The following is a 57671-nucleotide window of genomic DNA, read 5'->3' as shown; positions in this document are numbered from 1 at the left end:
TTGTGTAGGGGGATAGTTATGGCAAATTGGCTAGTAACCGTGAATTATGCTGAGTTTGATTTAGAAGCAGCTTATGATGCTTTGCCGCAGATTTATTGGAAGAATTCAGCCACTAGTGAAGGTAGAGGGTTACAAATCAATGATATTGTTCATGTATATGTGACCCAACCCATCTCAAAGGTGATGTATCAATTCAAAGTTCTGGGGCATGCGGAAAACTCAGAATACCCAGCAGCACAGAAAGTATTTTGGTCGGATAAAAAGAAAATTGAAAGTTATCTAGGTGGATACTCTATTTTTGAAAAGTTAAACAAAGTGGATAAATCCACTTTGTCTTTTGAATATTTCAGACAGGAAAACTTAATTCCTGATGCTCCTATTCAAGGCCGTCGCACAGATCGAGATAAAGCTTCAAATGATCCAATCCGCATTTTTTTAACTCACATTTTTAATGAGTTTAAAACTGATAGTGTGAATACCGACTATCCCGATGAAGCAGGTTTAGAAAATGAAACCTTTCCTGAAGGAGCTAAGCAAACGGTTTTAGTGAATAAATATGAGCGTAACCCTGAAGCAAGGGCTAAATGTATAGAAATTTATGGAACACGTTGTTGCGTTTGTGGCTTAAGCTTTGAACATATGTATGGCTCATTTGCTAAAGATTTCATCCACATACATCATCTTAAGCCTTTGCATACGATTGGCGAAGAGTATGAAGTAGATCCTAAAGAGGATCTTCGACCTGTATGCCCGAACTGTCATGCCATGCTCCATAAAACCGAAAATGGTATTCCAATGACAATTAAGAGATTAAAACTCTTATATAGCGTTTCTTTGAGTAATCCGCTTAGACAAACATTTGAAGAATAAATAATTCGAGATTTTTAATGCAGCTTTATCAAACCCAAGCACAGTCATTAGTAGAACTTACAGAAGATCCTTTTCGTTTGGAAAGAGAAATTCAAAGCCTGTTTGAAAGCAATCTTTACAGTTTTACAGGTCTGGAATTCATCAAGTCTGAATTCACCATTAAAAATAACCGTATTGATACACTGGCTTTCGATCCCGAAAGTCAGGCGTTTGTAATTATCGAATACAAGCGTGAACGCAATTATAGCGTGATTGACCAAGGCGTTTCTTATCTGAATCTGATGCTCGACTACAAGGCAGATTTCATCGTTGAGTACAACGAGAACCAGAGTAAACAGCTTAAACGTCAGGATGTCGACTGGTCACAAAGTCGAATCATCTTTGTTTCACCGAGCTTTACCGACTTTCAAAAGCAGTCTACTAATTTTAAAGATTTGGGCATTGAGCTGTGGGAAATCAAACGCTATCAAGGTGGAATTGTTTCAGTCAATCCATTGCAGAAAGCCAAATCAGCCCCTTCAATTAAGCAAGTGCAAAAGGTTGACTCTGAAGATATTCAAAAAATTGCTAAAGAAATCCAGCAATATGATGAAGCCTATCACTTGGCGGATAAGTCCGATGACATCAAAGAGCTATATGAGCAATTCAGGGACTCAATTCTGGGCTTAACCACCGATTTAGAGGTTCATCCCAAGAAAATGTACATCGCCTTCCGTAAGGGTAAGCGTAACTATGTCTATATGAGTATTGGGACAAAGCAAATTCGTATATGGCTGAATATGCCTTTTAATCAACTGGATGACCCGAAACAGCTCGCGAAAGATGTGACCAATATTGGGCATTGGGGAAATGGTGATTGTGAGGTGATCGTGTCAGATACAGAAAATTTAGAATATATCTTGAGTTTAATTAAACAAACATTGAAGTGAATAATTTAAGATTTTAGAGGGAAAGGAAATGACAGTACAAAGCGAATATCAACTTGAAAATGAACTGATCGGCCAACTGCAACAATTAGGTTATTCATCAGTGACGCTCAAGGACGAAAGCCATCTACTGTCTAACCTGAAAACCCAGATTGAACGTGCGAATGGACTAGCGCCCCTGTCAGAAACGGAATGGAAACAGGTCATCAGTTTTTTAAACACGGGCACAGTGTTTGAGCGCGCCAAAAATCTGCGTGATCTGTTCCCAGTCAAATTTGACGATGGAACCAGCAAGCACATCTTTTTTCTGTCAGATGATCCAAGCAAGAACATCTATCAGGTCACCAACCAGATCACCATTGACCACCGTGATTATAATGGCCGCACCAGCCGTTTTGATGTAACCCTATTAGTCAATGGCCTGCCTTTGGTACAGATCGAGCTGAAAAAACGCGGCATGGAAATTGCCGAAGCCTTTAACCAAACCCAACGTTATATCCGTGAAGCGTATTGGGCTGGACAAGGTCTATTTGGTTTTATTCAGCTCTTTGTCATTAGTAATGGTGCCAATACCCGTTATTATTCTAACGGCACCACAGGCATCGAGTTTGCCTTTCCATGGGCGGATGTCAATAACAAACACATCAATGAAATTGTCGACTTTGCCGAAGCTTTTCTCAATCAGCAGCATCTGACCCAAATGCTGACCCAATACATGGTGCTGCTAGAAACCACGAAAAGCCTGATGGTGCTGCGTCCCTATCAGATTTATGCAGTACAGAAAATTGTGGAGCATGTGCAAAACTCCAATCAGAACGGCTATATCTGGCATACTACAGGTTCAGGCAAAACCTTGACTTCATTTAAAGCCAGTCAGATCATCATGCAAATGCCCGATGTAGAAAAGGTCTTGTTTGTGGTGGATCGTAACGACCTCGACACACAAACCTCACGTGAGTTTAATGCTTTTAAAGCCGACAGCGTGGACAGCACCGATAACACATCGACCTTGGTGAAACAGCTCGATCAACGTCATGACAAACTGATTGTGACCACCATTCAAAAACTCAATCGGGCCATCAGCACCGACCGTTATTTAGAATCGATTGATTATCTTAAAAATAAAAAAGTGGTGTTTATTTTTGATGAATGTCATCGCAGTCAATTTGGCGAGACCCATCAGAACATCAAAAAATTCTTCAGCAATGCACAAATGTTTGGTTTTACCGGTACGCCTATTTTTGAAAAGAACAGCCAAAGCAAAGCAGGTTTAAAACTCACCACAGACTACCTGTTTAATGAGTGTTTGCATAAATACGTGATTGTCGATGCCATCCGTGACCGTAACGTCTTGCAGTTCCAGATTGATTATCGTGGCAAATACACCGCCAAAGGCATGGCGACGAATGAAAGTTATGAGGAAGATGTAGAAGGCATCGATACCAAAGAACTGTATGACAACCCGCAACGCCTAGAAATGATTGCCCGCTACATTGTCAATATCCACGATACCAAAACTCGTAATCGAGAATTTACCGCAATGTTCTGTGTCAGTTCGGTCGAAACATTGACCCAATATTACGACCTTTTTGAAAAGGTGCAGGCTGAAAAGCAAATTGAAGATGAAGCACAAGGTCGGATATTTAAACCGTTGACCATTGCCACCATCTTTTCTTATGCGGCAAATGAGGCTGTACCGACTGATGACTTAAATGGCTTAATTCATGAAGAAGCCGCAGATATTCCAAGTCAGGTCAATTCATCCAGTCGGGATAAGCTAGATCGCTACATAGCGAATTACAATCGACAGTTTAAAACCAACTACAATTCTGGTGATCAATTTTATGCGTACTACCGCGACATTGCACAGCGCGTAAAAAACAGACAGATTGATATTCTAATCGTGGTCAATATGTTCCTCACGGGCTTTGACTCTAAGCCGTTAAATACCTTGTATGTCGATAAAAAACTAAAATATCATGGCTTGATTCAAGCATTCTCACGCACCAACCGTGTCTATAACGATAAAAAACCATTTGGCAATATCATCTGTTTCCGCAACCTAAAACGTGCAACAGATGAAGCACTGGCACTATTTTCCAATAAAGAAACGACCAAGATTGTACTTGTTCCCAGCTATGCGGAAATCGAACAGGATTACCAAGCAGCGGTGAGCAAATTGTTTGCCTTAACGCCCAATTACCAATCAGTCGATGATCTTGTCACTGAAGAACAGCAACTCGAATTTATTAAAGCTTTCCGTGAAGTGATGCGCTATAACGCGCAATTACAAACTTTTATTGAATACGATCAAGACCAAACACAACTTGATAAGCAGCACTTTGCAAACTTCGCCTCTAAGTATGCTGACCTATGCCGTGCCGTTAGAAAGACCACCAAGAGAGACAAAGTATCGGTACTGGATGATGTCGATTTTCAACTGGATTTACTGCATAGTGATCGCATTAATGTTGGTTATATCATCAACCTGCTACAGCTTGTTGTTGATACAGACTCAGAGGACAAGCGTAAGAAGTACCAGGCGCAAATTTACGATTTAATTAGTAGCGATATTAGCTTGCACGATAAGCAAGACCTCATTCAAAAATTCATTGAAGAAAACATGCCGAAGATGATCAACGGCCAAAGCGTCCAAACAGCTTTTTCTGAATTCTGGGATGCTGAAAAAGAACAGGCCTATCAGCATCTTTGTAAAGAAGAAAACCTGAAACCAGAAGCCATGAAGCAGGTTCTGGAGCATTATGAGTTCACCAAACGCCTACCACGTAAAGAAGAGTTGAAGGACTTACCAAACTATAAGGTTAAGCTGTTTGAGCGGGAGAATGTCTTCACTCACTTGATGGTCAAGACACGCCAGTTGATTGAGAAGTTTTATGTAGGGTTTTAAATTACTAAAGAAGTAAAGCACTTGGTGGTGCTTTATATCCTTGGGTGTGCATTTATTTTAACCTTTCTAAGACGGTAGTAGAGAACTGTTGCCAATAGTTCCATGAACGATATTGTTGATCAAAATGGCCACCACCTTCATTCCACCATTGCTGTAGCATCGCAATGATTTAGGGGTTAGAAAGACAATTCACGGATATCTCTTTGATCATTTGAAACTTAAAATGGAACAAATGAAATAGATCAACAAGGGGTAAATAAGGGTAATCACTTCATTAAATTTATAAAAAATTTTAATGGGTTAAGTTCTGAATTATGCTGCCACCATCTCAGTAAAATAGCTGTACAAGAATGAATTCATCAATTGAGCTTATATATACCTAGAAAATATACCTTTAAGAGGGTAACAAAGATAAAATTTATGTTTTTTAAACAATTTGTAAAAATTTATTACGTGAAGGATTCAATAAGAATATTCTGAGTAACCAACCTAAACTAACCAGCAGTAAAAATTGCTAAAATTCTTGGTATTGAAAAAAAGAAGTGAATGCTTTCTCATATAAAAATCAAGATATTTTTTCAAAAGATGAAGCCTATCGTTGGTCTTTGGCTATAATACCGTTAGATAAAAATTCAGAAAGACCGATGATGAACTGTGAACTTGAATTAAACAACATTGCTAAAAATAAACTGATTCAATTGTTGGATTATGTATCTCATCAAGCTGAGGATACTCAAAAAATTCAATATGAAATGAGTGGTAATAGATTTTATTCTCATGATCTAGAAAAACTTCGTGGCTTAAAAATTCTGAATGATGACGATTGGTGGTTTCAAATTGAACGATTACAGCTTCAATCGATGCCGAAACCATCTGAAATACTCTCTTCCTACATTCATGTAGATGCCGAAAAAGAACCCACTGTTAATTTTTCAAGTTTAAATAAGATTGTATTTTTTAAAAAAGCTCATCAATTCCGCTTGCCCTACAGTAGCGTGGCATGTGATTTGATTACTAAAATTGACATACTTCAGGAGTTGTTCAAAGAATTCGAAAGCTATCAAAATATTTGGGAAGATTGGAAACAAAATAACGATCAGATTAAAAAATCTATTGTTGTTTACGATAAGTTATTCTCATGGAATACAGCGATTAATTTAGGTGGAACAGGTGATGGTGAAGAAATTGTTGCAGGCTTTGGCTTAGTTGACTGGGTACTTCCAACGACTCAAAAATCTTACTCATATCCTCTTATTACTATCCCGTTAGAAATGGAGATAGAAAAAAATGGATTAATACGTGTAGGTGCCAAAGATACACGTGCCAATATAGAAATGGATGCCATCTTATTAGAGGATGATCTGCCTACTTCAGGACAAGTAAAAGTAACCTTAAAAGAAAACTTAAATAATGGTCGCTCATTACGCCTATTTGAAGGGGAAACTTACTCTGATCTAGTTAATGCCTTCGTCGCGAATATTTTTTCAAAAGGAGCAATTGTTGAGGCTGAAAATAGGGCTATACCATCTAAAAATCTAGCGGTGACATTAACATCAGTATTGTTTAGTCGTCCTAAAAGAAATTCTATTTTAAGCGATGACATTGAGTTATTAAAAACTAAACTTAATGACCCTTCAGTGGCTATACCTGAACAACCTTTATCATTAGTGACAGAATTAAAAAGCGATATTAATCAAAAAGAGACTTATAGTTTTAGAGGGCGTTCTGGTACTGAGGGATTCGGATCAAAAGTTGAAGAGCTTTATTTCCCGCTGCCTTATAACAAAGAACAAATTACTATTGTTCAGAATCTGCTAACCAGCAGTGGTGTAGTGGTGCAAGGTCCACCAGGTACAGGCAAAACACATAGTATTGCAAATATTATCTGTCACTATTTGGCGAATGGTAAAAAAGTACTGGTAACTGCACAGCAGTCACATGTCCTTAAAACAGTACATGAAAAGATTCCTGATGAATTAAAGCCTTTGGTAGTCAGTCGCATTGGTTCAAGCAAAGAAAGTAAAAATCAGCTTGAATCTTCAATCGATTTGATTGTGCAAAAAATTACCCAAATGAATGTTGCAGAAGTTCGAAAAACGATTGAAGTTCTAAAACATCAAATAGATCATAACCATCATGAAATGGCTTTGATTGATCGAGAAATATATAACTTTGCAGAAAAGCATTATCAGAATATTGAGGTAGAAGGTAATAAAAAATTACCTATGGATATCGTGAATACGGTATTAGAAAGTAGGGTATCTTACGAATGGTTTACCGACCAATTAACTTTGGAGGAAAAAGACCAGTTTCCTTTTTCCCAGATTGAGTTGATTCAATTGAGAGACTCAAGAAAGAAAATCGGTACAGATTTACCATACATAAATTATGGTCCTCTGCCAGCTCCTGAAAAGTTGTTAGATTCGGCAAGTCTGAAGAAATTAAGTGAGTTTTTAAAAGAAAAAGATGAGATTGAGGAATTCTTAAAGCAAAATGACCTACATAATTTCAAGGAAACTATTTCTGAATCAGAAATTAATGAGCTAAAAGATTGGTTAAAGATTTATCTAGAAGATCTAAACTTTGTTCTTGATCATGCAGAACCATGGTTATTGAGCTATTTCAAGAAGATAAATGCAGAAGATAAGGCTATGGAACTTGATATCTATAGTAACCTTATTCAAGAAGTTCAGCCTTTATTGGAATACAGGAAAACGCTACTAATTGATCCCATAGAGCTGAATTTTGAGATACAACCAAACTCAAAAGAATATCAAGCTGTTCAACGTGCTGTTGATACAGGTAAGCCATTTAATTGGTATCATTTTGGTACTGCTGAATTACAAGACCTTTTTAAGTCGATCAAAGTTTCTGGAAAATATCCTGATACATCAGATGAATGGAAAAGAGTTAAAGAATATATTGATAGAAGACAGACTCTTAATGTTTTTATGAGTAAATGGAATAGTATTGCAGCACAATTAGATATTCCTTTAATTGAGTTAAATAATCGCGGTATCGATGAAATATTAAAAGAGTTCACGCAGCTCATCATTAGAACTCAAAAATGCCTAGATTTGAAAAATAAGTATTTGGATGTATTTAGTGCCAATTATCTAAAAGTTTTTAGTAGAGCTAAATCTTTTGATTTCTACGGATTACCTAAAAATATTGATGACTTGATTCAATTGTTAGAGCAGAAGTTAAAAATATTTAATTTAGAAGTCTATCAACACCAGCTGGCTGATCAAATACTTTATTTATCAGAGTTTGATAATAAAATATCAAATCAGTTGAAAAAAATTGTGTCTCAGGTTGATTCAGATTCGCTATATGCAAATGAATTTATAGAATATGCTGATCTATTAAAGCAATTGGCACATTTGAAAGATTTAACTGAAGATTTTGAAAGAGTTAAATCAGCCAGTATTAAATTGAGCCAAACAAATGCTTTAATTCTTAGTAAAGATATTCTTGAGATTCCGTACGCCCAAGAAATTGAGGATCCTATATTACGTAATACATTGCTCGAGGCTTGGGAATGGAAACGTCTTGAGACTTTTGTAATGACCATTAGTAATACAAGTCGAATTGAAAATTTGTATGAGCGTCGTCGTATTCATGAGAAGAATCTGTCTCAAAATTATGCTCAACTGGCAGCAAACAAGACGTGGTTGGCATTAAAGGAAAATGCCTCAGATAAAATTTTAGTTGCATTACAGCGTTATAAAATTGCTGTACAACACTATGGAAAAGGAACAGGCAAGAACGCTCCACGTTATAGAAAAGATGCTCAAGTAGCCCTTAAAGAGGCAACAGCAGCTATTCCTTGCTGGGTCATGTCACATCTTCAGGTATCTGAATCTATGCCTGCTGAATTAGGTCTCTTTGATTTAGTGATTGTGGATGAGGCATCACAATCATCAATTGACGTATTACCTGTTCTAATGCGTGCTAAAAAGTTATTAGTTGTGGGGGATAATAAGCAGGTTTCTCCGAGTAATGTTGGCTTAGCAAGTGCTCAAATTGATGTATTGAGGAATCGTTATTTACATGGTCAGCCACATGCTGCATATTTAACACCAGATATGTCTTTATACGACATGGCCTCTTCTATCTATGAGTCAAGTGTGATGCTTCTAGAGCATTTCCGCTGTCATCCTGCGATCATTAGTTACAGCAATAAAAACTTTTATGGTAATCGTATTAAGCCAATGCGACTATCGAAGAAGTCTGAGCAGTTAAGCCCAGCTTTAGTCGCAATTTATACATCGCAGGGATATAGAGAATCTAAAAACAGCAAACATATTAATCGAATAGAAGCGAAAGCAATTATTGAGGAAATGAAGCTACTTTTTAAAGATGAACGATATACGAATAGATCAATTGGCGTGATCTCGTTGCTAGGTCCAGCACAGGCTGAGTTCATTCAATCAGAAGCTTTGAATGAGTTTGGCGCAGAAACTCTTACTCAGGTTCAATTTGCTTGTGGAGATGCTTCAGCATTTCAGGGTGCAGAAAGAGATATTATTTTCTTATCTATGGTAGCAGATCCTGAGAATTGTCATGCTTTGAGTCGATCTGATCATGAACAGAGATTTAACGTGGCTGCAAGCCGTGCTCGCGAAAGGATGTATCTTGTCCACTCCGTGAATCGTGATCATATATCTCCAAAAGATCTAAGGCTGAATTTACTCAATCATTTTTATGATTTGCAAGAAGATCAAAAAGCATCATTTGAAGCAAAATTAGACTTGTGTGAATCGGAGTTTGAAAAATCTGTATTTACAACACTTCATGAAATGGGTTACACAGTTACTCCACAGGTTAAAGTTGGAAGCTATCGAATCGATTTAGTCGTTGAGTCAGATGGTGATCAGCGTTTGGCTGTTGAATGTGATGGTGATAGCTATCATGGGCCGGCACAATGGCATGATGACATGACTCGTCAACGTGCTTTAGAACGAGCAGGATGGACATTCTGCAGATGCTTTGCATCGAGTTGGTCCATTGAACGTGAAAATATGATTATGTCATTAAAGGTAAAACTTGATGCAATGGGTATAAAACCTACACATGGAATGAGTAGCTTAATTCAAGATGTAGAACACAAAGTGTGGGTAGATGCCGAATCTGAAATGAGTGCGGAAAGTGACATCGAGAAAGATTTGTTAATTCTTTAATTGTACTAGCTTGTATTTAAATGGATTCGCTAGTGGACACTTACCTAACTAAAGATTACAGTAGTAATCTTTAGTTAGGTAAAACCTGCTATTTATAACTTTTATACTGGGTAAAATTTGGTAAAAATCTAACGTAATTTTCTCTTAATTATAAGTTTTTAAAGGAAACGGAAGTTGAGTTAAGATGCCACCATCACACGCTGAAAAAATAAAGATGATAGGGCTATTGTTAAAATCGGCTTTTTCCTTTTCTAAAACATGACAACACATATTGATATTAAATGAACTTGAATTATTGGCACATACAACTACACCCAGACTCAAGATTAGACGTTGATACGCTAAAAGCCATACTTATGAAAAAACAAGTTATCGGTATGGGGGAATATTGGGAAGACAAAAAAGGAAATCCAGTAGTTGATCCTAAGCTCTTCAAAGACGATATGAAAATTGACGATGTTGTAATGGTTCGTGATGGAAGTACGCCAGTAGCATTAGTAAAAGTAAAGGGCGATGCTTATATAGAACACGATACAGACGATGAATTTGATTGGTTCAAACTTAGAAGAAAAATTGAAATTCTTGGCTTTTATGAAGAAGATGAGAAAAATCTTCTTAACCAGATTTTAACAGCTTATGGTAAAAGCCACATACAAGCACCTGGCACTTTAACCTATTGTAACGGATCTAATGCTACAAATAATTTTATTGTAGAGTGGTATAAGTTAAGGAATCACAAAAGACTAATGGAAAATATAAAACTGTCAGAAGAGCGACAAATTCAAATCAAAGCACTTTGGAATAAATTTAAAAGTGAAACGAAAGAGGACGAAAAGAAATTTAACAATGATGAAGTTGAGAGACTAATTTCTGAATGGAAATCATATAAGGATAAAATTTTAAATGACACATTGAGTTTGGATGATTACACAAACATTTTGGGAAGTTCTACTGCAACAATGCCTGGCGGATATTTGTGTAACTTTTTAGAACGAACCACGAGAATTGTCTTAGGCTCTTCAAAGCCTGGCACAGCATTCAATTTTGAAGTGAAATTGAATGATGATAATTCTACTTATTATATCAAAAGTGCAAGCAAACCAAATGCTACTAGACAAGACGCAGAAATTTATTTTAACGATAACATAAAGGGGTTGCTGAAAAGCATTGTTTCAAAAACTGACCCGTTAGAAAAAATACGTTTGATTGAAAACTCAAATTACAGTGCCAAGCAAGTTTTAATGAAATTGGCTGTATTGGATAATTTATCGGACTTTCTCTACATCTACTCTACACAATGGTTAGAAGAACTATATAACGAGTTTATTGATAGTGATGCTGAAGAAGCCTTTAGGAAAAATCATCAGGTTTGTGTTGTAGCAAAGCAACTTTTAGACGTAAATGAACAAGACAAAAATGAACTTGTTTTGCTTTCACGTTTCTTATGGCGTTTTGTAAATTCTAGAGCGATTGCGGATACAAATAATCCTAACGTCATTCTTTATGGGCCACCAGGCACGGGTAAAACATTTTCAGTAAAAAGTAGTTTAGATTTTGTTTGCCAAGGTGATACTTCACGATATGAGGTTTTACAATTCCATCCATCATTTACTTATGAAGATTTTATCGAAGGTATTAAACCAAAAGGCGTTTCAAAAGATGGAAATATTCGCTTTGAGTTGGTAAATGGTATTTTTAAAAACTTTTGTATCAAAGCGAAAAAACACCCTGAAAAGGATTTTTATTTCGTCGTTGACGAAATTAACCGAGCAAATCTTTCAATGGTGTTTGGTGAAACCTTATCGCTATTGGAAAAAGATTACCGACACGACACTGAAAATAAAAACCTGATTCGTACACAATACTCTGCGCTAATTGAAGATTTAATCAAAGAGGACAATAAGTTTAAAGATTTAGCTTATGAAATTGACAACAACGAAGTGAAGTTTGGAGTTCCTAAGAATGTGTTTTTTATTGGAATGATGAATGATGTAGATAAAAGTATTGATGCTTTCGATTTAGCACTCCGTAGACGTTTTAAATGGATAAGAAAAGATTGTGATTACGAAGTAATTGAAGAGGAAACACGTTTCAAAGTAAAAGATCAGTTCAATAATATTGGTCAGTATGTCAAAGCCTGCGAAAAATTGAACGACTATATTTCCAAAGACTTAGGTTTGGGAAAATCATATGAATTTGGTCATTCATTTTTTATGAAGATTAGCGACATTGCTAAACGCAAAGATATTACAAATAACAATGTTGAAGTTTTATTTAACTTGTATTTGCGACCAACATTGAAAGAATATCTAAGAGCAGTATTTGCGGAAAGCGAATTGGAAAATAGGTTAGATGAAGCGTTGAATAAGTTCAAAGAAACAATTAAATAAAATGAAAATTAGTATTCCAGTCAATCATAATTTTTACGAAGAATCCCCAATTTTAGAATCGGCTTTAGGTGAAACTTTTGGGGTAAAACAATCAAGCGTAAAAAACTTACAAAAAATTTTTTCGTCTGTTTATGAATTAAAACTTGGTGCAGAACAACTAAAACAGGTTAAAGTATTTTTTTTCAAAAACAAACGCATTTTTGAGCAAGATGAAGAGCGTCTAATTCTAAAATTATACTCAAAAGAAAAGACAGAAAAAGAATACTTTATTCAAACTGGTTTGTATGCTGGGGTGCTTTTTCACAAGGGTTGTAAAATTAATATTACAACAAAATATGGTGACACTTTTCTAAAACGTATGCTCAACTTCGTAAATGACATTTACGTTGATAACGATCAAATACAAGCAAAGAAAGATGAAAACGAAAATCAGTTCTTGTTTATTATTGCTCATTTATTTATTCAGTCATTAGAAAAAGCGGTTGTTTTAGGCTTGCCACAACAATACCAACAACAGCAAGAGCGAAGTCAAAAAGTAAGAGGAAGTATAAATTTTAATGATTATTTAAAAAGAGATATTCCATTTCAAGGAAAACTAACCACAACTTTCAGAGAGAGAATATATATTCAAGAAATCATTGATGTTTTATATTTGGCATTGAGGAAATTAGAAAGTGTTTTCGGAAAAGAAATTCATAGTCGTTTGCTTGGTTTAAGTCAATTGTTAAAACAACAATATTCTGGTCGTTTTGCGAGTTACGAAACGATACAAAGAGCAAAAATACACCCAACTACAAATAATCCAATGTATCGTAGTTTCAAAACAGTTTTAGAGTATGCAGAAATAATTTTATTGAACAAAGACCTAATGCCTGATGATGAAAAGAACAATTTAGCGACAACGGGTTATTTGTTTGACATTGCAGAATTATACGAAATCTATCTTGAAAAACTTTTGAGTAGAAATTTTCCTGAATGGTCTGTGAGTGGACAAGTTGAAATTCCAATTTACAAAAAGCAATTTTATCGCAGAGCAATATTTCCAGACTTAATAATGAAACACAGGACAACCGGAAAAGTTATTGTTCTTGATGCAAAATTTAAGAAAATGGGAATGCAAAATAATGACATTGATAGGTCAGATTTACACCAAATACATTCTTATTCTGGGTATTACCAAAATAACTTAATTGCAAGTGGTTTGATCTATCCGTTATCAAAACAATTAGACATTGATAAGTCTTACTCTGACACTTTATACGGTAACAACAATAATGATGTGCTATTTATAGTGGACGGAATTTATGTTTATGAAACACAGACAATGGATGATTTAATTGAAAATGAAAATATATTTATAAGACGAATGACAGATTTTATAGGTAAACAAGACGTAACTATTTGACAAAAATAATAAATCGCACGAGCGATCAAGATACCGTACAAGTTTATCTAAATACCTAATACAACCTGATATGGTTTAAATGCCTCGAGTACAGCTTCAGAAACCAACTTGATAAAAGCCTCAGTTTTACCATAAGCCCTCCATTGATCAAGAGCTTCATAATAAGCTAATCGATTTTCTACAGTGATTACACACGGTGGATACCCTGCTTTAAGTAATTCTAGATTCATCAAAAGACGTGATGTGAGACCATTACCATCAATGAATGGATGAATGCCAACAAAATCAGCATGTACTTTGGCTGCACGTTCAATTGGATGTAGTTTATGTGCTTCACTATTATACCAGTCTACTAATTGAGCCATCTTGTCATTTAATAAGGTGTAATCAGGCGGGGTAGATGTAGCACCTGAGATCAATACATTTTGCTGGCGATAGCGTCCCGCATTCTCATCATCGATATTCTTTAAGATAAGCTGATGGATATTACGAATTTGCCATTCAGAAAAAGACTCCTCTTTCCGAATAATATCTTCAACATAGTAAATTGCATTTCTATGGTTGATCGCTTCGAAGTGTTCTCTTAATGCCTTTCCACCAACAGTAATACCTTCCAGTACTACTTTTGTTTCTAGTAGGGTAAGTGTATTACCTTCAATTGCATTCGAATGATAGGTCCAACGGACAATAAGATCTTCATGTAAGTTTTTGACAATTGACGGAGAGAGAGGGCGATGTTGATCTAATTTATTTTTTAAATCATCAATAATTTCAAACATTACCTTGTCCCTAAATGTGTCTAAAAGAATAATACATCAAAAAGGAATATCAAAGAAATGATATGTTATAACACGGCATTTTTATTGAATTATAATAATGGTAGAATCGGTACGCCACTTCAAATCCTGAAATTGGATTTGAACAAGATATTAAAGTGATTCAATGCACTAAATCTAATTTGGGTCAAAATTGGGTCAAAGATTTTTTTTATTTAATAAAATAGCTTTAGAATGAATAGGTTAGGATCTGAGTTCAATTGACGCCATCACAGCTACTTTACTAAATATGGCTATGTATTACGTTATTGATAGCTGGAATGTTAAAGTCTAAAACGTGTTATTATTTTATATAAAATTATGAAATATATAGAAATATAGGTTTATTTCTTGTTTGTTTTTTTAATCAAAATTATGAAAAAACTATAACAGTAAGAGAAAATAATTTAATAAAAATGGTGTGCTTTTTTAATTTGGTGTGTTGTAACTAAATTTTCATATATATTTAACTAGACATTAATTATTCAATTCAAAAACTTTTCTTTAATCTGGCTTGGAGAATGGAATTGCTTGTTACCCGTTATAAGCCTTGGATCATGATCATACTACTGGTTTTGCTCGTCAGTTTTGCTATATATCGCTGGTGGCAAGGACCATTGTTACCTAGTTATGAAGTCGTATCTAGTCCATTGATTCAGACAGTTGTTGCTTCAGGACGGGTAGAGAAAGTATCTCGGACTCAGATTGGTAGTGAAATTACAGGGGTTGTTCTTGAGCGCTTGGTTCAAGAGGGAGATCGGGTCTCTCGAGGGGATATTCTTTTAGTACTGAAATCTGATGAAATTTCAGCGCAAGTGCGGCAGGCAGAAGCTGAATTAAAAGAACTCGAAACCACTAGACGCCCGCAAGCAGAAGTTGATTTAGCGAATGCCAAAGTACAATTAGAACAGGCTCAAAGAGAGGCGTTACGCAGACGAAATACCGAATCAGGAATATTATCAGCAGAGGAAAGGGAGAAATCGATAGAGGCAGAAAGACTCGCCCGTAATAATTTGGAATCAGCTCGATTAAAAGTTGCTTCACTTGCCCCAAATAAAGTTGAAGAGACAAAATTACGCGAACGACTTGCTGCACTACAAGCGCAACTTGCCAAGACCAAAATTCGTGCAGAAGTTTCAGGTATTATTTTAACGCGTAATGTTGAGCCAGGGGATCTGGTACAACCGAGTCAGACTCTCTTCACTATTGCACTGGATGGTGCGACTGAAATACGAGTGCCATTTGATGAACGAAATTTACCACTGCTGGCTTTACAACAAAAAGCAGCAGTGATTGCAGATGCCTATCCAAATCAATCTTTTCCTGCCCATATTAATTTTATTGCCCCAAGTATTGATGCTCAACGTGGCACAATAGACGTTCGATTAACAGTTGATCCAGTCCCTGATTTTTTGCGTCAAGACATGACGGTATCGGTAAATGTTGAAACCAACAAGCGCGAGCGAACCTTGGTCATTCCAAATGATGCTTTAAGCAGTATAAGTGGCAACAAGGCTATGGTTATTTTAGTAAGAGATAGAAAAATTCAACGTCATCCTATCACACTGGGTTTACGTGGTTTGGTTATGTCTGAAGTTGTAGCTGGATTGAAAGAAGGTGATCACGTCCTTACCGATGCAGAATCGGTGCTTAAAGATGGAACTCGTGTCCGAATAGAGCAAACTAAACGTGTTTTCCAGAGTCAAACGGATCCTACAAATAGCAAAAATGAATTACCGGTGAAATTCGATTGAAAAACTTTTTTAGGCGACTTTGGACCGAGTGGACCATCGCAATCAGTTTTTTGCGAGAGGGTCGCACACAGTCGATGATGATTACCATTGGCGTCGCGGTGGGGGTAGCGGTCATTGTGTTCATTAGCGCCTTAATTCAGGGTTTACAATCGAATATTGTAGAAAGGACTATAGGGACACAAGCGCATATTCGTTTGCTCTCACCAGATGAGGTGAATCATATTGTGCCACCAGCAGCAGGAACACTTCAGTTGTTACTAGAAGATCAGCGTGCACAACGCTTACGTTCTATTAATAATTGTCAGCAGATTACTGGGACTTTAGATCATTTACCGGTGTTGACTGCGGTTTCTCCTGTGATCTCTGGTCCTGCATTTGTACAGCGTGGAGAGGCGATTCAATCGGTTGCTTTGGTTGGTATCAATCTTGAACGTTATCGACAAATTATTCCGTTAAAGCAATATATGGTGAGTGGTGAACTACGAGTCAGTGCGGATAATGTATTAATTGGGCGTCAATTGGCCAAAGATTTGGGTGTGCAAGTCGGGAGCAAATTAAGGTTAGATACTGGGCAACAGAAAAATGCGGTGGTGAATATCTCTGGGATATTTGAACTGGGCGTGCGTGAATTGGATGCGCGCTATGTCTATCTAGATTTGAAACAGGCGCAATCTTTACTTAATTTGCCGGGCGGCGTGACCGTGATTGATCTGACGATTCAGGATATTTTTCAGGCGGATCAAATTGCCTCACAAGTTGGACGCCTGACAGGATTAAAAGCAGAAAGCTGGATTGAAACCAATGCTCAATTAATGAATGCGATTACCGCTCAAAGTCTTTCTACAAACATGATTATTGTTTTTGTAGGGATTTCAGTCGCTTTTGGCATTGCCAGTGTGATGTCGGTGAGTGTGGTGCAACGGACTCGGGAAATCGGTATTTTACGTGCGACGGGGGCGACACAAGCACAAATTTTAAGAGTTTTCTTGTTTCAGGGAGCAATTTTTGGTCTGCTTGGTTCGATGCTTGGTAGTGTAGTCAGTTATGGTTTGATCTGGGGATTTAATCAGTTTGGTCCCGGCTTGTTTTATATTTCGATTTCAATCAAGCTTATCTTGTCGGCATTATTCTTGGCGACAGTGACAGGTATTTTGGCTGCTGCAATACCATCCCGTCGGGCTGCTGCACTTGATCCTGTGGAGGCAATTCGTCATGTTTGATCCATCTCAGGAAGTACTGCGTTTAGAAGCATTGCGAAAGTCTTACAATGTTGGGCAGCCTAATGAAGTGGAGGTATTACATGGAATTGACCTGTGTATTCAACGTAATGACTTTGCTGCATTAATTGGTCCTTCTGGTTCAGGCAAAAGTACTTTACTGAATATTCTCGGCTTATTAGATCAGCCTAGTCGTGGTGAGTTGTACTTGTTGGGGCAGGCTACAAGCCGTATGGATGATACGGCTCGGACAGCATTACGAGGCAATAGTATAGGTTTTGTGTTTCAGTTCCATCATCTTATACAGGCTTTTACTGCCTTACATAATGTACTCATGCCATTAATGCTGAAGCAAGGTAAGCCAGATCAATCTGCGTTGCAATATGCCCATGAATTATTGGCCGCTGTAGGGTTAGATAAGTTCGCTGACCGTAAACCTAATGAGCTTTCTGGAGGGCAGCAGCAACGCGTAGCGATTGCACGTTCACTGATTACTCAGCCTGCACTATTGTTGGCCGATGAACCGACAGGTAATCTGGATACTCAAACTGCTGCGGAAATGTTTGAATTATTTCGTAAAGTCCATCGCGAACATGACTGTGCAGTCTTATTGGTGACTCATGATCCTAGATTATCGGCGACCTGTGATCGAACGATTAATTTGGTGGATGGGAGAATTCAGAGTGATTCCAAACACGAGATGGAATGAGCCGGAATGTAGATCACTCTTCTGGTAAAAGCAGTTCGAAACATTGAGTAGACATCAAAATTCTAGCACGATATAAGAACAAACTTGTAAATCGATAAATTATAACCCTGTGTAATTTGAATAAAATATTTTTCAGATTTAGTTCACTAAATCTAATCTAGAGAAAAAATGAGTACAAGATTTTTCAATATTAAGAGTATTAAAAAAACAAAGGTTTACTGCTTCTGATCATTTCTTTTTGGCTGTACTAAGCGGATTAATTCGCACAATACAGCTCGTACAGCTTTTGCATCAAACTTAAGACCTTGGGATCACTCAGACGATAGAAAATCTGTTTACCCTCACGTCGTGTGCTGACCATGTCAGCCTTACGTAGGACAGTCAGTTGTTGTGAAAGTGTAGGTTGATGAATGTCAGTGGATTCTTCAATTTCCTGAACATTCATTTCCCCATCCACCAGGACACATAAGATTTTCAGGCGATCAGGATTGGCCAAAACTTTCAGGCATTGGCTGACGAAATCGACTTGAGAAAAATCAATTTTGGCATTTTCAGCAATCATATCCATAAATGTCCTCACAACTTTTGATGTAGCCCGTGCAGTTTACATAATTTACCATAAAACTGCTTGATTAATATTTTTTATTATATAATATAAAAAAGTATATTGTATAGAGATTGATTCATCATGCATGACTTCCTCATCGCATTTATTGGCGGCTTAATGCTCGGGCTTTCCGTGGTTGGCTATCTTTACGTCAATGGCCGTATTGCAGGAATCAGTGGTTTGATTGGGCAAGTATTAAACTCAAAATCCATGTTTAAAACACCTGCAATCTGGTTTTTATCAGGCTTGATTCTCACACCGTTTATTTATGGTCTATTTGTACAACCTGAAATCGAATTGAATGCCAGCCCACTGATGATGATTGTGGCAGGTCTACTGGTGGGTTTTGGGACACGTCTGGGTTCGGGTTGTACCAGTGGTCATGGAATTTGTGGCATCAGTCGCCTGTCTAAGCGTTCTATAATCGCGACCATGACTTTTATGTTTACAGGTTTTGTCACCGTTTATACTATCCGTCATATCACAGGAGCATTCTAAAATGAAAAATGTGTTTGCCTTTTTATTTGGTGCACTGTTCTCTGTGGGGCTGATGGTATCAGGCATGTCTAATCCGGAAAAAGTACTCGACTTTCTGGATCTGTTTGGTAATTGGGATGCCAGCCTGGCCTTTGTGATGATGGGCGCGATTGCGGTGGCCTTTATTCCTTTCCAGAAAGCAGTACGTGCAGCACAACCAAAAACGGTCTTCAATGAATCTATTGATTTACCCATAAATAATCAGATAGACAAGAAACTGATGACGGGTGCGGTTTTATTTGGTGCAGGTTGGGGTATTGCCGGCATCTGTCCGGCACCAAGTTTCACCTTGATAGGTTTGGGCCACTATCAAGTGCTCTATTTTATTGTAGCAATGCTGCTGGGTGTATGGATTCACCGTAAATGGTCAGGAGCTTAACGATGTCAAACTTACCTATAGTAAAAGATTTTTTTCACGAAGATACCAATACCTTCAGTTATGTTGTACGTGATCCGGCGACCAAAGCCTGCGCCATTATTGATAGCGTTCTGGATTATGATCCGGCATCAGCAAGTACATCCACTATTCATGCCGATAAAATTATTGCCTATATTAAAGAGCAGGGTTTAACGGTTGAGTGGATTCTCGAAACCCATGTACATGCTGATCATCTGACTGCTGCACAATATCTCAAAGCTGAGTTAGGTGGCAAGATTGCTATGAGCCAGAAAATTGGCATTGTACAGGAAACCTTTGGTGCGATTTATCATCTGGATATTAAACAATGGAATGCCCAGCAGCTCTTTGATTATTTATTTGAAGATCATGAGTCGTTCCAAATCGGAACATTGAAAGCCTATAACATTCCAACACCGGGACATACGCCTGCTTGCCTGAGTTATGTCATGGGTGATGCCGTGTTTGTGGGTGATACCTTATTCATGCCAGATTATGGAACAGCGCGCTGTGATTTCCCGAAGGGGAGCGCATCAATCCTTTTTGATTCAATACAAAGTTTGTATCAACTGCCTGAGAAAACACGTGTATTTCTCTGCCATGATTATTTGCCAGAAAAGCGCGATACCTATATGTGTGAAACGGATATTCAGACTCAAAAAAATCAGAATATTCATATTCACGACGGCACGACCAAAGATGATTTTGTTGAAATGCGTAATAAACGCGATGCGGGTTTAAGTATGCCCAAACTGATTTTACCTTCGATACAGATCAATATGAAAGCAGGACAATTCCCTGAACCCGAAGAGAATGGTGTTTCTTATTTAAAACTTCCACTGAATTACTTCAAATAGGCAAATTTTAAGATTAAACAACAAGTTTTGTTTAATTGGTTTGGTAATAGAGGGCGGGCACTAGCGATGTGGATGCTAATACTTGAAGGACTGGCCATCGGTGGTTTGCTTGGGTTAACCGGTGCTGGTGGTGGCATTCTGGCCGTACCCGCACTGATGGCAAGTCAAGGATGGACGGTCGCACAAGCTGCACCTGTTGGCTTGCTTGCAGTCACTTTATCTGCCTTGGTTGGAACATTTGAAGGCTTATTTAAGAAGATAGTACGCTATCGGGCTGCGCTTTGGATTGCACTGATTAGCATTCCTTCAGCACGTTATGGTGTGCATCTGGGAGGAATAATTTCTCCTGTATGGCTTACCTTAGCATTCAGTTTAGTCATGCTCGTGGTTGCTTACCGGATTTTTTTTAAAAAAGTGAATGACCATGCAGGTGTGCTGTGTAAAGTTAACCAAACAACTGGTCGTCTGATTTGGAACATGAAAACTGCATTGTCTCTCGGTGCCATTGGTGTCGTGGCAGGTTTATTGACTGGTTTGCTTGGGGTAGGTGGGGGATTCGTGATTGTTCCAGTACTGAGTAAAGTAACTGATCTTGATATGCGCAGTATTGTTGCGACCTCGTTGATGATTATTTTCCTGATAGGTGGTGTCAGCATTTCAGCTCATATTTTAGATGGTTTTCAATACCCCGTTTCGGTCACGCTGACTTTCGTTTTAGCTTGCATGGCTGGGATGTTGATTGGTCGAAGTTTGATGCCTTTAGTTAAGAATAGTCAAATCCAAAAGGTTTTTGCCATAACTGTCATAAGCGTAGCATTTTATTTAATTTCTACAGTCATCATAACTTAATACAAGCAAGAGATTAGAGCCAAATTTAAAAACTGCATTTTAAAGACATGAATATTTAATCAGAGACCAGATTTCTAAAGATGGGAAGAGGTAAAGAGTAATGAAAACAGCAGAACAATTAATTTCAATGGCAAAAAACCGAATTCAAGAAGTGACGGTAGACGGCTTACTTGAAGCCATGAAAAACCATAAAACCATTCTGATTGATGTTCGGGAACCGGATGAATTTCAGGCGGCAGCGATAGACCGAGCCGTGAATTATCCTCGTGGTGTTTTAGAAATGAGAATTCACCAGCATCCTGTGGCGAGCCATCATTGCGATACCTTGCAAGCACTAGAATATCTTAAAGATCAGCCGATTTATTTGATTTGTGGGACGGGTGGCCGATCAGCTCTGGCTACAGATACTTTACAGAATATGGGATTTACTCAGGTGAAATCTGTTCAGGGTGGATTCCAAGCATGGCTAGAGCAGGGTTATCCAGTAGAGAAATAACTAGATTTCTATTTTAAGTCTAACTTAAGTTTATGGACATTCAAGTGAGAAAATCATGAAGTACAAAGAATTAACTCAAAATATTTCAGGCAGTTTAAAGACATTAGCGCAGGATTCTCCTGATTTAATGAAAAGTTTTAATCAATTGTCACAAGTTGCAATGCGAGATGGTGTTATTGATCCTAAAACAAAAGAACTGATTGCCTTAGCGATTGGTGTTGCAGCACGATGTGATGGATGTATAGGTTTTCATGTCAGAACCCTAGTCAAAATGGGAATGACATTGCAAGAATTAGAGGAAGTGCTTGGTGTTGCAGTTTATATGGGGGGCGGTCCTTCATTGATGTATGCCGCTAATGCATTGGAAGCATTTAAAGAATTCACAGCTTAATTTTTTCAATCATTGGGAAACGATATGAATCAGCACTGGGATAATCTTTATTCGCAAACACAGGATCTGTATGGCATTTCGCCCAATCATTTTATTCAACAGATAGCAGATCAGGTTCCAATTGTGGGAAAAACTCTTGCTATAGCAGAGGGTGAGGGGAGAAATATCCTTTATTTGACTTGGAGCAGTTTGTTAGATGAGGGATGTTCCTAATGTGAGTTGAGAATCCGAAAAGAAGCTTTAGCTTCTTAATTTAATTGACACCGTTTCAGAAATACCTAAATGGGAGGTTTTTGATTGATTCAGGAGCTTTTCTTATTTATTGGTACTTGTAGTTAATCATATATTCCATATTGCGTATATTCGAATATTCATATATAAAAGGCTGTCTGTTTAAGAGATTATACTCATGGATCAAATGCCAAAAGTTCAAATTTACCATAATCCTGCCTGTGGCACGTCTCGTAACACTTTGGCGCTTATTCGCAACACGGGGATCGAACCAGAAGTAATTGAATATCTGATTACGCCACCATCAAAAGATCAGCTGATTAAAATGATTCAGGACTCTGGTTTAAGTGTTCGTGATGTGTTACGCAAAAATGTAGATGCTTATACTGAACTTAATTTAGACGATGCGAACTGGACAAATGAGCAATTGCTTGATGCTATGCTTGAACATCCCATCCTGATTAACCGTCCTTTGGTCGTGACAGATTTGGGCACTCGTTTATGTCGCCCATCTGAAGTAGTGCTAGATATTCTACCTTTGCCGCAATTAAAAGCTTTCGCTAAAGAAGATGGTGAAGTCATCATTGATGAGCAAGGCAGACGCTTAAAATAAAAGGTGAAACCCCAGACGCTGTTGGACTTTGTATCAGTGTAGAGCAGGAGATCTAAATGGAGAACATTGTCGCAATTTTTGCTTGGTTAAATGATGTTCTACTTAAAATGACCTGGCTCTCGGATGGGGTGCGCTGGTTCGTTGAAAATGTATTTGGTTTATCCGTTGCAACCCGGTTGGGTGGTAGTGTCCATTTCTTTATTTATGATGTATTCAAGATCTTTATTCTGCTTTCAGTGTTGATCTATACATTATCTTATATTCAAAGCTATTTCCCTCCAGAACGTACTCGGCTGATTTTAGGTCGGATGACAGGAATCAAAGCCAATATCATGGGGGCATTACTCGGTACTATTACGCCATTTTGTTCATGTTCTTCGATTCCGTTGTTTATTGGTTTTACCCGTGCAGGACTTCCGGTAGGCGTCACTTTTTCCTTTCTGATTTCATCACCACTTGTTGACTTGGCTTCAATTATTTTATTGGCGAGTATCTTTAACTGGAAAATTGCATTGGTCTATGTGTTACTTGGATTAGTGCTGGCAGTCATCGGCGGGTCATTAATCAGCTACTTGAAAATGGAAAAGTATGTGGCTGAATTTGTGACTCATCATCAAACAATCTCAGGTGACGATGAAGATTTCAGCATGACTGCAAAAGAGCGGCGTACATTTGCTTGGGAACAGGTGACAGACATTTTTAGTAAGGTCTGGCTTTATGTCTTGATAGGTGTCGGGATTGGTGCGGCAATTCATAACTGGATTCCTGAGCAGTGGATTACCGCCTTACTTGGTCAGGAACACTGGTATTCCGTACTGATTGCCACGATTCTCGGAATGCCAATGTATGCGGATATCTTTGGCACCTTGCCGATTGCAGAAGCACTTGTGACTAAAGGCGTTGGCTTGGGGACGGTTTTAGCGTTTATGATGGCGGTCACCGCACTTTCTCTGCCATCGCTAATCTTGTTAAAACAAGTGGTGAAAACCCGTTTATTGAGCCTGTTTGTAGGGATTGTTTTTGTGGGAATCTTGATTGTTGGTTATAGCCTGAATACTTTGGGTTATTGGTTTTTATAAAAAGTGTGGAGAATAAAGATGCAAATTAAAGTTTTAGGAACAGGTTGTCGTAAATGCAAAGCCTTATTGGCTGCAACTGAAGAAGCTGTAAAAAGTACGGGTGTTCAGGCAGAAATTGAATATGTAACTGATATGATGCAAATTGCTGAAACAGGGTTGTTAAGTACGCCAGGTCTGATCATAGATAATCAAATCGTTTCAAGTGGCAAAGTTTTGGAACCACAAGCCATTGTGGAGTTGATTGAAAAAAATAAATAAGTGTATGTGGAAAACTGTAAAAAAGACCTGTGGCATAAGCCACGGGTCTTTTTTATTTGTGTCTTGAGATGTTAAGAAGTTTTAAATTTTTCCCTTTCTGGCAAGCATATACGGATATGGGTATACTTTTATAATGAGTACTCTTTACTGAATATATGGATATGTGTATATTTGCATAATGGAATGGGAGCAGTTATGGACCACGTTCAGTTTTTTAAATGTTTATCTGATGAAACACGTCTCAGTATTGTCATGCTTATCGCAGAAAACGAAGAGCAATGTGTTTGTGATTTGACAGATAAACTCCAGTTAAGCCAACCAAAAATTTCACGGCATTTAGCCCTGTTAAGATCAAGTGGTTTGCTGAATGACCGTCGGCAAAAGCAGTGGGTGTATTACAGTCTTAACCCACAACTACCTGAATGGTGCTTTGAAATTCTGAATACACTTAAACGTAGCAATGTTCCCGTGTTATTTGATCCCTCAGCTCTATCGATTCAGAGCCATTGCGAGTAAGTTTTTATGAAATTTTTGTTTCTGTGCACGGGTAACAGTTGTCGCAGTATTCTTTCTGAAGTTCTGTTTAATAGTCGAGCGCCTGAAGGTTGGGTAGCTTATAGCGCTGGAAGTAAACCTTCTGGCCAAGTTCATCCGTTAACCATTCAGACTTTACAGAACCTGGGTTTGTCTACCGAAGGTTTGTCGAGTAAAACGATTGATGCCTGTGAACAGTATCAGCCCGATGTCGTCATCACCGTGTGTGATGCGGCAGCACAAGAAGCTTGTCCGTTGTATTTAGGAGGAGCAATCAAAGCACATTGGGGTCTATCTGATCCATCACATTTAGATTTGCCTGAACAAGAAAAATTACAGGCATTTTTAAGTACTGTAGAACATATTAACAAACGCTTAGATGCACTTTTTGCATTAGATACCCATCACATGAGCCGTCCTCAGCTTATTGCTGAAATTAATCAAATTTCCCATCTTTAAGCGAGCAGATCATGTCTAAACCAGGATTATCCTTTTTGGATCGTAACCTGACGCTATGGATTTTTGTGGCCATGGCACTGGGTGTTGCGATTGGGGTGGTATTTCCACAAGCATCCGTCGCATTGGACGCAATGAGTGTAAATTCAGTCAACTTGCCAATTGCGATTGGTTTGATTTTGATGATGTATCCACCATTAGCCAAAGTAGATTATGCAGCTTTGCCCAAAGTATTTCAGGATAAAAAAACATTAGCGCTCTCTCTGATTCAGAACTGGCTGATTGCGCCAGTGCTGATGTTTGTATTGGCGATAGTCTTCTTGAGTGATTATCCAGAATACATGACAGGTCTGATTCTGATTGGCTTGGCGCGTTGTATTGCCATGGTACTGATCTGGAATGGACTGGCATGCGGGGACAATCAATACGGTGCTGCATTGGTCGCATTTAACAGCATTTTTCAGATTCTGTTCTTTAGCAGTTATGCCTGGTTCTTCCTGACCTATCTGCCGCCATTTTTTGGGATAGAAGGGAATGTCATCAATGTTGATTTCTGGACCATTGCCAATGCTGTCCTTATCTACTTGGGGATTCCATTCCTGATGGGCTTCCTGACGCGTCTATCTTTAGTGAAAGCCAAAGGTCTGGACTGGTATCAGAATCAGTTTCTACCCAAAATTGGTCCACTCAGCTTATTGGCCTTGTTATTCACCATTGTAGCCATGTTTAGCTTGAAAGGCGGTGATGTAGTGAGTTTGCCAATGGATGTGTTGCGGATTGCAATTCCATTGACGCTTTACTTTGTCGTGATGTTCTTTGTCAGCTTTTTCATGAGTAAGTGGATGGGGAATGACTATCCCAAAACCACCGCAATTTCATTTACCGCAGCAGGTAACAATTTTGAGTTAGCGTTGGCCGTTGCGATTGCTACCTTTGGTTTGGCTTCACCAATTGCCTTTACTACGATTATTGGCCCATTGGTTGAAGTGCCCGTGCTGATTGCACTGGTTAGCGTATCCTTGTGGCTGAAGAAAAAATATTATCCAAATTCTTAAGAGGCAAAGATGACACTCCCTAATCTTGAATCTGATCTTTTACCGACACCAACTTTTGCGGAAGTGCAGGCTAAAGAACTAAGTCACCCACCACGTATCTTATTGCTATATGGCTCAAACAGAGAGCGTTCATATAGCCGCCTAGCTGTGATGGAAGCTGGGCGAATTCTTGAGCGTTTTGGTTGTGAGGTTAAAATCTTTCATCCCAAAGGTTTACCTTTACCTGAAGATGGTGATCTGGAACATCCAAAGGTTAAAGAGCTGCATGAATTGTTGGCTTGGTCTGAAGGCATGGTTTGGTGTTCGCCTGAGCGGCATGGTTCGATGAGCTCAATCTTTAAAGCACAGATTGATTGGATTCCACTTGCTGCAGGAGCTATTCGTGCTACGCAGGGTAAAACATTGGCTTTGATGCAAGTGAGCGGTGGATCACAGTCATTTAACAGTGTAAACCAGATGCGAACTCTTGGGCGCTGGATGCGGATGATCACGATTCCAAATCAGTCTTCTGTTCCTAAAGCCTTTTTGGAGTTTGATGAGGAAGGACGGATGAAGCCTTCATCGCTATATGATCGTATTGTTGATGTAATGGAAGAGCTATACAAGTTTACTTTGCTGACTCGCGGTCAGAGTGCCTATTTGACCAACCGTTATACGGAGCGAAAAGAATCGGCTGAAGAACTGTCTAAACGAGTCAATCAGCGTAATCTTTAAAGCTGATTCGTCATGGTGTGAGCAGGGTAACGGATGGCTCGATCGTTTGTTTAATCGTAAGCATCCGCTGAGCCCCACTTTTCTAACTCATTAATACCACGATAGTGTCCAATAAATTTTAAGAGGACACTATCGGAGTGCTATTTGGTCAGAAAACAGGAGTTCACAGGATACGTGAAACGTTATTTTGATTGTATCAGATGATGTTGAATTGGCGGGTAACGATCTTAAGTACAACAGGTCATCTAATGTCTAGATTGTCTTTTTTGATGCTTTAATCATAATGGCTGTCAATAAATAAAGAGTTTAAACCTGAGAATTAGAGCAATCCTGCTTATTTTTCCTGAAATTTTAAATCAATTTGATATTCGTCCTGAGTCACTTTGATTTTATAGTCTTTATATTTACGTTTACTTGGTGAAAGGGCAGAGTTAGTGACTTCTTTATGGAATTCGCTGTCAGACATAAAAAAATAATACGCCTTATAGCCTAATAAGATCTTGTCAATTTTTTTATCTTTTTTCTCAGCATTACGAATGAGTTCATTTAAATAGTTTAAGCTGATTTTGTCTGACATTTATAAACTCGCAAAGAAAAGTTGCAATATCACATGAATTATAATCGATTTTTATTACAAATTGATGACAGTTGCATTTCGGGTACTTTGGGGTAGATGCTGCATTGAGTATTATTGAACTAAATGTTGTAGATCAAATCTAATTGGATAGATTTGGAGGAAAAACTATTAAAAAAGCTTTTAATGCTGAGTCTAAAGGTTTTTGATTTACAGCCTATAGTCCGAAAAACTGTCATTAATTATTCATGGTGATGTCATATACAAAAATTAGTCTAGTTGCAATTTTAACAAACATTTAAAAAACATGAAGACTTTAAAACCACATACCTTATGTCTCAGCTTGGCTTTGTTAGGCTGTTCATTTCCAAGCTATGCACAGCTGATGTTCAGTCAATATATTGACGGTTCTGCTAATCGTAAAGGTTTAGAAATTTATAATCCTGATAGTAGTACAGTCAATTTAGCTGATTATGAAATTCATCAATTTAGTAATGGATCGATCACCAAGTCTGCGACTTTTTCATTACAAGGCTCACTTGCGAGTAAAGCAAAGTATATTATTGGCCGCTCAGAATTACAGACCGAAATTGGTACTAAAGTCAATCAAGAGGCGGGGCTTTCATTTAATGGAGATGATGCTTTAGTTCTGCTCTATAAAGGTACGCCAATTGATCGTTTTGGTCGAGTGGGAGAAGACCCAGGTTCTGGTTGGGGGACGGCATTTACGAGTTACCAAAATAGTTTGTCACGTACTAAAAATTCAAATCCTGTAACTTCGATTGATCCTACAGCAACATTTGATTTAGACAGTGAGTGGTCTAAATGGTCTGATCGAAATGCATTCAATAGTAATTTGGGTGCAGTAAATACTGAGTCGCCATTGACTGAAGTAGTGTGTAGTACTGCAGATACTCCAATTGCAGACTTACAAACTGCTGCACTGAATCAACAATACGTTGTTCGCGGTATTATCACAGCTGACTATCGTTATCAAAATGGTTTTTCAGGGTTCTATATTCAAACCCCAGATAGCAAAGCCAAAACTGGATTAAGCAATGCGATCTTTGTTTACTTACCCGCAAGTAGTACTGTGACTGGCGGGAAAGTAGGTGAAGAAGTTATCTTTAAGGGGCGTCTAAGTGCTTATCAAAATCAGCTACAGCTCGATCAGCTAAGTAGTAATATCCAAACCTGTAATCAGCAGGCAGAAAGTCTGGTGAGTGCAACTCCTTTACAATTACCATTCACAAGTTTGACGGATGTACAAGGGAATACGCCTAAACGCTATCAAGGCATGTTGGTCAAGATACCGCAGACTTTAACCATCAGTGAAAATTATAATTATGGGCGATTTGGTGAACTTTCATTAAGTTTAGGGCGCTTGTATATTCCAACCAATTTATATCCTGCGAAATCTGCTGAAGCAGTCAATTTGGCCAAACAAAATTTATTATCAAAAATTATCTTGGATGATGGCTATAACAATCAAAATAGAACGCCATGGCTGCCGCAAAACTTCAGTGCAGTAAATACTTTAAGAAGTGGCGATCAATTGAAAAATGTCGAAGGGATTTTGGAATATCGCTTCAATGCATGGCGTATTCAGCCAATTTTAAATAAAACACAGCCTGAAATTATTAGAGAAACTAATTCAAGAGCACCAGTGTTAGCAAAAGATTCTGGGCAAATTCGTGCCGCTGCTTTTAACGTATTAAATTATGATAATGGAGCAGCACAAGGTTTCCCTACAGAACGTGGTGCAACGTCACAAGCTGAGTTCAATAAGCAGCATCAGAAAATTGTAAGCGCTTTAAAAGCAATTGATGCAGACGTTTATGGATTAATGGAAATCGCAAATAATGGATATGATGAGAAAAGTGCAGTCGCTTATCTCACCAAAGCTTTAGGTGCTGATTGGAAATATGTTATTCCACCCAAGATGACAACGTTAGGAACAGATGCGATTGCGGTTGCCATTATTTATAACAGCAAGCGTGTTAAGACCGTGGGCGATGCCGCAGTCTATGACGATCTGTCTCAAAAGAACAGAGTCACCATGGCGCAGACTTTCCAAGCTTTATCTGGCGGTAAGGTTTTTACTATGGTGCCAAATCATTTAAAATCTAAAGGAAGTTGCCCTAGTGATAAAACCTCTCTAGATGCTGACCAAGGGGATGGTCAAGGTTGTTGGAATTCTACGCGTTTAACTGCAGTTCAAAAATTGATGCAGTGGATTGCAACCAATCCAACCAAGGTCAATACCCCGAACTATTTACTGGTCGGTGATATGAATAGCTATGCAAAAGAGGATCCAATACTGGAATTGGAAAAAGCTAATTATAAAGTTTTGCTGAATGATGAAAAAATTGGTCAGGGTAAATCTGCGTACAGTTATATTTTTGGTGTCGCAAGTGATGCCAACGGCAATGGCGGTTCTGGGAACTTAGACCATGCAATTGCTGATGAAAACTTATATCCAATGGTGAAACGAGCATTTGCATGGCACATCAATGCGGATGAGCCGACAGCTGTGGACTATAACGAAGAATATAAAACAGCTGAGCAAATTTCAGCATTTTATAGCGATGACGCATTCCGTTCTTCCGATCATGATCCTGTAATTGTCGATATGGATTTAAATGATAAGAAAGAAAGCAATATGGATAAAGGCGAAACCAGTGGCGGCAGTATGGGCTTATGGTCAATGCTCACTTTAACGGGGTTAGTTTTAGCAACCACAATGCGCAGACGTAAATTTTGAGATAAATCAAGCACGGATAAATCTAAAAATTGATTAGATAATTGTGATCATAGGGGGAAATTTGTATTTCTCCCTATTTTATTGCGTCAAAAAATGAATATATCTTAATCAAATGCATGATTATTAAATAATTATAATCTAAACCATTTGTTATAAAAATAATGAGAAAAAAGTGAGGATGTCATGAGATTGAAACTGCAGGACGACATGATAAAGGTTTAAATGATGATCACATGGGGATAGCCGTGATTTTTAAAAATAAAACCAAGCATGTTTCGAGTTTGACCTGCGGTTTAGTCGTTTCTGGTCTATTTTTGGTTGGGTGTAATAATGATAGTCAAGACAATACCGACCTAAGTCCTGTCGCTCAACCCAAACCACTGGAAATTAATGTGCTGCACATAAATGACAGCCACTCACATTTAGATGAAGAAAGCATCAAATTAAAGCTTGAAACCTCGTCAGGTCAGCGCGAAGAGATCCAGGTTGCAAATGGTGGTTTTGCACGCGTGACAGCATTGATTAACCGTTTGGCGAGCACTGAGAAAAACCCAATCAAAATTCATTCAGGGGATGCCATTACGGGAGACCTTTACTTTACTTTAAAAGAAGGTGAAGCAGAGGCAGATCTCATGAACACAGTTTGTTTCGATACATTAACGCTAGGCAACCATGAGTTTGATAATACCGATGAAGGTTTAAATAAATTTATTGGGTTCTTAAATAACAAAGGTAATTGTACAAATAAAACCCAAGTCTTAAGTGCGAATGTCGAGTTTGGAAAAACATCAGCGCTCTACCAAACAGAACTTGTGAAGCCATATACCATTATTGAAAAAGAAGGGCAAAAAGTTGCATTGATCGGTTTATCTATTGCGGATAAAACTAAAAATGCCTCTCGACCAAATGCAGATACGATTTTTAAAGATGAATTAACAACTGCTCAAAAATATATCGATCAGCTCAAACAAGAAGGCATAAATAAAATTATTGTGCAGTCTCATTTAGGCTATGGAAAGGATAAAACCTTGGCTGCACAACTCTCTGGTGTGGACGTTATTGTGGGGGGCGACTCACATACCTTATTGGCAGATGCAAAGCTAAAGGATTATGGAATGAGCCCAGAAGGTGATTATCCAACTGTGGTGAAAAACAAAGATGGCGATCAAGTTTGTGTGGTACAAGCTTGGCAATACGCGTATGCAGTGGGGCAACTTAAAGTCAATTTTGATGCGAATGGTAAAGTTGAAGCCTGTACGGGCAAAGCCAATATTTTAATAGGCAATGAGTTTAAACGTACTGCTCAAAATGCGCCAGTATTGAGCAGTGCCGAGCTCAATGCTATTCATCAAGATATTGAGCGTAGTAATAGTTTGATCATGGTGCAACCTGACGCCACCGCTTTAAGCATTTTAGAACCTTATAAAGTTGCTAAAAACTTATTGGGTAAAGAAATTGTGGCTAAAGCTGAAGAAAATTTATGTTTGCGTCGTGTGCCAGGAACAACAAGAGACGCATCACGTTCTAGCTTAGGGGATATTTGTAATAAATCTGATTTTACCAATCTGCATGGTGGTGATGTGCAACAGCTCGTTGCGGAAGCTTTTTTGCAGCAGGGTAAAAAGTTTTTTGCCGCAGATATCTCTATCCAAAATGGGGGTGGGGTGAGAGTAGATTTGCCTCAAGGTGATATTAGTGTAGAGAAAATTTATACGGTATTGCCATTTAAAAATACGCTGGTGCAGTTAAAGGCGACGGGTCAAGAGATCAAAAATGTACTCGAGGATGCTATGGATGGTGTCGTGAATAAAAAAAATACGGGCAGCTATCCTTATGCGGGTGGTTTACAGTGGGATGTAGATTTATCCAAAAATAAAGGTGAGCGTGTATCAAACTTAAAAGTTCGCAATGCTCAAGGGCTATATGAAACTTTAAATCCAAACCAAACCTATCAAGTCATTACCATTAATTTCCTTGCAGATGGTCAAGACTTTTATGACAGTTTTAAACAGATTACGGGTGAACGTCGTGTGGAAGTCGGACTAGATTATGCTGAGGCATTTTTACAGTACGCAAAAAGCACTCAAGGACTCAAACGCTTGCCGACTGAGTTTTACAGTACTCAAAATTATAAAGAATAAATTGATTTCGCTCTTCCAAGTCAGCTAAAAATGGCTGACTTGGATCAAGTCTGAACTAATACATTTCAATTTAGCGATCTCTAAATCCATCTTGTAATTGGCGTGTTGAATCCGTTCATTGGATGGGTTGTATTGCTTCTGGACCTCATCAGAGAAAGGGGTTTCTTCACATAATACAAAGTACCTTTCCATCGGTGTTTTACCTTTCAAAGCTGAATGTGGTCTCATCCAGTTATAGTAATGCTGCCATTCGGCTAGCTTGTCTTGGATATCTTCAGATTTAATATCGACAGTAGCGTAGAACTCAGATTTATCAGTCTTTTGAGAACGCTCTACCTTGCCATTCAAATGAGGTGAACCTGGTTTATTTGGCCTAAATTTGATTCCATGCTGCATCAATTTTTTCTGTACTTTTTCAGCAAAAAATTCCCGCCCACGATCGGTCTGTATTCGCTGTATGGGAAAAGGCATTTCTTCAATTACGCAATCTAAAAAGTCGAGCGTATTCGCTGCTGTTCGGCGTTTATATATCCTTAAAACGCGATATCGTGTGCAGTCATCGATAGATGTGTACTGATATAGCCCAGGACCCAATTTACAGGTATCCATTTGAATTCTATCGCCTGGTAATGGGCGCTCATAACGAATGAAATCTACTTTACGATGGAATTTTTTAAATCGGTTTGACTTGATGGGTGGATAGTACTTTATGGATAGTCGCTAAGGACAATGAGACTCCGTGCAGCCTCATCAATTCTGTTTGCAAACGTCGAGCACCCAGATTTCTAGCCGAGCGCATTTCCAATATTAGGGAGGGAAACGCCACTTCCTGCCAACAGAGTCTGGAGGGAAACGCCAAGATGGTCGTAATCTCTTAAAAGAACTTAAAAAACAGGGCTATCAAGTTGTTGAAAATCGTAGTCAGCTGAACAGTTTAGATCCTGCAGATCAGCGCAAAATCATAGGCCTCTTTAATGACTCCCACTTAAATTACGATCTAGACCGTCAAAACAAACAGATAAATGAACCTAGCCTGAAGGAAATGACCTTAATAGCTTTACAGAAGCTTTCATCTAATACCAAGGGTTTTTTTCTGATGGTTGAAGGCGGGAGGATTGACCATGCATTGCATGATACCAATGCAAAACGAGCACTTCAGGATGTGATTGCGCTAGATGACACACTACAGGCAACCATTGATTTTCTGAAAATTAAAGATCCTCTGCTCGAAAATAGTTTAATTATCATCACTGCCGACCATGATCACACGCTCATGTTGAATGGCTATGTAGAGCGTACCGGCCCTTATCTGCCAAGACAGCAAACCAGTGTACTCGGACTTGTAAAAAACCAAAATGGATTAACACGAGACATTAATGGTAATCCCTATCCAGTCATTAGTTTTGGCAATGGGAAAAAGCGTCCAACTCTAAATCGAAATGATGATTCGGTAACTCAATTACGTGATGATGATGAATGTCGTCCTGTGATGAATACCTCATCCTATACATTTAGTTATACACCCTCCTATCAGGGATGGTGTACAGGTGCAGCTGCAGATGATTTTCAGCAGGAGGCCGTTATCCAAACTGGTTTTAAGGATTCTGAGACCCATGGTGGCACAGATGTTTTTCTAGGGGCAATAGGTCAAGGTTCAGATCAATTTTCAGGTAGTTTGGAAAATATTGACGTCTTTTTTCGACTTAATCAGATTATGGGATTTGAGAAATGAAATCTAAATTCAGTATGTTGTTGATTTCATTATGTGGCTGTACATCTGTAATGGCTGATCCACCATCTAATACTCCTGCAAAAAATATTATCTTTTTTCTTGGCGATGGGATGGGACCTACGACAGTAACCGCAAGTCGGATTTACGCAGTTGGTGAGGCTGGTAAGCTTACAATAGATCGCCTAAAACATAGTGCTCGCATTAAAACTTATTCTGAAGATGCACAAACTACAGATAGTGCTCCATCTATGGGTGCCTATATGACGGGCTTAAAAAACAAAAATGATGTGATTTCCATGCCTACAGGCACTCTCGCAAAAGAACCCAAAGATTTAAAACTTGCGAATGGTCAGAGTATTCATAACGCCATTAATTTATGCCAACCTCGAATACCTGAACAAACAGTTCCATCTCTTTTAGAGTTAGCAATACAACGAGGTAAAGCGGTTGGTGTGGTGACCACTGCAGAGTTAACCCATGCAACGCCTGCGGCAACCTATGCTCATATTTGTCATCGTGATGCAAAGTTTGATATTGCAGTACAGGCAGTACCAAATGGATTGGGGTATAACCCAAAACTTAAAGAGGGGATTCATGTACTCATGGGGGGTGGTCGTAACCATTGGACACCTTACCATGCTATCAACAATCCACAGGGCCGTGCTGATCAACGACATTTAATTCAGGAAATGCAAACTCAAAAGTATCAATATGTAGAAACAGCATCAGCCCTTCAGCAAGCTAATCCTAATCAAAAAATTCTGGGGCTATTTTCAGCGACGTCTCATCTGCATTATGACCTAGATCGAATCAACAAAAATATTGTGAAACAACCGAGTTTGTCTGAGATGACTTTAAAATCTATTCAAATGCTTGAAGCACAGTCTAAGGGACGTGGATGGTTTTTAATGGTGGAATCGGGACGTATTGATCATGCTTTGCATGCCAATAATGCCAAACGCGCATTACATGAAACTAAAGCTTTTGATGATGCCATTCATGCAGCTATACAGCAGGTAGATCTCAGTAATACCTTAATTGTGGTCACTGCAGACCATGATCATGTCATGACTTTTAATGGGTACAATGCGCTAACAGGAAAGACCACGCCAAATCAGCCAGGTATTTTAGGTTTAAATTATCACTATAAAATAACAACACAACCAGATGCATTAGCTAAAAAAATGGCAGATGGCAAACTACATGCTCCTTCACTTGACGTGAATGGTAATACCAATACCGTCTTAGTTTTTGGCAATGGTAAGCGGCAAAGAGAAAATATTAAGCAAAGTGTAACTGAATCTCAGGTATTTGATGATAATTACCAACAAGCTGTTGGTGTACAACTTAATCGGTCTGAAACACATGGGGGTGGTGATGTAATGTTATTTGCTGATGGGAAAAATGCTCATTTATTCAAAGGTACTCAGGATAATACCTGGGTCTTTCAACAAATAATCAAGGCGCTAGGGTTTACTGATCATGAATAATAAATGTAAATCCGTATTCAGTTTAGTGTTGATCATTTTATGGATCCCTGTGACTTCCGCACGCGCTGCTGAACATTTTCAAATTGATTATGAAAACCTACAGCAAGGTCATGATGGTATTACACGAATTGAACGATATTCAAATCTGATGATTCGTGATCAGGGCAACATTCTTATCAAACGTTTAAATAGATTGCCTAGTGACTCTTATAACGATATAGGCAAGCATCAACATTTTGATATTTCAAACATGTCCATCTGGGTAGCTAAGCAGCCTAGAACCAAGAATTTGACCATTCAATTAATTGACTTTGATGCAAATCAACGTATTCATCTTCATGAGATTAATCAGGAAATTTTGGGCTTTCGTAATTGTTGGGAGTGTTACTCCTCTCTTTTACCACAATCAACAACACCGAAGAACAATATAAAAAATGAGTACATTCATCTAGACTATGATAGTCAACGCGATATTGTTACAAATTATAAATCTACCCATCATAAAGGCTATAACTCTTTCCAAGTAAAGCCATTACCATCTCAAGAAATGGATTGGGACAAATTGTATAAACTTAATTTAAAACAGTATGATGACTTTAGTGATTGATCTGTTCAGAAAGCATATATATTTCTATATGTTCAAAAAACTGCAGCCTATAGTGTCGTACAACTCAGTATAGACAGAATCTGTTCACTCATCAGATTGAAATTGATTGAGTAAATCACCACGGATTTATGAGTCACTAGCGATATTCTTTGTACCGCTCATATCTTCAGTGTTACAGCATCTAATGAGTTTATTTTACAAATGATTTTAGATGCAATTGTGGATGGTATCTAGTACTAGGGATCAATACACCGATCAAGCCGATTAAATGCCCAATACAACTTGATAAGGTTTAAATCCTTCAAGTACAGCTTCAGAAACCAACTGGATAAATGCTTCAGTTTTTCCATCTACATCTGATGTGTAATCGCGAATTAAGTGATTTATCTGCAATATTCAATCCAATTCTTCAAGGTTGGCAGCAATACTATGGTCGATTCCATGGTTCAGCAATGTCAGCGATCTGGCAACACATGAATGCTTATCTTATACGCTGGATGAGGCGTAAGTATAAAAACTTGGCCCGTCATAAAAGACGGGCTAGATATGCCTTAGGGCGACTTGCGCGTGATTTTCCAAATGCCTTTGTGCACTGGAAAATGGGATGTTTACCATCGGTTGGATAATGGGAGCCGGATGAGCTGAGAGGTTCACGTCCGGTTCTGCGAGGGGCTAAGGGTGAGATTCCCTTGGTCTACTCACCCCTATATTCGTACCCATGAAGGATGGCTGTATCTCGCAGTGGTAATCGACCTGTTCTCACGACTTGTAGTTGGCTGGTCTATGAAATCCAGAATTACGACAGATCTGGTTTTAGATGCGTTATTAATGGCTCTATGGCGGAGAAAACCACAGAATAAAGTTCTGATTCACTCTGACCAAGGCAGTCAATATACGAGCCATGAATGGCAAACATTCCTTAAGCAGCACAATCTGGAATGTAGTATGAGTCGCAGAGGAAACTGTCATGATAATGCTGTTGCTGAGAGTTTCTTTCAGTTGTTAAAGCGAGAAAGAATTAAGAAGAAACTATATGCATCAAGAACTGAAGCTAGGTCTGATATCTTTGAATATATTGAGATGTTTTACAATCGAATCAGGCGTCATTCGCATCTCGATGGGATGAGTCCAGAAGCATTTGAGGCAGCTTCAAAATGAGGCTGTCTCATGTCTAGGATACTGAGAGCAGTCCAGTTATTCTATAATCTAAAAGTTTTATTCAACTCGGGGAAGATACAAAAATGAAAAAAATAGTTTTAGTTTGTGTGCTGGGAATGTTTGTAACTTATACAAATGCGCATTCGGGTGGTACAAATAAACAAGGTTGCCATACTAACAGCAAAACAGGTGATTACCACTGTCATTAAAGTCTACAAGAGGTCAAAAGACCTCTTTTTTATGAGTTGAAATAAAATAGTAATGTAATCATTAATGCAAAAGCCCCATACAAAGTATGAGGCTAACTTTAAAAATTAGTTTGTTAATACGGAGATTTCGGCAGTTGTATAGCCTCGCTCATAAAGGATACTGTGAATCGCATTTTTTATGCTTTGGCAGTTGGTTTTTTTAAACCTTTTAAAAAGTTCAAAGTCACAGTGATGACTTAAATTGAACTTTATTTCGAGCGCTTTTGAATCTGGAGTTGAATAAAGAGAAGTTAAAAACTTACGTATTCGGGGTCGCATATAAACTATTAACCAATAAATATGTACTCATCATATCAAGTCTATAAAAATTGAAAAGAGATTTTTTATCATGTCATTTTATTGATAGCGGCTGAGTAATGCTAAAAACTCTTTTAACTCTTCTTTATTAATCGCATCTTTATCTTTGATTACATGCTCTTTTAGATGTGCTTCAATCAATTGATTCATTAATCCATTCACAGCACCACGGACTGCAGCGACCTGTTGCAGTACTTCTATGCATGATTTGTTAGGGTCGGCCAAACTCTGCTCAACGGCGTTGATTTGTCCTTGAATACGCTTAACCCGATTTAAAATTTTTTTGTCTTGATACAAATGAGACATAGCATTTCTGTCCAAACTAAATATACTGTAGGGGAGTATTATTGATGGCATAAAAAAATGCAATATCTAAGTAATGTTAAAAGCAACCATACGCATCAATTCGATGAAGGAAATCCGCTAGCGCAGAAGAAAATTTTAATTGCGACAATCCTGACGGGCTTCATGATGGTCTTTGAAATTTTTGGAGGTTGGTTCTTTAATTCGATGGCTTTACTTGCAGATGGCTGGCACATGAGTTCACATATGCTGGCATTGGGCTTAGCATATTTCGCATACCGAATGGCACGTAAATATTCACAAGATCAGCGATTCTGTTTTGGTACATGGAAGATAGAAATTTTAGCTGGATACTCTAGTGCGATCTTACTCATGGTTGTGGCATTGTTTATGGGAATACAATCGGTGGAGCGCCTATTTAATCCCGTCAATATTCACTATAACGAAGCAATATCAATTGCAGTGATTGGTCTTGCTGTGAACTTTATTTGTGCTTGGTTACTACACGATAGTGGGCATCATCACCATCATCACCACGAACATGATCACCATCATGATCATGGACACCATCACCATGATGAAGATGGGCATCATGAACATGATTTAAACCAGAAAGCGGCTTTCTTACATGTCGTTGCAGATGCTGTGACTTCTGTATTAGCGATCATTGCATTATTTGCAGGTAAATTTTTTGGCTGGGATTTCTTAGATGCAGTTTTGGGTATTGTAGGTGCATTTCTAGTCGCACATTGGTCTTGGGGGCTTATTCGCGAGACAGGCAAAACTTTACTGGATGCTGAAATGGAACATCCAGTTGTTCAAGAAATTCAGGAAGTCATTGATGACTTAGATAGCCGAATCGTAATTACTGATATTCATGTATGGAAGGTAGGTAAAGGTAAGTTTTCTTGTATCTTGTCACTAGATGTAAGCAGTTTAAATATCACGGCAGATGAAGTCAGAAAAGCCTTATCTATTCATGAGGAAATTGTGCACGTTTCAGTAGAAATTAATACAAGTTCTAGACTCCAAGCTGCAGTATAAAAATAGATAAAAAGGAGCAGCTCATTTGAGCTGCTCTTTTTTATATGCTTAGTTTAATGATAAGCCCTAAAATTGCAGCAGCACCGATGACTCTTAATACACTTTGATTGAATTTAAAGAGAGCAATACAAGCGAGTATGGTTATTACTGCAGCTATGTAGTCAAATTGCCCCTCAAACCCTTTTGGCCATAGTACATGGTAAGCAAAGAAGAGGGCCAAATTAAGAATTACGCCGACAACGGCTGCGGTAATTGCTGTCAGTGGTGCAGTAAATTTGATTTGATTGTGAGTGGATTCGATTACGGGTGCTCCACCGAGAATAAACACAAACGAAAATAGGAAGGTGAACCAAGTAACAATTGTTGCTCCAAAAGCACCAGCTAAAAACTTATGTTCAGGCCCTAATAGGTCAAGGTTGTACCCGCCCATAAACCCAACGAAAGCAACGACCATAATGAGTGGGCCGGGTGTGCTTTCACCCAACGCTAAACCATCGATCATTTGGGTTGGTTTAAGCCACTCATAGAAGTTAACAGCACCTTGATATACATAAGGTAAAACCGCATAAGCTCCACCAAATGTCATTAAGGCTGCTTTAGTGAAAAACCAAGCCATTTGTGTATAAGCGTGAGACCAGCCATAAGCTACTGTCAGTAATGCTATAGGGAGACACCACAAAATAATTGCAACAACCAGCAATTTAATCAAGCGAGACCATTTGAAAATGGCATGTTCAGGTGTGGGCGTATCATCATCAATAATTGCTTTCCCGTAGTCTTTGAGACTTGATGCGTGAACATTGCTAGTGAATAATTTTGGGTCAAATTTACTTAAGAGATAACCACTTAAAGCAGCCAGCAGCACAATAAGGGGGAACGGAACATTAAAGGCAAAAATGAGAATAAATGCGGCACATGCAATAGCATACATATATTTATTCTTCAGTGACTTACTGCCAATACGATAGGTTGCATGAAAGACGATAGCGGTGACAGCAGGTTTAATGCCATAAAAAAGCCCTGCAATGACAGGTACATTTCCAAATTTTGCATAGACCCATGAAAGACCGATGAGAATAAAAAGGGAAGGTAAAATGAAAAATAGTCCGGCTATGATACCGCCTTTTGTTTTGTGCATTAGCCAGCCAATATAGGTTGTTAATTGTTGTGCTTCAGGCCCCGGAAGCAACATGCAGTAATTGAGCGCATGCATAAATCGCTTTTCAGAGATCCATTTTTTTTGTTCTACCAATTCTTGGTGCATGACAGAGATTTGGCCTGCAGGCCCGCCAAAGCTGATAAATCCGAGTTTTAACCAAAACAGTATGGCCTCTTTAAAGCTAACCTCTGGATTGAGCTCGAAATCGTTTTCTTGCAATTGATTCATGAATTCTCGCCTTTAAAATTGGTATATAGACCATCAAAAATGTGATTGGATAATTCCACCAACTGTTGATCAGCATGAATACTGCTTCTTAGTCCTTGTAATATTTTTTCTAGCCCAAGTGCTTCTGGTGGCTCATTTCCGCCAATATCTAGGTAATGGACAATTTCAGCGATTTTCAGGAGTGATTTATCGGCTAAATTAAAGCTGTGTAAAAGTACTTCGAATGACACAAGCTCACCAACATGGGTAAACGTTGCACCGTCAAAATCAAAACCATATGCATCTGCTGGACAATCTTTAATATCTTGTAGCCAAATAAAAGTAGGGTCTTTATCAATAAATTTTTGAATGAGCCACGTACAAGCTAAACGATCCACCCAAGGTCGTTTTCGCGTAGCCCAAGTTTTAGATTGGAAGTCATGAAGATTAAGAGAAGGTAGATCACTATTTATAGAAGAGGGCTCATTTGATTCCCCTAGGTGATGAATTTTAAGTTCGAGTTTTGATATCGCGTTTAAGGCTGTGTTTTGTAATTCATTAGGAAAGAAATCAATATCGATGAGAGATGAAAGTTGCTTTCTTAATTTTCTAATGCTTTTTAAATGTTCATTTTTTTGCTCAACATTCAGTGAACTCTCTATTTCATTCAGTTGTAGCAAAAATTCAGAGTATTCACTTTTTCTATTAAATAGTTGAATTAAGTCTAAATTATTGTTGCTAACGGAATCGAATAGATAGGCAATGCCATCGGCACTTTGATGTTCGTCAATAATGGGGTCAAAGCGCTGCTTTTGTTCATTAGGTAGAACATATACACCATCACGCAAAGTTGCTGCACCACAGCTTTTGATGGAACGCCAAATTCTCATTCGAGCAGAAGAGTTTTGTGTGGAAAGGCTAGAAATGAGGATGCTTATATTCATGTTATAAACTTTACAAGTTTTGTATAGGTTATAACAATTTATTTAATTGTGGTAATTTTTATACTGAATTTGTTATTCAGGAAATCTGATATATTGTTTGCTGATATACGTATGGATCATCACTATATCTAAGAAATTTTCGGGTAGTGTACAGATCTTTTTTGCGGTAGTTTTTACGGTAAATGTAGAAAAAGAATTAATGGAATTTATTAAAAATCAGTGTCTTGGATTGTGTTTATTGTGCGCGCTGAGCGCACCATCTCTCTATTTGACCTTGTCCGATGAAATCCTAAAACATTAAACATCATTAGATTAGGTTTAAACTCTCCCCATGTGTGTCCGATATCGTTTTAGGATGTCTTTATTTTTAAAGGTATATTTTACGGAATGTTTGATTCGGAATAAAAATATACCATAAAATTATGGCTAAATTTGTTATAAATCTGTCTGATAAGCATCTTAAAGCTCAGATCAGTAACCATAGAAAAGAATACGACAAAACATGAGTTAACCAGAATCGCGGATAAGAAATTGACTTCAAAAATAAGAGGAATAGAGTCATCAGTTGAGTTACCACACCAAAATCACAATTCTAGTCCTAATGTTGAATAGTACTGCATTATTCTGTATCGATGTTTGATACAAGTGTTCTCATTTCAATAATTTCAAAGCATTTTTCCCATAGTTGAAACAGGATAAAAGATATTTATTGAAAAGCTTGCCCTGTTACCAACGGATGATCCATCTCATCAATATGCATCAATTGGGAATGCATGCTTTACATTTAGCTTTAACGAAAGACCAGCATAGTTACTATTTATGGATTGATTTTACCACTCTTCCTGTTTGTAAAAATTAAAGGATTCAACGTCATAAATCATGAGACAGAATTGCGTCTCGCGGTAAAAGCTTAATGGGCATGTCGCTGACATTAAGGTGGTTGAGAAATTGGTCAGCATTATGGAAGCAAAACTGTATGGGGATCGAGGTTATATCAGTGAGGAACTGAAGAATAAACTAAAAGATCAAGATATTGATTTAATTACTTATCATCGAAAAAGCATGCAGTTTTCAGTGTCAGAGCTGTGGTCAGTTGTTTTATTGATCATTAGATCAAATAAGCAAATGAATATAGAGCAGGGAGATAGATTCTCCCTGTTTTAAACTAAATGAGTACAGATTAGATGTAACTCTTAAGTCGCAAAAATTACATTTGAGAGCATGGGGATAAATTTAAGAATTAATTCTGGGTTAATAAATTTGCTCGACATGCGTCCAGAATTTCATTAGACAAGCTGGAATCATCCAGACACGCCCTTGAAAGTACAATAGCACCTACAGATTCAGCGAGAATACTGATGGCTTTTTTTCGTTGTCCTTCAACATTGTCTTTTTGATTTTTTTGCAGATTGTCAGTAACAAATCTGATTAATTGCTCTATACCATTCTCAAACTCTATTTTCACTTCATCAGGTTGTCTAGCTGCATCACAGGACAAGGCAGTTAAAGAACACCCCTGATCTCGATGATCCCTGTGAGATCTAGAAACATAAAGATGAATAAACTGATCTAAGTCAATGTTATGAATACTATGCAGTAATTGCTGTACACCATGTTTGACCGTAATACTAACCAAATCGGTTTTTGAGTCGAAATGCTTATAAAAACCGCCATGAGTAAAGCCCGCACCTGACATCAAATCTGCAATCCCGATGCCGTCATAACCGTGGTTCCTAAAAAGCTGAGTCGCTTTTTCAATAATTTTTTTACGATTTTCTTGCACCTGAATTTTGCTTACTTTCATGGTTAAAACCCTTATGCATAACGTGATTTCTAAATAAATTATACATTGATTACGATTGACATCAAAATTTAAATATTTTAGATTATAAATAACATCAAAAAGAGCAATTCAAATGACTACACCATCAAAAGTACTCATTACAGGAGCCTCATCAGGCATTGGAGCTGTATATGCAGATCGATTTGCACAGCGTGGATATCATCTGATTCTGGTTGCACGTGATCTTCAGCGTTTAAACAATCTTGCCCAACAACTTATACAAACCTATCAGGTTGGGGTCGAAGTGATTCAGGCTGATTTAACACAAGATCAGGATATCAGCAGGGTTGAGCAGATACTTCAGCAAGATACTGGTATTGAGATTTTGGTCAATAATGCAGGGATGAGCCTGAATGGAGCATTCAGTCAACAGGATTTAAAAAATATAGAACAACTGCTTACTCTGAACATAATGGCTGTGGTTAGGTTAAGCCATGCAATCTCTCAACAATTTATCCAGAAGAAATCAGGAGCCATTATCAATCTTGGTTCAGTGGTCGGTCTTGCTCCTGAATTTGGTTTAACCTTATATGGTGGCAGTCCAAATGAAGCTGTCTCATGTCTAGGATACTGGGAGCAGTCCATATAGCTAATTAAAGAGGTGTTTTATGACTGGGAAATGATATATCGATAAGTTCAAGATTGAGGCTGTTAGACAAATAACTGAGAAAGGTTACAGCATTGCCGAGGTTGCTGATCGCCTTGGGACAACAACTCATATTCTTTATGCTTGGGTTAATAAATATGATGCTAAATCCAGTCAAATTGTATTAGCCCAGATTGAGCGAGTTGAAGAACTTGAAATCCTCAAAAGAACAAAGTATTAGGCTTAATTAAGCGTACTTAGCAATTCAGGAAAGCCGTTTAGGTTGTGATTCTACGGATTGATCTGTACCCATAACGATATAGATAACTTTAATCCCGTCTTGGGTAAATTCATATTTCGACAATTTAAAATGTAGGTTTTCATTGAAGAATTCCCACATGGCCATAATTGAAGGGAGTTGTGTACTAAGTTCTGTTTTCATGATGATTTCATTGTTGTAATGATGAATGAGGGCAAATATAACAATGATTAAAAATATGAAATATTGGTGAACTGTTGTTGAACTAATACAGTTCGCAACGAAATGTAGAGGTTGCATGAATTATGTGGGTGAATCATGAGCATAGCATTTGATTGTTTCTCCTATATATTTACTGCATCAGGCTAATTTATTGATGAACTCTGGATTTTCATGAGAGTAAGTGTTCATGGCATAAAAACGTAAAGTCTACACAGCTTCACGTACTGTATAAAATATCAACATTTTAGCTTTATCAATTTAAACTGATCACACGTAGATTCAAAAGGGTATGCCATCTTAAAGGAATAATACCCATGTCAGTCACTGAAAATGAATATGAAACACTCGATGTAAAAGCACAACTTTATATAAAAGACTGGGGACAGGGCGACCCTGTTATTTTAATTCATGGCTGGCCTTTATCCTCTGATAGCTGGGACTGGATTGCGATGAAAATTGTCGAAGCTGGCTATCGTGTCATTCATTATGATCGACGTGGTTTTGGGCGCTCTGAACAAACATGGTCTGGGTATCAATACGACACATTGGCAGACGATTTGCGCGGCATCATTGAAGACAAACAATTAACAGATGTTACGTTGGTTGGTTTTTCAATGGGAGGTGGAGAAATCGCGCGTTACTTAAGTCGCTATCAGGCACAAGATATTAAAAAAGTGGCTCTGATTTCATCCGTTGTACCCTTTCTATTAAAGACTGAAGATCATCCCGATGGTGTCGATGGGTCAGTTTTTCAGGAAATGATCGAAGGGTTATTGGCTGAACGTCCAAAGTTTTATAGCGATTTCTTTAAAGACTTTTATGGTGTTGGCTTACTCAAACATGCTGTTAGTGATGAGTTCCTTAAATGGAATACACAAGTTGCCATGCAGGCAAGCCTTAAAGCCACAGTAGATTGTGTTCGAGCCTTTGCCTATACTGATTTTAGACCAGATCTTGCTGCGTTCACCGTACCTTTATTGGTGATTCATGGAACTGCAGATAAAACAGTACCGATTGAAGTCAGTGCGCATGCGGTGAAAAAAGCGATACCAAATGCGACCCTGATTGAATATGAGGGAGAACCGCATGGCGTCTTAGCCACCCAACAGGAGCGGGTTGCACAGGATTTACTTCACTTTCTGGCAGATGACCAAACGCATTTAACGAATCCATTTTGATTTAAAGTTTAAGGAAAATGAGCCACGATATTATTTACAGTGATGCTTCATTTTCTGCATGAAAACTTATTTTGAAATGACTGACTATAAAATTAATGTATTAGACTTCTTTGATCAGTGTTAAAGCCTTTTTATCTTTCCCTCATAAGGAGAAATAAAAGGGATGTATGCAAGAAGTCTATTTCTATTAAGGATAAAGACTCATGATAGACGAAGAACAACCTTTAAATTTCGATGATGATAATGAACCTTTGGATTTTGAAGATGAAGAATTCATCGATGATAAAAAAGAAGATGAATTGTACAATGCAATTACCAAAGATGGTTCAAGTGTTGATCCAGCAGAGGATGGTGAACGTCATATTCGTCCAGAAGATGGTGATCCTATCGAAGTTGAAGAAGAGTAATGCCATAAAGAGCCCAATGAGTTGTTGGGCTCATTTAGAATCTAATTTGTATTATCCAAATACGCCATGACTTTCCTTGAAAGCTGATCTAACTCCATAAACTCATGGAGTTAGACAGAACTCATGAATCAGGCGGGATAATTTTTGAATGTTTGTGCAACTTAGTTGTTGTTTATAAAACTATGTGTTGGCATCTCTATTTTGTTTAAAAGTCAGGACGACTTTCAAACCTGTTAATCGCTCTGAACTACTAAGTTGCATCGTAGCATCAATGGCTTGTAGGGCTGATTGCACAATGGAGAGGCCAAGTCCACTTCCTATAGCTTGATGCTGCGTTTCAACCAGTCGAACAAAGCGCTGCATAACATATTCATATTGCTCTTGTGCAATTCCACTACCACTATCATGAATTTCCACCTGACAATGCTCGTTTTCTGCACAGTATATTTTAATCAGAACCAGACTTTGTGCGGGGCTATATTTGATCGCATTATCAATCAAGTTAATCAAAATACTATCTACGGTATTGCGAGTTGCCCATATATTTAATTCTTCCGGCGGACTGTGAATGTCGACTTGTACATCCATATTTTTATGATGTGCCTTGGCAAGCAATTGACCGACATTACGACGCGTTGCGTCTACAAGATTCAATTTTTCGAGAGGTTCATGTTGTTGAACCTCTTGATGTGCCAAAGCCATTAACTGTTCAACTAAATGAGTCATTCGATCTAGGCTGTGTCTTAAGTCTTGCAAATTTTCATGATAGGTTGAGCTATTGCGTTGAGTTTTCATCAACAGTGAGCTTTGCAGATTCAAGGCAGTAAGCGGGGTTCTTAATTCATGTGCAGCGTTCGCAACAAAAAGTTGTTGTTGTTTTTGTGCGTTTTCAATCCTTTTAAATAAATAATTTAACTCATTGATCGCAGGGGTAAGTTCAACGGGTAAATCCTTAACATGAATCTCGGATAAATCATGATAATCCCGTTGTGCAAAAGTCACACTGAGTTCATCAATCGATCTTAAGTGATGGCGTATGAGTCGATAAACTGCATAAATCGCAAATGGCATGAAAAAAAGATAAGGAATAAGCATATTAAATGCCAGTTCCTCGGCCAGATGACGGCGGACTTTGATGAGCTGGCTAATTTGGATTTGCTTATCTGCAAGTGGTAATACATAAATCTTTAATTCACCCCGAGAGGTTTTATGTTTGGAGAAATGTGCTGAATTTGAATACGGCAAAATATAGTTATGATGCTGACTGATGTACTCAAGTTCATTTTTAGGAATAATGTCGATAAAGACATCGGTTTCATCATATTGTTTGTGAGGATCAAAGCTAGAAAGACGATTTGAAAGATTATTTTTATCCAGAAATTCTGCCATTTCCTGCATTTGGCGATCAATGACTTCCTGTGATTCTTCAAGAGCGATCCGATAGGCAGCTATACCAATGATAATCAGCAAAATAATACTAAAAATCGAGATGCTCCATGACATTCTCGAACTAAGTGGCAGGTCACGATAAATTTGCTTGAGTCTGTTGTAATTATTGTAAAAAGGGGGCATCTCAGCAGCTACCCTGAAACTTTTGGTGTATCTATACAATAACCCAGACCACGAACGGTACGAATAAAATCTTTGCCTAATTTATATCTAAGATTATGAATGTGTACTTCAATGGTATTACTGCTGATGTCAGTATCCCAGTTATAAAGTTTTTGTTCGAGCATTTGTCGGGAAAAAATCTGATTGGGATACATCATCATGGGTTCTAAAATTGCCCATTCTTTGGCTGAAAGTTCGATTTTCTTTTTTCCTTTTATGACCCGATGCGTATTTGGAAAAAGTTGAACATTGCCCACTTTAAAATGAATTTCTTCGAGTGAATTGTAGTTTCCACGCCGTAAAACAGATTCAATTCTGGCAATTAACTCATCAAAATCATAGGGTTTAACAATATAATCATCAGCCCCCAGTCGGAGTCCCTGAATCTTGTCACGACTTTGGTCACGCGCACTGATAATAATCACCCCCATCTTATTCATATCGACTTGTTTGCGAATATGTTTAAGGACTTCCAACCCTTCTAGTTCTGGCAATCCAAGATCTAACAGTACAATGTGATAAGTTTGACCGAACAAATAATCGAGGGCTTCTAAACCTGTTTTCGCCCAATCGATTTCAAATTTTTCGTGTTGAAACAACTGGTAGGTTGATTTGCCTACCATTAAGTCATCTTCGATATATAAAATACGAATCACTTTAAACACTACCTCCACATTGTGCGAGTAAATCGAGTTGGCGATTGAGTACTTTGGTTTGAATATTTAAAAAGCTCAATAAAGTTGGAAATAAATTATCCTGACTCACTGCATGATCCTTTTGTTTACTTAAACAATTCTGAATTTTTTGATGTTCTGGCCATTGTTGTGAAGTCCAAAATAGCATGGGAATATGAGTTTGTTCTTTAGGTGCCATAAAATAAGGCGTTCCATGCAAATATAAACCGCTTTCTCCAGTCGATTCACCATGATCAGATAAATAAATTAATCCAGTAGGCACACCTGTTTGTTGTAATACACGAATCGTACTGGCCACAATATGATCAGTATATAAGATCGTATTATCATAAGTATTAATCAATGACTGATGATCACAATTTTGAATATTATTGGTTTCACAAACAGGTAGAAATTTCTTAAATTCATCAGGATAACGCTTATAATAGGCTGGGCCATGACTCCCCATTTGATGTAATACAATGAGTTGATTTTGCTTCAAATGCTGAGTATCAAGTTGTTTTAAATAATCAGAAAGTGCTGCCAATAAAGCACCATCATGACATTCACCATTTCCACACCATTTCTTATAAGCAGGCTCATCTTTGGGCACGATATAATTTTTTATGCGATCACAAGTGCCTTTGCATCCAGAATTATTATCAATCCATGTAACTTGATAACCTGCTCTTTGAGCGATATCCAGTAAACCTTCACGGTGTGAGGCTAAAGCAGCGTCATAATTCTTGCGAGGCATACCAGAAAACATGCAGGGTACAGACACCGAGGTTTGTGTTCCACATGAGGATGCCTGATTAAAATTGACAATATCCAACTGACTGAGTTCAGGATTCGTCACTTTGGCATAGCCATTTAAACTAAAATTTTGCGCGCGCGCAGTTTCACCGACCACCAAAACCATAATTTTAGCGGGTTGTTGGATCGCATGATTGACTTGATGCGCATCTTCACCATAAGGTATTAAGGGTAGATTTTGTTCTTTTGTACTTTTATGTGCATAACTCCAACTACTCGACAAAATATTTAAAGGAGAAATTTGGGCTTTTAATTCACGATTTTCCCGAAAAATAGGCGCGTATTGACTATAGAATGAAAACAAACCAAGACCCATAATAAACAAAGCAATGATCAAGCTGATTGATTTATCAAGAACAAGGCTTCTAATACTCTGAATGGGTTTGATTTTTATATAAAATACAACGATTAATGGTAAAACAACGGTCTGAATGATCCACAATAAAAAGGGAACAGATAATAAATCAAATGCTTCATCGACATCTGTTTGCATGACATTCTGAATTTGATCAGGATTAATATTTACACCCAGTTGATTGACAAAATAAGATGAAAGTCCTGTCAATACAATTAAGACCACGGCAAGTGCTTTGGCTGAATGCTGCCAACTAAAAATCTGTAAGACAAAGAAATAAAATCCGCTTAAGATTAAAAAAGTCACAAAAATAAAAGAGTATTGAATAAATCCTGAAAAAGAACTGAAAGAACAAAGATGTTCATAGAAACCAATATTGGTGAAACTGGCCAACCAACTGGCGACCAGAATATTAAACATTCTTAGAGAGACGGAGATTCGTTTAAGCTTAAATAGAGTAGCCATACGCATAATTTCAGCTAATTGATGCAGATGCTCTATTTAAAACTGATAAGATTAAGAAATAATTAGATTAAATATAATTAAAAATCAATAACTAATATTAATTTACTTAATTCTTGTTATAAATTGAGAGGGCCTTTAAGTGATAAGACCAACGCATTTGCCATACTTTATACAACATAAAATCAATGAGCCATGACCACCAGAGTGCCCATAAGTTATGACTTAAAAAATGAGCACCACGTACCATTTGAACCGCACTCATCACTATACCCATGACCAAAGCGAATGCGAGTCCATATCGCGCCAGTTTGGGATAAAATGGACGATAAGCAAAATATAAAATGAGTAAAGAAAATCCAGCAGACGCATGACCGCCTGGGAAACACTTACCTCGCGAGCTTAAAGGTCTGAGCCAGTCGACATGTTCTTGATTGACTTGTAAGAGTGCCCAAGGGCAGGCATGTATTGATTGGGATTTGAGTAAACCGATTACTGCAACCGAAATCATCATTCCCAGTACCACAACGCCACTGATTGAACGCCACGGTGAGCTTGATTTTTCAATTGATAATTTCAGCCAGACAACAGCATGTATGATTGCAATCAAAATCACGAGATTTTTTAAAAATTCATGTCCAACTTTAACTAAAAACCAGCTTTCCCTTAAGTAATATCCCGAATGATCTACCCAAGGAAGACTGAGCATTTGATCTACTGACCCAGCAACAGGTATGAAAATTAGCATCAAGAGGGCAGTAGAGAACAATAAAATAAGATTTAAACAGTCAAATTTTTTTAAATGCAAAGCCACTTTTACCAGATCCAAAAGTATATCTACCTAAAGAATAAATAACCAAGATTAAGTGTTTATTAGGAATGAATTGATTTTTTCTAATTGATTTTTCAATGACTTATTGTGGTTTAAATCTAAGAAACACTTAATCTAAAATGAGTCTAATAAACGAAGTGATTTGGCTTTTATGACCGACTTATGTTTCTTTCCACTGTTAATCATCGTGTATTTTTATGGATCAATGCATCTGCTACACCAGCACCATTTTTATTAAAAGTGGCTATTTTTATCTCACATGATCTGATTGGTATTTATCTACTTTTATGTACCGTTTTATTGATTAAAGGGAATTCAAATTATAAAAAACCCTATTTACATAGTTTGCTGCTGGTTCTGATCGGTGTTTGTATTGCCACCATGATTGATCACTTTTATTATCATGCGAGACCATTTGCATTGGGATTAGGGCATTTGCTGATTGCTCATAAAGCAACAAATTCTTTTCCAAGTCATCATATGCTAACGATTAGCATATTGGCATTTTCTTTTTTATATCAAGGCTGCAAAAAACTAGGGGCTATTGCTATTCTGATTGCAGCTTTGGTTGGATGGTCACGTATTTATTTGGGGGTACATTTCCCTTTGGATATTGTTGGAGCAATGATTTTGGCATTTGTTCTTGTGAATTTTTATATGCGAAGCAGAAACATTTTAGTTTTCAAGATGAAACAAACGGCTTAACTTCAAAATAAAGTCAGCAAAGGATTTTGCTAGATAATATATGTTGTGATAAATATTTTAAATCACAAGACTTTTTCATAAGCCTCTTTTATTTCTGTTTGCGGGAGAAAAATGAAGAGGGTTTAAACAATGATCAAAGAAATCTAATATTTACCATTAAATTAAAAGCTCCCAACTTATCATTGGGAGCTTTACTTATTTATTTACTTTTTAATTCAACTAGAACTTTTCCGTCTTTATTTAAAAGTTCTAATTTTTTCTCAGAAACTTTATAGCTTGTAGTTTGCTCTAACGCATTAGAGAATTTTTCTGGAACATCTGTTGCAGATAAACAAGCCATTTGAGTTTTTGCTAACTGAGTGAAAGCAATCTGGGTACCTTTGACAGTGTATCCGCCCATTAGACGATTACAGCCATCAGAACCACTCAATGCACTATTATCAAACATTAGGGCAGCAACATTAGTCGTCTGAGCTGGATTAACTTTGTATTCTACGCCATTGATTTCAGTCACTAGCCACAGTTTATTTTGTAGCATTGCTAGATTTCGGTCGGTAGATGGATTGGACATTGTGGCACAACCAGTCATGGCTAATGCAGATACAATACCAGTCGTCATCATGATTTTTTTTAACATGTTTTTCTCCAATTCAATTTTATTCAGTTCGTAAAGATGAGTGATTTATTTTTGATAATGAACGTGGAACAAACCAACTTAGGCATTCTAAGATAAAAATATGCTTTTAATTCATTATTTTACTGTTTAAGTACAATTTTAGAATATTTAATAAGAATTGCTGCAAAAGCTCACAGTTTATTTCGTTTGTTTACATAAGTTGTGTCTTTAAATGAAAATATTAAAGAAAGGCAAAAGGGTATACTTCGATTCGGATTTTTATTGAGCATCATCACTGTTTTACATTGTAATTTTGTGTAAATGTTTTTCTTATTAAATTTTGGGTATCTCCTATGCGTCACTTTTATCTCGGCTTTTTAATTTGTGCTTTGCTTGGTCTGTTTTCCTGTATATTCTTGATTTTAGGAATTTTGAATATGGATAAGATTCTTCTTGGGGTGGGGTTACTGTGTATTATTGCAACATGGTTAGCCTACAAGGAATTTGATGTAGCATTCCATTTTCGTCAAAGAGACTAATAAAATAATTGAGTAAAACTTGATCGATTTGGCAATAAGTGCTATCTTAAAAATAAGGTATTCATATACTGCTTGGTCTATAAGAGTTCATTCTCGGCCAAGATAAACCAGATATGGTAACCTCGATTTGTAATTAGCTAACAACAAACAATATTTGAGGATATTCACTCAAGTTGTTTTGGTTCTAGAAAAGCCCGTAAAAACGGGCTTTTTAGTGGCTGTAAGATTATTTTTTTACAATTAAAACAGGCAATTCTGTATTTCCAAGTACATCTTGCGCAAAGCTACCCAAGAAGAATTTTTGGAATCCTTTACGGCCATGTGAACCCATCACAATCAAGTCAACTTTTAAGTCTTCCGCTGCTTGTAAAATACCTTCTGATGAGACTTCACCTTTGATAATTTGAGTCTCAATCTCAATACCTAATTCAGTTCCAATAGTTTCAGCTTTTGCCAGAGTTTCCTCTGCTTGTGCATGAGCTTCTACAAAGTAATCTTTCATTACAGGGGAAACATAATAAAAATCGACACCGCTAAATGGATCAACGGCCAATAAGCTGATTGCTGTAATTTTACTGTCAAATGCTTTTGCAATAGAAGCGGCTTGTTTAAGCGCAGCGAGAGAGATGTCAGAGCCGTCAACTGGAACTAAAATGTGTTCATATTTCATGATGTATTATTCCTATGTAAATCAATCATTGTTATAAATCTAAAGTGCAATCTCTGTTGAAATAGAAACTACGTATGCACCTTTAGTCTTCATCATAAAAATAAATGAAAACAACTACAAGGCGAATTACAAATCAGAAGGCATCTTTTGTGAGTTTAATGAATAAAGAAAATAAAATTGATGATTAAATTTACAATTGATGGTTTTTAATATTGATTGGGCATTATGATTTAAAAAATAAAGCAAAGTCGAAACTTTGCTTTATTTGAATCGGTAAATTAACTGATTAGTGGTGATGACCACCCGCGCCATGAACATGACCATGATCAAGTTCTTCTTGGGTTGCATCACGAATTTCAACGATTTCAACTTCAAAAGTTAAATCTTGACCAGCAAGTGGGAAGTTCGCATCAACGACAACATTATCGCCTTCAACTGCTTTAACAGTAACGATTTGCACGCCATCATCAGTTTGAGCTTGGAATTGCATACCTGGTTGAATGTTTTCAACACCTTGGAACATTTGAGCTGGTACTTCTTGTACAAGATCAGGATTATATTCGCCATAACCTTCAGCAGCAGGTACATTGACTGTAAATTTTTCACCTACAGTTTTACCAGCCAAGGCATTTTCTAAACCTGGGATAATATTACCTGCGCCGTGCAAATAGGCAAGTGGTTCACCTTGTGATTGGTCAAGAGTTTCACCCTCTGCATTAGTCAGCGTGTAGTGGAATGAAACCACGTGGTTATTTGCAATAGCAGTCATGTTATTTGATCCATTCAATCAATTTAAGTACACATGATAAAGTGAAAAACTGGTTTTGTAGATGAAAAATCGTAAAAAACCACAAGTTTTCACATTTAAACACTCATTTTTTCATTAATAAGGGCAATTTTCTCAATTTCAATGCAAAATTGAATTTTTTATACTGTAAATCTCGCCATTTAACTCTACAAAAAAGGTAGCTTAAAAGCTACCTTATCATCGACGAAATATTTTTAGTTCAGTGGGTAGAGTTTGACACTTCGATCATCATGACCAAATAGCGAAAACAAAGCTTTGAACCACATAAAGAATCGTTCAAAAATATTGGCTTCCTGAATTTGAACATTGTCATTAATTTGGATGCTTTGAATCAATTGATTATTTTGATAAACCTGAACCGTTGCAAGATGAACTGCTTTCATCAGCGGCGCAGTCAATTGTTTCTCGTTGAGCTCGACATTGACATGGGTTTTGGTGGTTTGTAAAGGCTCAATTGTGGTCATTATGCCGTTGGCGTAAGTGACATGTAAACGTTGAGTCTGCATATCAAACTGATTGAGATCAATCGGTTGTGATAAATCATATAATGATGTAGTGACTATTGTCGGTTGTTGAGTCTCAACCTTAAACATTTTTAAGGTAGATTTGACAACCGGCAGTTCAGCAATAAGCTGTTTATCTTTAATGACTTCTTCATCACGGGTATAAGCATAAGCCAGATTCATCAGTTTATGTGCAACTTCGGCTCGTTTTACTGCACTTTTAGTCCCCAAAACCACCACGATCAGACGACGCTCTGGTAAATCTGGATTCAGGGTTGGACGTTTTGCTGTCAGCGCAAGATTATAGCCCGCTGCTTTGGTAAAACCTGTTTTTAAACCATCCACACTTGGGTCATTTTTTAGTACCAAATTGGTTGCACGATGAAAGCGTTGGTTATAACTGAAACTGGGTAATTTTGAATAGCTTAAATAATCAGGAACTTCATTGACTAGTGCTTTGGCGAGTAAACCCAGATCATGTGAGGTCGAATAATGATCTGGCATGGTGACGCCAGCAGGGTTGGAGAAATGTGTATTCTGCATGCCCAAAGCTTGAGCTTCCTGATTCATGCGTTTCAAAAATGCAGGAACATTGCCTGAAATCCGTTCGGCCAAGGTCACCGCAGCATCATTGGCTGACATCACAATCAAACCTGCCAAAAGTTGATCAACAGAAATCTGTTCACCTTCTTTTAAATACATTTGAGATTCATCCCACTGAACCATTTTAACCACAGGAGTTGCAGTCAAAATTTCATCTTTACGTAGTTTGCCTGCCTTAATTTCTTTAAGGGCAATATAAGCCACCATCATCTTGGTTAAAGAGGCAGGGGCGCGTTGCGCATTGCTATTATATTCAGCAATGGTTTGCCCTGATTGTGCATCGATGATGCTCCATGCCTGCGCTTCGACACTTTCAGGTGCAATATTCAGGAGTTGTGCATTGGCAAGCGTGGTACAAAACAAACTCAATAGCGTAAAAAGTGAAAGGAAAAATCTCACGTGTTCACCTGCATGACCATCCTGTGGTGTGAAATGCTAAAAATAGTTGCATGCTATGCCTTTTTTTTCTTGGTGGCTAGTGACTTTTGTAGACAAATGCGACAACTACTCATGCGCTGTTAAAAAAATGTTAAGCTAGATGAAATTGATTGATTTGATATCCTGAAAATATGTTGCATTACCAAATTGAATTTGATGATTATCGCCAACACCTGATCCATGTCACTATGCGTTTTCTAGCCAATCCCAATCAGGAACTTTGGCTACCGACGTGGATTCCTGGAAGTTATTTGATTCGTGAATTTGCAAAACATATTGAATCGGTCAAAGCCTACGATGAAGCGGGACGATTATTGTCGATTCGAAAAGATCAGAAAAATAGATGGCAATTATTCAATACAGATCATGAACTGATTACAGTTGAGTATGATGTTTATGCTTATGATTTATCGGTTCGTGGTGCTTACGTCGACCAGACCCGTTTATACGTCAATCCTGCATGTGTCTGTCTTGGATTAAAAGATCAGGAACAATCAGCTTGTGAAGTCGAATTGTTCTTGCCAGAAGAACTGAAGCACTTCCAGCTTGCAACAGGTTTAACATCAAAAAGTTTAGTGAAAGGGCGTTTTACCTTAAAAGCAGAAAGTTATGATCAACTGATTGATAGTCCCTTTGAGTTGGCAGAGCAAACCCGATTTAGTTTTGAGGCAAATGCAATTGCGCATGAATTTGTGGTGTCTGGTCAGCATCAGACCAATGTTGAACGTTTAAAGTCTGATTTAACTAAAATTTGTGAAACCGAAATTGCAATTTTTGGTTCTGCGCCATTTAAAAATTATACTTTTATGACGATGGCAACGGGCAATAGTTATGGTGGATTAGAACACTGTAATAGCACCAGTTTGATTACACCACGCAATGATTTGCCTAAAGCCAATGAACCTGAAGAACCATCTGAAGATTATCAGCGTTTCTTGGGTTTATGTAGTCATGAGTATTTTCATTCGTGGCTGGTGAAATTTATACGTCCTGAAAATTTTGCTCAATATAATTTACATCAAGAATCTTATACCTCTTTACTGTGGATTTTTGAAGGTTTTACCTCGTATTACGATGACCTGATTTTGCTACGCAGTGGCGTGATTTCACAAACCTCTTATCTGAAATTATTGAAAGCACAGATGGATCGTTATCTGCAAAATTCAGGACGATTTATTCAATCTGTGTCTGAGTCGAGTTTTGACGCATGGATCAAGTTTTATCGTCAGGATGAAAACTCAAATAATGCAGGCACCAGTTATTACAACAAAGGCGCTTTAGTGGCTTTATGTTTGGATCTTGGATTACGCACTTATGACTCTAGTCTGGATGCATTATTGCGTCGCTTATATGAAAATACGCAAAATGGCATTCAGGTCAATGAGCGAACCATTTTTGATCTTTGCAAGGAATTGACAGGACAAGATTGGACAGAACGTTTAAGCTTCTTGATCAATACTACAGAAGAACTGCCAATCAATGAATTACTGCCATCGTTTGGATTAAGCTATGAGTTTAAACACGATAAAGCATTGCCTTTTGGTCTAAAACTGCAAGATAAACCAGAAGGTGTCCTGATTCAGCAAGCGAATCGTGCGGGAGAG

49 protein-coding genes and 8 pseudogenes (2 of these 57 cut by a window edge) are annotated in these 57671 nt (G+C 37.8%); 40 read left to right on the top strand and 17 right to left on the bottom strand.

The features are described from left to right. The 7 genes from F944_RS06745 to F944_RS06715 all read left to right on the top strand — a co-directional run. Positions 1–8 carry the end of a restriction endonuclease subunit S gene (locus F944_RS06745; RefSeq protein WP_004988528.1) on the top strand. The gene continues 1210 nt to the left of window position 1, outside the view, so 8 of the gene's 1218 nt are visible here — the last part of the coding sequence; its start codon lies off the left edge, out of view; its stop codon occupies positions 6–8. A gap of 10 nt (positions 9–18) precedes the next feature. Next, positions 19–870, top strand: a complete 852-nt coding sequence (locus F944_RS06740; protein WP_004988527.1) for an HNH endonuclease — start codon at positions 19–21, stop codon at positions 868–870. Positions 871–887: 17 nt separating this feature from the next. Next, complete coding sequence (locus F944_RS06735; RefSeq protein WP_004988526.1) at positions 888–1799, top strand: DUF5655 domain-containing protein; 912 nt, start codon at positions 888–890, stop codon at positions 1797–1799. Positions 1800–1827: 28 nt separating this feature from the next. Further along, on the top strand, positions 1828–4704 hold the full coding sequence (locus F944_RS06730; protein ID WP_004988524.1) for a type I restriction endonuclease subunit R: 2877 nt from the start codon (positions 1828–1830) through the stop codon (positions 4702–4704). A 542-nt stretch (positions 4705–5246) separates the two neighbouring features. Next, positions 5247–9887 carry an AAA domain-containing protein gene (locus tag F944_RS06725; protein WP_004988522.1) on the top strand — a complete coding sequence of 1547 codons (4641 nt, stop codon included), beginning with the start codon at positions 5247–5249 and terminating at the stop codon, positions 9885–9887. 287 nt (positions 9888–10174) lie between these two features. Further along, positions 10175–12277 carry an AAA family ATPase gene (locus F944_RS06720; RefSeq protein ID WP_026039960.1) on the top strand — a complete coding sequence of 701 codons (2103 nt, stop codon included), beginning with the start codon at positions 10175–10177 and terminating at the stop codon, positions 12275–12277. A gap of 1 nt (position 12278) precedes the next feature. Then, entirely contained in the window at positions 12279–13682 is a 1404-nt protein-coding gene (locus tag F944_RS06715) for an McrC family protein (RefSeq protein WP_004988516.1), read from the top strand. A 47-nt stretch (positions 13683–13729) separates the two neighbouring features. On the opposite strand, the gene F944_RS06710 is transcribed toward F944_RS06715, so the two are convergent. Beyond that, positions 13730–14461, bottom strand: a complete 732-nt coding sequence (locus tag F944_RS06710; RefSeq protein ID WP_004988510.1) for a Fic family protein — start codon at positions 14459–14461, stop codon at positions 13730–13732. Between the two features lie 563 nt (positions 14462–15024). Here F944_RS06710 and F944_RS06705 point away from each other — a divergent pair. Genes F944_RS06705 through F944_RS06695 form a run of 3 tightly spaced genes read left to right on the top strand, consistent with a single transcriptional unit; the run spans position 15025 to position 18177 of the window. Then, positions 15025–16251, top strand: a complete 1227-nt coding sequence (locus F944_RS06705) for an efflux RND transporter periplasmic adaptor subunit (RefSeq protein WP_004988507.1) — start codon at positions 15025–15027, stop codon at positions 16249–16251. Next, on the top strand, positions 16248–17471 hold the full coding sequence (locus F944_RS06700; protein WP_010588864.1) for an ABC transporter permease: 1224 nt from the start codon (positions 16248–16250) through the stop codon (positions 17469–17471). The genes F944_RS06705 and F944_RS06700 overlap by 4 nt, the downstream gene beginning before the upstream one ends. Further along, the gene (locus tag F944_RS06695) at positions 17464–18177 is read left to right on the top strand and encodes an ABC transporter ATP-binding protein (protein ID WP_004988501.1); all 714 of its coding nucleotides are present in this window, start codon (positions 17464–17466) and stop codon (positions 18175–18177) included. Before F944_RS06700 ends, F944_RS06695 begins: the two co-directional genes overlap by 8 nt. A gap of 256 nt (positions 18178–18433) precedes the next feature. On the opposite strand, the gene F944_RS06690 is transcribed toward F944_RS06695, so the two are convergent. Next, the gene (locus F944_RS06690) at positions 18434–18745 is read right to left on the bottom strand and encodes an ArsR/SmtB family transcription factor (RefSeq protein ID WP_004984482.1); all 312 of its coding nucleotides are present in this window, start codon (positions 18743–18745) and stop codon (positions 18434–18436) included. A gap of 120 nt (positions 18746–18865) precedes the next feature. On the opposite strand from F944_RS06690, the gene F944_RS06685 reads away from it, so the two are divergent. The 14 genes from F944_RS06685 (at position 18866) to arsH (ending at position 27251) form a co-directional block, all read left to right on the top strand. After that, on the top strand, positions 18866–19282 hold the full coding sequence (locus F944_RS06685) for a YeeE/YedE family protein (RefSeq protein ID WP_004988500.1): 417 nt from the start codon (positions 18866–18868) through the stop codon (positions 19280–19282). 1 nt (position 19283) lies between these two features. Next, positions 19284–19700: a DUF6691 family protein gene (locus F944_RS06680; RefSeq protein WP_004988498.1), complete on the top strand. Its 417-nt coding sequence runs from the start codon at positions 19284–19286 to the stop codon at positions 19698–19700. 2 nt (positions 19701–19702) lie between these two features. Next, positions 19703–20575: an MBL fold metallo-hydrolase gene (locus F944_RS06675; RefSeq protein WP_004988496.1), complete on the top strand. Its 873-nt coding sequence runs from the start codon at positions 19703–19705 to the stop codon at positions 20573–20575. 66 nt (positions 20576–20641) lie between these two features. Further along, positions 20642–21424: a sulfite exporter TauE/SafE family protein gene (locus F944_RS06670; protein WP_004988494.1), complete on the top strand. Its 783-nt coding sequence runs from the start codon at positions 20642–20644 to the stop codon at positions 21422–21424. Positions 21425–21524: 100 nt separating this feature from the next. Continuing rightward, positions 21525–21920, top strand: coding sequence for a rhodanese-like domain-containing protein (locus tag F944_RS06665; protein ID WP_004988491.1), 396 nt, complete (start codon positions 21525–21527; stop codon positions 21918–21920). A 55-nt stretch (positions 21921–21975) separates the two neighbouring features. Further along, positions 21976–22311 (top strand): carboxymuconolactone decarboxylase family protein, encoded by a 336-nt coding sequence (locus F944_RS06660; protein WP_004988488.1) that lies wholly within the window; start codon positions 21976–21978, stop codon positions 22309–22311. 24 nt (positions 22312–22335) lie between these two features. Continuing rightward, positions 22336–22524 (top strand): hypothetical protein, encoded by a 189-nt coding sequence (locus tag F944_RS06655; protein WP_004988485.1) that lies wholly within the window; start codon positions 22336–22338, stop codon positions 22522–22524. A gap of 196 nt (positions 22525–22720) precedes the next feature. After that, the gene (gene arsC / locus F944_RS06650) at positions 22721–23155 is read left to right on the top strand and encodes an arsenate reductase (glutaredoxin) (RefSeq protein ID WP_004988483.1); all 435 of its coding nucleotides are present in this window, start codon (positions 22721–22723) and stop codon (positions 23153–23155) included. A 56-nt stretch (positions 23156–23211) separates the two neighbouring features. Beyond that, positions 23212–24234, top strand: coding sequence for a permease (locus F944_RS06645; RefSeq protein WP_004988481.1), 1023 nt, complete (start codon positions 23212–23214; stop codon positions 24232–24234). An 18-nt stretch (positions 24235–24252) separates the two neighbouring features. After that, positions 24253–24492: a thioredoxin family protein gene (locus F944_RS06640; protein WP_004988479.1), complete on the top strand. Its 240-nt coding sequence runs from the start codon at positions 24253–24255 to the stop codon at positions 24490–24492. Between the two features lie 195 nt (positions 24493–24687). Next, on the top strand, positions 24688–25008 hold the full coding sequence (locus F944_RS06635) for a metalloregulator ArsR/SmtB family transcription factor (protein WP_004988477.1): 321 nt from the start codon (positions 24688–24690) through the stop codon (positions 25006–25008). A gap of 6 nt (positions 25009–25014) precedes the next feature. Continuing rightward, positions 25015–25485 carry an arsenate reductase ArsC gene (locus F944_RS06630; protein ID WP_004988474.1) on the top strand — a complete coding sequence of 157 codons (471 nt, stop codon included), beginning with the start codon at positions 25015–25017 and terminating at the stop codon, positions 25483–25485. 11 nt (positions 25486–25496) lie between these two features. After that, positions 25497–26537, top strand: a complete 1041-nt coding sequence (gene arsB, locus F944_RS06625; protein WP_004988470.1) for an ACR3 family arsenite efflux transporter — start codon at positions 25497–25499, stop codon at positions 26535–26537. 9 nt (positions 26538–26546) lie between these two features. Continuing rightward, complete coding sequence (gene arsH / locus F944_RS06620; protein WP_004988468.1) at positions 26547–27251, top strand: arsenical resistance protein ArsH; 705 nt, start codon at positions 26547–26549, stop codon at positions 27249–27251. 334 nt (positions 27252–27585) lie between these two features. Here the strand turns inward: arsH and F944_RS06615 are convergent, their stop codons facing one another. Continuing rightward, positions 27586–27828 carry a hypothetical protein gene (locus F944_RS06615; RefSeq protein ID WP_004755870.1) on the bottom strand — a complete coding sequence of 81 codons (243 nt, stop codon included), beginning with the start codon at positions 27826–27828 and terminating at the stop codon, positions 27586–27588. A 304-nt stretch (positions 27829–28132) separates the two neighbouring features. On the opposite strand from F944_RS06615, the gene F944_RS06610 reads away from it, so the two are divergent. Together F944_RS06610 and F944_RS06605 are read left to right on the top strand one after the other, a co-directional pair. Continuing rightward, positions 28133–30589, top strand: coding sequence for an ExeM/NucH family extracellular endonuclease (locus tag F944_RS06610; RefSeq protein WP_004988465.1), 2457 nt, complete (start codon positions 28133–28135; stop codon positions 30587–30589). 233 nt (positions 30590–30822) lie between these two features. Continuing rightward, the gene (locus tag F944_RS06605; protein ID WP_004988464.1) at positions 30823–32730 is read left to right on the top strand and encodes a bifunctional metallophosphatase/5'-nucleotidase; all 1908 of its coding nucleotides are present in this window, start codon (positions 30823–30825) and stop codon (positions 32728–32730) included. 24 nt (positions 32731–32754) lie between these two features. On the opposite strand, the pseudogene F944_RS06600 reads toward F944_RS06605, so the two are convergent. Then, positions 32755–33544 (bottom strand): annotated as a pseudogene (locus tag F944_RS06600) (integrase core domain-containing protein); the annotation flags it as partial. Here F944_RS06600 and F944_RS06595 point away from each other — a divergent pair. The 3 genes and pseudogenes from F944_RS06595 to F944_RS06585 form a co-directional block, all read left to right on the top strand. Continuing rightward, positions 33542–34462, top strand: a pseudogene (locus F944_RS06595) (alkaline phosphatase); the annotation flags it as partial. The pseudogenes F944_RS06600 and F944_RS06595 sit on opposite strands and share 3 nt — an antisense overlap. Beyond that, a complete protein-coding gene (locus tag F944_RS06590) occupies positions 34459–35952 on the top strand; it encodes an alkaline phosphatase (RefSeq protein ID WP_004988458.1) in 1494 nt (497 codons plus the stop codon). The pseudogene F944_RS06595 and the gene F944_RS06590, both read left to right, overlap by 4 nt. Further along, entirely contained in the window at positions 35945–36559 is a 615-nt protein-coding gene (locus tag F944_RS06585; RefSeq protein ID WP_004988456.1) for a hypothetical protein, read from the top strand. Before F944_RS06590 ends, F944_RS06585 begins: the two co-directional genes overlap by 8 nt. 264 nt (positions 36560–36823) lie before the next feature. On the opposite strand, the pseudogene F944_RS16725 reads toward F944_RS06585, so the two are convergent. Continuing rightward, positions 36824–36907 (bottom strand): annotated as a pseudogene (locus F944_RS16725) (Fic family protein); the annotation flags it as partial. Between F944_RS16725 and F944_RS16720 the strand changes: the two are divergent. The 3 genes and pseudogenes from F944_RS16720 to F944_RS16950 form a co-directional block, all read left to right on the top strand. Continuing rightward, a pseudogene (locus tag F944_RS16720) lies at positions 36904–37185 on the top strand (group II intron maturase-specific domain-containing protein); the annotation flags it as partial. The pseudogenes F944_RS16725 and F944_RS16720 sit on opposite strands and share 4 nt — an antisense overlap. Before the next feature lie 79 nt (positions 37186–37264). After that, positions 37265–37717 (top strand): annotated as a pseudogene (locus tag F944_RS06580) (IS3 family transposase); the annotation flags it as partial. 83 nt (positions 37718–37800) lie between these two features. Continuing rightward, positions 37801–37926 (top strand): YHYH domain-containing protein, encoded by a 126-nt coding sequence (locus F944_RS16950; protein ID WP_004644597.1) that lies wholly within the window; start codon positions 37801–37803, stop codon positions 37924–37926. A gap of 396 nt (positions 37927–38322) precedes the next feature. Here F944_RS16950 and F944_RS06575 read toward each other — a convergent pair whose 3' ends face one another. Continuing rightward, on the bottom strand, positions 38323–38589 hold the full coding sequence (locus F944_RS06575) for a metal/formaldehyde-sensitive transcriptional repressor (RefSeq protein WP_004988454.1): 267 nt from the start codon (positions 38587–38589) through the stop codon (positions 38323–38325). A gap of 57 nt (positions 38590–38646) precedes the next feature. Here F944_RS06575 and dmeF point away from each other — a divergent pair, with 57 nt between their 5' ends. Beyond that, positions 38647–39630: a CDF family Co(II)/Ni(II) efflux transporter DmeF gene (dmeF, locus tag F944_RS06570; protein WP_004988453.1), complete on the top strand. Its 984-nt coding sequence runs from the start codon at positions 38647–38649 to the stop codon at positions 39628–39630. A 40-nt stretch (positions 39631–39670) separates the two neighbouring features. Here the strand turns inward: dmeF and chrA are convergent, their stop codons facing one another. Both chrA and F944_RS06560 read right to left on the bottom strand, forming a co-directional pair. After that, on the bottom strand, positions 39671–41017 hold the full coding sequence (gene chrA, locus F944_RS06565; RefSeq protein ID WP_004988452.1) for a chromate efflux transporter: 1347 nt from the start codon (positions 41015–41017) through the stop codon (positions 39671–39673). Beyond that, complete coding sequence (locus tag F944_RS06560) at positions 41014–41940, bottom strand: chromate resistance protein ChrB domain-containing protein (protein ID WP_002123395.1); 927 nt, start codon at positions 41938–41940, stop codon at positions 41014–41016. The genes chrA and F944_RS06560 overlap by 4 nt, the downstream gene beginning before the upstream one ends. A gap of 640 nt (positions 41941–42580) precedes the next feature. On the opposite strand from F944_RS06560, the pseudogene F944_RS16715 reads away from it, so the two are divergent. Beyond that, positions 42581–43008: pseudogene (locus F944_RS16715) on the top strand (transposase); the annotation flags it as partial. Positions 43009–43180: 172 nt separating this feature from the next. Here the strand turns inward: F944_RS16715 and F944_RS06550 are convergent. Beyond that, on the bottom strand, positions 43181–43744 hold the full coding sequence (locus tag F944_RS06550; RefSeq protein WP_004988450.1) for a TetR/AcrR family transcriptional regulator: 564 nt from the start codon (positions 43742–43744) through the stop codon (positions 43181–43183). A 112-nt stretch (positions 43745–43856) separates the two neighbouring features. Here F944_RS06550 and F944_RS06545 point away from each other — a divergent pair. The 4 genes and pseudogenes from F944_RS06545 to F944_RS06535 form a co-directional block, all read left to right on the top strand. Then, positions 43857–44324 (top strand): annotated as a pseudogene (locus F944_RS06545) (SDR family NAD(P)-dependent oxidoreductase); the annotation flags it as partial. A gap of 85 nt (positions 44325–44409) precedes the next feature. Then, a pseudogene (locus tag F944_RS17455) lies at positions 44410–44527 on the top strand (transposase); the annotation flags it as partial. A gap of 637 nt (positions 44528–45164) precedes the next feature. Next, the gene (locus F944_RS06540) at positions 45165–46028 is read left to right on the top strand and encodes an alpha/beta fold hydrolase (protein ID WP_004988445.1); all 864 of its coding nucleotides are present in this window, start codon (positions 45165–45167) and stop codon (positions 46026–46028) included. Positions 46029–46231: 203 nt separating this feature from the next. Beyond that, a complete protein-coding gene (locus F944_RS06535) occupies positions 46232–46435 on the top strand; it encodes a hypothetical protein (protein WP_004988443.1) in 204 nt (67 codons plus the stop codon). A gap of 180 nt (positions 46436–46615) precedes the next feature. Here F944_RS06535 and F944_RS06530 read toward each other — a convergent pair whose 3' ends face one another. The 4 genes from F944_RS06530 to F944_RS06515 all read right to left on the bottom strand — a co-directional run bounded on the left by F944_RS06530 (position 46616) and on the right by F944_RS06515 (position 51062). Then, a complete protein-coding gene (locus F944_RS06530; RefSeq protein ID WP_004988437.1) occupies positions 46616–48007 on the bottom strand; it encodes a sensor histidine kinase in 1392 nt (463 codons plus the stop codon). 8 nt (positions 48008–48015) lie between these two features. Next, on the bottom strand, positions 48016–48702 hold the full coding sequence (locus F944_RS06525; protein WP_004988436.1) for a response regulator transcription factor: 687 nt from the start codon (positions 48700–48702) through the stop codon (positions 48016–48018). A gap of 1 nt (position 48703) precedes the next feature. Continuing rightward, on the bottom strand, positions 48704–50362 hold the full coding sequence (locus F944_RS06520) for a phosphoethanolamine transferase (RefSeq protein WP_004988431.1): 1659 nt from the start codon (positions 50360–50362) through the stop codon (positions 48704–48706). Positions 50363–50462: 100 nt separating this feature from the next. Next, entirely contained in the window at positions 50463–51062 is a 600-nt protein-coding gene (locus F944_RS06515) for a phosphatase PAP2 family protein (protein ID WP_227613853.1), read from the bottom strand. A gap of 285 nt (positions 51063–51347) precedes the next feature. Here F944_RS06515 and F944_RS06510 point away from each other — a divergent pair, with 285 nt between their 5' ends. After that, a complete protein-coding gene (locus F944_RS06510) occupies positions 51348–51890 on the top strand; it encodes an undecaprenyl-diphosphatase (RefSeq protein WP_004988427.1) in 543 nt (180 codons plus the stop codon). Between the two features lie 199 nt (positions 51891–52089). On the opposite strand, the gene F944_RS06505 is transcribed toward F944_RS06510, so the two are convergent. The 4 genes from F944_RS06505 to F944_RS06490 form a co-directional block, all read right to left on the bottom strand. Further along, positions 52090–52527, bottom strand: coding sequence for an META domain-containing protein (locus F944_RS06505; RefSeq protein WP_004988425.1), 438 nt, complete (start codon positions 52525–52527; stop codon positions 52090–52092). A 744-nt stretch (positions 52528–53271) separates the two neighbouring features. Next, positions 53272–53715 (bottom strand): universal stress protein, encoded by a 444-nt coding sequence (locus F944_RS06500; protein ID WP_004988418.1) that lies wholly within the window; start codon positions 53713–53715, stop codon positions 53272–53274. A gap of 286 nt (positions 53716–54001) precedes the next feature. Beyond that, positions 54002–54484: an FKBP-type peptidyl-prolyl cis-trans isomerase gene (locus tag F944_RS06495; RefSeq protein WP_004988415.1), complete on the bottom strand. Its 483-nt coding sequence runs from the start codon at positions 54482–54484 to the stop codon at positions 54002–54004. A 233-nt stretch (positions 54485–54717) separates the two neighbouring features. Next, positions 54718–56028, bottom strand: a complete 1311-nt coding sequence (locus tag F944_RS06490; RefSeq protein WP_004988412.1) for a D-alanyl-D-alanine carboxypeptidase PBP6B — start codon at positions 56026–56028, stop codon at positions 54718–54720. 170 nt (positions 56029–56198) lie between these two features. Here F944_RS06490 and F944_RS06485 point away from each other — a divergent pair, with 170 nt between their 5' ends. Continuing rightward, positions 56199–57671, top strand: partial view of a M61 family metallopeptidase gene (locus F944_RS06485; protein WP_004988409.1) — the 5' portion only. The gene runs 228 nt beyond the window's last position; only the first 1473 of its 1701 coding nucleotides appear in the window; it begins with the start codon at positions 56199–56201; its stop codon lies beyond the right edge, outside the window.

This window comes from Acinetobacter ursingii DSM 16037 = CIP 107286 (assembly GCF_000368825.1).
In the GTDB taxonomy this organism is placed as follows: domain Bacteria; phylum Pseudomonadota; class Gammaproteobacteria; order Pseudomonadales; family Moraxellaceae; genus Acinetobacter; species Acinetobacter ursingii.
The sequence above is the reverse complement of the archived record's forward strand: the minus strand, read 5'-3'. Positions and strand labels throughout refer to the sequence as shown.

Bases quoted from the DNA above. Each gene is read 5' to 3' on its own strand.
- F944_RS06710 (WP_004988510.1), bottom strand. From the start codon at position 14,461: ATGTTTGAAATTATTGATGATTTAAAAAATAAATTAGATCAACATCGC.
- arsB (WP_004988470.1), top strand. From the start codon at position 25,497: ATGTCTAAACCAGGATTATCCTTTTTGGATCGTAACCTGACGCTATGG.
- F944_RS06675 (WP_004988496.1), top strand. From the start codon at position 19,703: ATGTCAAACTTACCTATAGTAAAAGATTTTTTTCACGAAGATACCAAT.
- F944_RS06730 (WP_004988524.1), top strand. From the start codon at position 1,828: ATGACAGTACAAAGCGAATATCAACTTGAAAATGAACTGATCGGCCAA.
- F944_RS06560 (WP_002123395.1), bottom strand. From the start codon at position 41,940: ATGAATATAAGCATCCTCATTTCTAGCCTTTCCACACAAAACTCTTCT.
- arsH (WP_004988468.1), top strand. From the start codon at position 26,547: ATGACACTCCCTAATCTTGAATCTGATCTTTTACCGACACCAACTTTT.
- F944_RS06520 (WP_004988431.1), bottom strand. From the start codon at position 50,362: ATGCGTATGGCTACTCTATTTAAGCTTAAACGAATCTCCGTCTCTCTA.
- F944_RS06670 (WP_004988494.1), top strand. From the start codon at position 20,642: ATGTGGATGCTAATACTTGAAGGACTGGCCATCGGTGGTTTGCTTGGG.
- F944_RS06550 (WP_004988450.1), bottom strand. From the start codon at position 43,744: ATGAAAGTAAGCAAAATTCAGGTGCAAGAAAATCGTAAAAAAATTATT.
- F944_RS06735 (WP_004988526.1), top strand. From the start codon at position 888: ATGCAGCTTTATCAAACCCAAGCACAGTCATTAGTAGAACTTACAGAA.
- F944_RS06605 (WP_004988464.1), top strand. From the start codon at position 30,823: ATGGGGATAGCCGTGATTTTTAAAAATAAAACCAAGCATGTTTCGAGT.
- F944_RS06690 (WP_004984482.1), bottom strand. From the start codon at position 18,745: ATGGATATGATTGCTGAAAATGCCAAAATTGATTTTTCTCAAGTCGAT.
- arsC (WP_004988483.1), top strand. From the start codon at position 22,721: ATGGATCAAATGCCAAAAGTTCAAATTTACCATAATCCTGCCTGTGGC.
- F944_RS06665 (WP_004988491.1), top strand. From the start codon at position 21,525: ATGAAAACAGCAGAACAATTAATTTCAATGGCAAAAAACCGAATTCAA.
- F944_RS06645 (WP_004988481.1), top strand. From the start codon at position 23,212: ATGGAGAACATTGTCGCAATTTTTGCTTGGTTAAATGATGTTCTACTT.
- F944_RS06660 (WP_004988488.1), top strand. From the start codon at position 21,976: ATGAAGTACAAAGAATTAACTCAAAATATTTCAGGCAGTTTAAAGACA.
- F944_RS06685 (WP_004988500.1), top strand. From the start codon at position 18,866: ATGCATGACTTCCTCATCGCATTTATTGGCGGCTTAATGCTCGGGCTT.
- F944_RS06590 (WP_004988458.1), top strand. From the start codon at position 34,459: ATGAAATCTAAATTCAGTATGTTGTTGATTTCATTATGTGGCTGTACA.
- F944_RS06535 (WP_004988443.1), top strand. From the start codon at position 46,232: ATGATAGACGAAGAACAACCTTTAAATTTCGATGATGATAATGAACCT.
- F944_RS06575 (WP_004988454.1), bottom strand. From the start codon at position 38,589: ATGTCTCATTTGTATCAAGACAAAAAAATTTTAAATCGGGTTAAGCGT.
- F944_RS06635 (WP_004988477.1), top strand. From the start codon at position 24,688: ATGGACCACGTTCAGTTTTTTAAATGTTTATCTGATGAAACACGTCTC.
- F944_RS06500 (WP_004988418.1), bottom strand. From the start codon at position 53,715: ATGAAATATGAACACATTTTAGTTCCAGTTGACGGCTCTGACATCTCT.
- F944_RS06695 (WP_004988501.1), top strand. From the start codon at position 17,464: ATGTTTGATCCATCTCAGGAAGTACTGCGTTTAGAAGCATTGCGAAAG.
- chrA (WP_004988452.1), bottom strand. From the start codon at position 41,017: ATGAATCAATTGCAAGAAAACGATTTCGAGCTCAATCCAGAGGTTAGC.
- F944_RS06715 (WP_004988516.1), top strand. From the start codon at position 12,279: ATGAAAATTAGTATTCCAGTCAATCATAATTTTTACGAAGAATCCCCA.
- F944_RS06495 (WP_004988415.1), bottom strand. From the start codon at position 54,484: ATGACTGCTATTGCAAATAACCACGTGGTTTCATTCCACTACACGCTG.
- F944_RS06740 (WP_004988527.1), top strand. From the start codon at position 19: ATGGCAAATTGGCTAGTAACCGTGAATTATGCTGAGTTTGATTTAGAA.
- F944_RS06585 (WP_004988456.1), top strand. From the start codon at position 35,945: ATGAATAATAAATGTAAATCCGTATTCAGTTTAGTGTTGATCATTTTA.
- F944_RS06515 (WP_227613853.1), bottom strand. From the start codon at position 51,062: ATGCTCAGTCTTCCTTGGGTAGATCATTCGGGATATTACTTAAGGGAA.
- F944_RS06655 (WP_004988485.1), top strand. From the start codon at position 22,336: ATGAATCAGCACTGGGATAATCTTTATTCGCAAACACAGGATCTGTAT.
- F944_RS06640 (WP_004988479.1), top strand. From the start codon at position 24,253: ATGCAAATTAAAGTTTTAGGAACAGGTTGTCGTAAATGCAAAGCCTTA.
- dmeF (WP_004988453.1), top strand. From the start codon at position 38,647: ATGCAATATCTAAGTAATGTTAAAAGCAACCATACGCATCAATTCGAT.
- F944_RS16950 (WP_004644597.1), top strand. From the start codon at position 37,801: ATGAAAAAAATAGTTTTAGTTTGTGTGCTGGGAATGTTTGTAACTTAT.
- F944_RS06510 (WP_004988427.1), top strand. From the start codon at position 51,348: ATGTTTCTTTCCACTGTTAATCATCGTGTATTTTTATGGATCAATGCA.
- F944_RS06680 (WP_004988498.1), top strand. From the start codon at position 19,284: ATGAAAAATGTGTTTGCCTTTTTATTTGGTGCACTGTTCTCTGTGGGG.
- F944_RS06505 (WP_004988425.1), bottom strand. From the start codon at position 52,527: ATGTTAAAAAAAATCATGATGACGACTGGTATTGTATCTGCATTAGCC.
- F944_RS06610 (WP_004988465.1), top strand. From the start codon at position 28,133: ATGAAGACTTTAAAACCACATACCTTATGTCTCAGCTTGGCTTTGTTA.
- F944_RS06615 (WP_004755870.1), bottom strand. From the start codon at position 27,828: ATGTCAGACAAAATCAGCTTAAACTATTTAAATGAACTCATTCGTAAT.
- F944_RS06530 (WP_004988437.1), bottom strand. From the start codon at position 48,007: ATGCCCCCTTTTTACAATAATTACAACAGACTCAAGCAAATTTATCGT.
- F944_RS06630 (WP_004988474.1), top strand. From the start codon at position 25,015: ATGAAATTTTTGTTTCTGTGCACGGGTAACAGTTGTCGCAGTATTCTT.
- F944_RS06540 (WP_004988445.1), top strand. From the start codon at position 45,165: ATGTCAGTCACTGAAAATGAATATGAAACACTCGATGTAAAAGCACAA.